This is a genomic window from Actinomadura sp. NPDC047616, assembly GCF_040642915.1.
Lineage (GTDB): Bacteria > Actinomycetota > Actinomycetes > Streptosporangiales > Streptosporangiaceae > Spirillospora > Spirillospora miaoliensis.
This window is the reverse complement of the sequence record NZ_JBEYTB010000021.1, coordinates 55,560-112,793: the sequence shown is the minus strand read 5'-3', so window position 1 is coordinate 112,793 and position 57,234 is coordinate 55,560. Positions and strand designations below refer to the sequence as shown.

The 57,234-nt window shown below is 72.7% G+C and carries 46 protein-coding genes and 1 pseudogene (2 of these 47 running past the window's edge); 29 read left to right on the top strand and 18 right to left on the bottom strand.

Annotation, left to right across the window (positions count from 1 at the left end):
* The 3 genes from ABZ801_RS36695 to ABZ801_RS36685 all read right to left on the bottom strand — a co-directional run.
* Positions 1–243 carry the 5' end (the start) of a dioxygenase gene (locus tag ABZ801_RS36695; RefSeq protein ID WP_360707258.1) on the bottom strand. It extends 885 nt beyond the left edge of the window, so 243 of the gene's 1,128 nt are visible here — the first part of the coding sequence; the start codon lies at positions 241–243; the stop codon falls past the left edge of the window.
* Positions 244–286: 43 nt separating this feature from the next.
* The gene (locus tag ABZ801_RS36690) at positions 287–1,453 is read right to left on the bottom strand and encodes an acyl-CoA dehydrogenase family protein (RefSeq protein WP_360707255.1); all 1,167 of its coding nucleotides are present in this window, start codon (positions 1,451–1,453) and stop codon (positions 287–289) included.
* A gap of 70 nt (positions 1,454–1,523) precedes the next feature.
* Positions 1,524–2,708 carry a CaiB/BaiF CoA-transferase family protein gene (locus ABZ801_RS36685; RefSeq protein ID WP_360707252.1) on the bottom strand — a complete coding sequence of 395 codons (1,185 nt, stop codon included), beginning with the start codon at positions 2,706–2,708 and terminating at the stop codon, positions 1,524–1,526.
* Positions 2,709–2,828: 120 nt separating this feature from the next.
* On the opposite strand from ABZ801_RS36685, the gene ABZ801_RS36680 reads away from it, so the two are divergent.
* The 3 genes from ABZ801_RS36680 (at position 2,829) to ABZ801_RS36670 (ending at position 5,168) form a co-directional block, all read left to right on the top strand.
* A complete protein-coding gene (locus ABZ801_RS36680; RefSeq protein WP_360707250.1) occupies positions 2,829–3,815 on the top strand; it encodes a LysR family transcriptional regulator in 987 nt (328 codons plus the stop codon).
* Positions 3,815–4,612, top strand: coding sequence for an alpha/beta fold hydrolase (locus ABZ801_RS36675; RefSeq protein ID WP_360707247.1), 798 nt, complete (start codon positions 3,815–3,817; stop codon positions 4,610–4,612). The genes ABZ801_RS36680 and ABZ801_RS36675 overlap by 1 nt, the downstream gene beginning before the upstream one ends.
* A 118-nt stretch (positions 4,613–4,730) precedes the next feature.
* Entirely contained in the window at positions 4,731–5,168 is a 438-nt protein-coding gene (locus tag ABZ801_RS36670) for a PaaI family thioesterase (protein ID WP_360707300.1), read from the top strand.
* Between the two features lie 91 nt (positions 5,169–5,259).
* On the opposite strand, the gene ABZ801_RS36665 is transcribed toward ABZ801_RS36670, so the two are convergent.
* Positions 5,260–6,123 (bottom strand): universal stress protein, encoded by an 864-nt coding sequence (locus ABZ801_RS36665; RefSeq protein ID WP_360707244.1) that lies wholly within the window; start codon positions 6,121–6,123, stop codon positions 5,260–5,262.
* A gap of 260 nt (positions 6,124–6,383) precedes the next feature.
* Here ABZ801_RS36665 and ABZ801_RS36660 point away from each other — a divergent pair, with 260 nt between their 5' ends.
* Positions 6,384–6,635 (top strand): DUF1876 domain-containing protein, encoded by a 252-nt coding sequence (locus ABZ801_RS36660; RefSeq protein WP_344943108.1) that lies wholly within the window; start codon positions 6,384–6,386, stop codon positions 6,633–6,635.
* A 39-nt stretch (positions 6,636–6,674) separates the two neighbouring features.
* On the opposite strand, the gene ABZ801_RS36655 is transcribed toward ABZ801_RS36660, so the two are convergent.
* On the bottom strand, positions 6,675–7,814 hold the full coding sequence (locus ABZ801_RS36655; RefSeq protein WP_360707242.1) for an acyl-CoA dehydrogenase family protein: 1,140 nt from the start codon (positions 7,812–7,814) through the stop codon (positions 6,675–6,677).
* Complete coding sequence (locus ABZ801_RS36650) at positions 7,811–9,604, bottom strand: AMP-dependent synthetase/ligase (RefSeq protein ID WP_360707239.1); 1,794 nt, start codon at positions 9,602–9,604, stop codon at positions 7,811–7,813. The genes ABZ801_RS36655 and ABZ801_RS36650 overlap by 4 nt, the downstream gene beginning before the upstream one ends.
* Positions 9,605–9,779: 175 nt before the next feature.
* On the opposite strand from ABZ801_RS36650, the gene ABZ801_RS36645 reads away from it, so the two are divergent.
* On the top strand, positions 9,780–11,021 hold the full coding sequence (locus ABZ801_RS36645) for a TetR/AcrR family transcriptional regulator (protein ID WP_360707236.1): 1,242 nt from the start codon (positions 9,780–9,782) through the stop codon (positions 11,019–11,021).
* Here ABZ801_RS36645 and ABZ801_RS36640 read toward each other — a convergent pair.
* Positions 10,978–11,613, bottom strand: coding sequence for a TetR/AcrR family transcriptional regulator (locus ABZ801_RS36640; protein WP_360707233.1), 636 nt, complete (start codon positions 11,611–11,613; stop codon positions 10,978–10,980). The genes ABZ801_RS36645 and ABZ801_RS36640 overlap by 44 nt on opposite strands.
* A gap of 75 nt (positions 11,614–11,688) precedes the next feature.
* Here ABZ801_RS36640 and ABZ801_RS36635 point away from each other — a divergent pair, with 75 nt between their 5' ends.
* Positions 11,689–12,510, top strand: coding sequence for an oxygenase MpaB family protein (locus ABZ801_RS36635; protein ID WP_360707230.1), 822 nt, complete (start codon positions 11,689–11,691; stop codon positions 12,508–12,510).
* 39 nt (positions 12,511–12,549) lie between these two features.
* Positions 12,550–12,915: pseudogene (locus tag ABZ801_RS36630) on the top strand (oxygenase MpaB family protein); the annotation flags it as partial.
* A 298-nt stretch (positions 12,916–13,213) separates the two neighbouring features.
* Here ABZ801_RS36630 and ABZ801_RS36625 read toward each other — a convergent pair.
* Positions 13,214–14,287: a hypothetical protein gene (locus tag ABZ801_RS36625; RefSeq protein ID WP_360707227.1), complete on the bottom strand. Its 1,074-nt coding sequence runs from the start codon at positions 14,285–14,287 to the stop codon at positions 13,214–13,216.
* A 195-nt stretch (positions 14,288–14,482) separates the two neighbouring features.
* Here ABZ801_RS36625 and ABZ801_RS36620 point away from each other — a divergent pair, with 195 nt between their 5' ends.
* From ABZ801_RS36620 to ABZ801_RS36605, 4 genes are all read left to right on the top strand, one after another.
* Entirely contained in the window at positions 14,483–16,057 is a 1,575-nt protein-coding gene (locus ABZ801_RS36620; RefSeq protein ID WP_344943060.1) for a hypothetical protein, read from the top strand.
* Positions 16,058–16,282: 225 nt separating this feature from the next.
* Positions 16,283–17,512: a MoxR family ATPase gene (locus ABZ801_RS36615; RefSeq protein WP_360707224.1), complete on the top strand. Its 1,230-nt coding sequence runs from the start codon at positions 16,283–16,285 to the stop codon at positions 17,510–17,512.
* Positions 17,509–22,152 carry an FxSxx-COOH system tetratricopeptide repeat protein gene (gene fxsT / locus ABZ801_RS36610; protein WP_360707222.1) on the top strand — a complete coding sequence of 1,548 codons (4,644 nt, stop codon included), beginning with the start codon at positions 17,509–17,511 and terminating at the stop codon, positions 22,150–22,152. Before ABZ801_RS36615 ends, fxsT begins: the two co-directional genes overlap by 4 nt.
* 350 nt (positions 22,153–22,502) lie before the next feature.
* Positions 22,503–22,721, top strand: coding sequence for a DUF397 domain-containing protein (locus tag ABZ801_RS36605; RefSeq protein ID WP_360707219.1), 219 nt, complete (start codon positions 22,503–22,505; stop codon positions 22,719–22,721).
* 99 nt (positions 22,722–22,820) lie between these two features.
* Here ABZ801_RS36605 and ABZ801_RS36600 read toward each other — a convergent pair whose 3' ends face one another.
* Positions 22,821–23,030, bottom strand: a complete 210-nt coding sequence (locus ABZ801_RS36600; protein ID WP_344943051.1) for a DUF397 domain-containing protein — start codon at positions 23,028–23,030, stop codon at positions 22,821–22,823.
* A 539-nt stretch (positions 23,031–23,569) separates the two neighbouring features.
* Here ABZ801_RS36600 and trpS point away from each other — a divergent pair.
* From trpS to galT, 9 genes are all read left to right on the top strand, one after another.
* Complete coding sequence (gene trpS / locus ABZ801_RS36595; RefSeq protein WP_360707216.1) at positions 23,570–24,550, top strand: tryptophan--tRNA ligase; 981 nt, start codon at positions 23,570–23,572, stop codon at positions 24,548–24,550.
* Between the two features lie 96 nt (positions 24,551–24,646).
* The gene (locus tag ABZ801_RS36590; RefSeq protein ID WP_360707213.1) at positions 24,647–26,290 is read left to right on the top strand and encodes an NAD(P)/FAD-dependent oxidoreductase; all 1,644 of its coding nucleotides are present in this window, start codon (positions 24,647–24,649) and stop codon (positions 26,288–26,290) included.
* Between the two features lie 105 nt (positions 26,291–26,395).
* Positions 26,396–27,949, top strand: coding sequence for a D-alanyl-D-alanine carboxypeptidase/D-alanyl-D-alanine-endopeptidase (gene dacB, locus ABZ801_RS36585; protein WP_360707210.1), 1,554 nt, complete (start codon positions 26,396–26,398; stop codon positions 27,947–27,949).
* Between the two features lie 124 nt (positions 27,950–28,073).
* Positions 28,074–28,775, top strand: coding sequence for a sulfotransferase family protein (locus ABZ801_RS36580; RefSeq protein WP_360707207.1), 702 nt, complete (start codon positions 28,074–28,076; stop codon positions 28,773–28,775).
* A gap of 215 nt (positions 28,776–28,990) precedes the next feature.
* A complete protein-coding gene (locus tag ABZ801_RS36575) occupies positions 28,991–29,845 on the top strand; it encodes an SGNH/GDSL hydrolase family protein (protein ID WP_360707204.1) in 855 nt (284 codons plus the stop codon).
* Between the two features lie 107 nt (positions 29,846–29,952).
* Entirely contained in the window at positions 29,953–30,519 is a 567-nt protein-coding gene (locus ABZ801_RS36570) for a TIGR03086 family metal-binding protein (protein WP_360707202.1), read from the top strand.
* A 188-nt stretch (positions 30,520–30,707) separates the two neighbouring features.
* Entirely contained in the window at positions 30,708–31,940 is a 1,233-nt protein-coding gene (locus tag ABZ801_RS36565) for an alpha/beta hydrolase family protein (protein WP_360707199.1), read from the top strand.
* Between the two features lie 5 nt (positions 31,941–31,945).
* Entirely contained in the window at positions 31,946–32,365 is a 420-nt protein-coding gene (locus ABZ801_RS36560) for a hypothetical protein (protein WP_360707196.1), read from the top strand.
* A 136-nt stretch (positions 32,366–32,501) separates the two neighbouring features.
* Positions 32,502–33,605, top strand: coding sequence for a galactose-1-phosphate uridylyltransferase (gene galT, locus ABZ801_RS36555; RefSeq protein WP_360707297.1), 1,104 nt, complete (start codon positions 32,502–32,504; stop codon positions 33,603–33,605).
* Here galT and ABZ801_RS36550 read toward each other — a convergent pair.
* Positions 33,576–36,812, bottom strand: a complete 3,237-nt coding sequence (locus ABZ801_RS36550; protein WP_360707193.1) for a BTAD domain-containing putative transcriptional regulator — start codon at positions 36,810–36,812, stop codon at positions 33,576–33,578. The two genes, galT and ABZ801_RS36550, sit on opposite strands and share 30 nt — an antisense overlap.
* Positions 36,813–36,922: 110 nt before the next feature.
* On the opposite strand from ABZ801_RS36550, the gene ABZ801_RS36545 reads away from it, so the two are divergent.
* Positions 36,923–37,510 (top strand): NAD(P)H-dependent oxidoreductase, encoded by a 588-nt coding sequence (locus ABZ801_RS36545; protein ID WP_360707190.1) that lies wholly within the window; start codon positions 36,923–36,925, stop codon positions 37,508–37,510.
* Between the two features lie 20 nt (positions 37,511–37,530).
* On the top strand, positions 37,531–38,091 hold the full coding sequence (locus tag ABZ801_RS36540; RefSeq protein WP_360707187.1) for a dihydrofolate reductase family protein: 561 nt from the start codon (positions 37,531–37,533) through the stop codon (positions 38,089–38,091).
* Between the two features lie 27 nt (positions 38,092–38,118).
* On the opposite strand, the gene ABZ801_RS36535 is transcribed toward ABZ801_RS36540, so the two are convergent.
* Together ABZ801_RS36535 and ABZ801_RS36530 are read right to left on the bottom strand one after the other, a co-directional pair.
* A complete protein-coding gene (locus ABZ801_RS36535; RefSeq protein ID WP_360707184.1) occupies positions 38,119–39,408 on the bottom strand; it encodes a cytochrome P450 in 1,290 nt (429 codons plus the stop codon).
* A 197-nt stretch (positions 39,409–39,605) separates the two neighbouring features.
* Positions 39,606–40,601, bottom strand: coding sequence for an MBL fold metallo-hydrolase (locus ABZ801_RS36530; RefSeq protein ID WP_360707180.1), 996 nt, complete (start codon positions 40,599–40,601; stop codon positions 39,606–39,608).
* Between the two features lie 179 nt (positions 40,602–40,780).
* Here ABZ801_RS36530 and ABZ801_RS36525 point away from each other — a divergent pair, with 179 nt between their 5' ends.
* Positions 40,781–41,953, top strand: coding sequence for a glycosyltransferase family 4 protein (locus tag ABZ801_RS36525; protein WP_360707178.1), 1,173 nt, complete (start codon positions 40,781–40,783; stop codon positions 41,951–41,953).
* A 61-nt stretch (positions 41,954–42,014) separates the two neighbouring features.
* Here the strand turns inward: ABZ801_RS36525 and ABZ801_RS36520 are convergent, their stop codons facing one another.
* A complete protein-coding gene (locus ABZ801_RS36520; protein ID WP_360707176.1) occupies positions 42,015–42,566 on the bottom strand; it encodes a hypothetical protein in 552 nt (183 codons plus the stop codon).
* A 139-nt stretch (positions 42,567–42,705) separates the two neighbouring features.
* On the opposite strand from ABZ801_RS36520, the gene ABZ801_RS36515 reads away from it, so the two are divergent.
* Both ABZ801_RS36515 and ABZ801_RS36510 read left to right on the top strand, forming a co-directional pair.
* Positions 42,706–43,836, top strand: a complete 1,131-nt coding sequence (locus tag ABZ801_RS36515) for a glycosyltransferase family 4 protein (protein ID WP_360707173.1) — start codon at positions 42,706–42,708, stop codon at positions 43,834–43,836.
* Positions 43,833–44,654, top strand: coding sequence for a hypothetical protein (locus ABZ801_RS36510; RefSeq protein ID WP_360707170.1), 822 nt, complete (start codon positions 43,833–43,835; stop codon positions 44,652–44,654). Before ABZ801_RS36515 ends, ABZ801_RS36510 begins: the two co-directional genes overlap by 4 nt.
* A gap of 12 nt (positions 44,655–44,666) precedes the next feature.
* Here the strand turns inward: ABZ801_RS36510 and ABZ801_RS36505 are convergent, their stop codons facing one another.
* From ABZ801_RS36505 to ABZ801_RS36495, 3 genes are all read right to left on the bottom strand, one after another.
* Complete coding sequence (locus tag ABZ801_RS36505) at positions 44,667–45,938, bottom strand: alpha/beta fold hydrolase (RefSeq protein WP_360707167.1); 1,272 nt, start codon at positions 45,936–45,938, stop codon at positions 44,667–44,669.
* A gap of 47 nt (positions 45,939–45,985) precedes the next feature.
* On the bottom strand, positions 45,986–46,639 hold the full coding sequence (locus tag ABZ801_RS36500) for a helix-turn-helix domain-containing protein (RefSeq protein WP_360707165.1): 654 nt from the start codon (positions 46,637–46,639) through the stop codon (positions 45,986–45,988).
* Positions 46,640–46,788: 149 nt separating this feature from the next.
* Positions 46,789–48,060 (bottom strand): lipase family protein, encoded by a 1,272-nt coding sequence (locus tag ABZ801_RS36495; RefSeq protein ID WP_360707162.1) that lies wholly within the window; start codon positions 48,058–48,060, stop codon positions 46,789–46,791.
* Positions 48,061–48,364: 304 nt separating this feature from the next.
* Here ABZ801_RS36495 and ABZ801_RS36490 point away from each other — a divergent pair, with 304 nt between their 5' ends.
* Positions 48,365–49,297 carry a threonine/serine dehydratase gene (locus tag ABZ801_RS36490; RefSeq protein ID WP_360707159.1) on the top strand — a complete coding sequence of 311 codons (933 nt, stop codon included), beginning with the start codon at positions 48,365–48,367 and terminating at the stop codon, positions 49,295–49,297.
* A gap of 9 nt (positions 49,298–49,306) precedes the next feature.
* Positions 49,307–50,092, top strand: a complete 786-nt coding sequence (locus ABZ801_RS36485) for an SDR family oxidoreductase (RefSeq protein WP_360707156.1) — start codon at positions 49,307–49,309, stop codon at positions 50,090–50,092.
* A 1-nt stretch (position 50,093) separates the two neighbouring features.
* On the opposite strand, the gene ABZ801_RS36480 is transcribed toward ABZ801_RS36485, so the two are convergent.
* Positions 50,094–51,356 (bottom strand): serine hydrolase domain-containing protein, encoded by a 1,263-nt coding sequence (locus tag ABZ801_RS36480; protein WP_360707153.1) that lies wholly within the window; start codon positions 51,354–51,356, stop codon positions 50,094–50,096.
* A gap of 432 nt (positions 51,357–51,788) precedes the next feature.
* A complete protein-coding gene (locus ABZ801_RS36475; protein ID WP_360707150.1) occupies positions 51,789–55,160 on the bottom strand; it encodes a pyruvate carboxylase in 3,372 nt (1,123 codons plus the stop codon).
* A gap of 293 nt (positions 55,161–55,453) precedes the next feature.
* Here ABZ801_RS36475 and ABZ801_RS36470 point away from each other — a divergent pair, with 293 nt between their 5' ends.
* Together ABZ801_RS36470 and ABZ801_RS36465 are read left to right on the top strand one after the other, a co-directional pair.
* Positions 55,454–55,633 carry a hypothetical protein gene (locus ABZ801_RS36470; RefSeq protein ID WP_344942985.1) on the top strand — a complete coding sequence of 60 codons (180 nt, stop codon included), beginning with the start codon at positions 55,454–55,456 and terminating at the stop codon, positions 55,631–55,633.
* 203 nt (positions 55,634–55,836) lie between these two features.
* Positions 55,837–57,234: the 5' portion of a serine/threonine-protein kinase gene (locus tag ABZ801_RS36465; protein WP_360707148.1), read on the top strand. 393 nt of this gene lie beyond the right edge of the window; only the first 1,398 of its 1,791 coding nucleotides appear in the window; its start codon is at positions 55,837–55,839; its stop codon lies off the right edge, out of view.

Below are 57,234 nucleotides of genomic sequence, written 5' to 3'. Positions count from 1 at the left end.
CACGAATTCCTGGCGGACGGGGTCGCATTTCTGTCCCGTCGCGGTCAGGAACTCGATCGCCTTCTGCCATTCGGCGAGGGTCGGTTCCAGTTCGCGGACGGCTGCGTGCAGGTGCCGGGTGAGCACGGTCAGGCAGTGCCGCAGCCTGGCGTCCGGCGTCCGGCCGAAACTCGCGACGACCGCGTCGGTCACCGTGTCCTCGGTGAAGTCGGCGGGCGGTGGCGCGTCGGGTCGGGAAGTCATGTTCCGACCGTAGACCCGGCGCCGCCGCCGGCGGGGACGCCGGTCAGGCGTCCAGGCCGCCGCGCGAGACGAGCTGGCGGACGATCACGTTGCGCTGGATCTCGTTGGTGCCCTCGCCGACGATCATCAGCGGGGCGTCGCGGAAGTAGCGTTCGACGTCGAACTCGGTGGAGTAGCCGTAGCCGCCGTGGACGCGGATCGCGTTGAGCGCGATCTGCATGGCGGTCTCGGAGGCGAACAGCTTGGCCATGCCCGCCTCCATGTCGACGCGGCGTCCCGCGTCGGCCTCCCGGGCGGCGTACAGGGTGAGCTGGCGGGCCGCCATCAGGGACGTCGCCATGTCGGCCAGGTGGTTGCCGATCGACTGGTGCTGCCAGATGGGCCTGCCGAACGTCTCGCGTTCCTGGGCGTAGGCGAGCGCGTCCTCCAGCGCCGCCCGGCCGACGCCGAGCGCGCGGCCCGCGACCTGCAGGCGCCCGGTCTCCAGGCCCTTCATCATCTGGGCGAACCCGGCGCCCTCGGTGCCGCCCAGCAGGGCGCCGGCGGGCGCCCGGTGGTCGGTGAAGACCAGCTCGCAGCTCTCGACGCCCTTGTAGCCGAGCTTGGGCAGGTCGCGGGAGACGGTCAGGCCGGGGCCCGGTTCGACCAGCAGGATCGAGATGCCCTTGTGCGCGGGCCGGGCGTCCGGGTCGGTCTTGCACAGCAGCGCGATCAGCCCCGACCGGCGGGCGTTGGTGATCCATGTCTTGGAGCCGTTGACCAGGTAGCCGTCGGCGTCGCGGCGGGCGACGGTGCGCATGGCCTGAAGGTCCGACCCGCCTCCCGGCTCGGTCAGCGCCATGGTCGCCCGCAGTTCGCCGGTGGCCATCCGCGGCAGGTAACGGCGCTTCTGTTCGTCCGTGCCGAAGTGCAGCAGGAGCTTGGACACCACGGTGTGGCCGCCCATCGCCCCGGCCAGGCTCATCCAGCCGCGCGCCAGCTCCTCGGTGGTGAGCACGTAACACGGGGTGGACACGGGCGTGCCGCCGTACTCCTCGGGGATGGCCAGCCCGAAGATGCCCAGCTCCTTCATCTTCTCGATCAGGGCCTCGGGGTAGGCGTTCGCGTGTTCCAGGTCCCGGACGACGGGCCTGACCTCCTTGTCGACGAACTCGCGCACCGTGCTGACGACGAAACGCTCGTCCTCGGCCAGGACGTCCAGGGTGCTCATGGTGTGACGCTCCTTCTACTGGGTGCGGGGGCGCTGCTGGGTGCGGGGGCGCTGCTGGGTGCGGGGCGGGTCAGATGACGTCGCCGCCTCTGAGGGCGTCGATGTCGTCGGTGCCGTAGCCGAGTTCGGCCAGGATCCGCTCGGTGTGCTCGCCGGGGGCCGGGACGGCGTCCATGCGGGGGGCGGTGCCGGCGATGTCGACGGGCGGCACGAGCGCCGAGACCATGCCGCCGGGGGTGGGCACGTCCTGCCAGCGGCCACGTTCGCGGAGCACGGGATGGTCGAGGAACTCCGCGACGTCGTTGACCCCGGCGTTGGCGATGCCCGCGTCGTCCAGCAGCTTCATCGCTTCTCGGGCGCCGGATCGCCGGAAGCGCTCGGCGACGATGGCGTTGAGTTCGTGGCGATGCGCCACGCGGGCGGGGCCGGTGGCGAATCGGGGGTCGTCCACCAGGTCCGGGCGTTCCAGGAACCGCTCGCACAGCGCGGCCCACTCGCGTTCGTTCTGTATGGACAGCAGCACCTGCTTGCCGTCGGCCGCGGTGTAGGCGCCGTAGGGGGCGATGGTGGCGTGCTGGGTGCCGATACGCGGTGGCTGGGTTCCGCCGTAGCGGGTGTAGTAGGCGGGCTGGCTCATCCATTCGGCCAGCGCCTCGAACAGGGAGACCTCGACGGCGCGGGCCACACCCGTGGTCGCGCGCACGTACAGGGCGGTGAGGATGCCCGAGTAGGCGTACATCCCGGCGGCGATGTCGGCGACGGACACGCCGACACGGGCGGTCTCCTCGCCGGTGCCGGTCAGCGACACCAGCCCGGTCTGGCACTGGACGAGCAGGTCGTAGGCCTTGCGGTCGGCCCACGGCCCGGTGGACCCGTAGCCGGACACCGAACAGCGGATCAGCGAACCGTGGCGCTCGCCCAGGGAACCGGCGTCCAGGCCGAGCCTGGCCGCCGCGCCGGGCGCCAGGTTCTGGACGAAAACGTCGGCCTTGGCGAGCAGCCGTTCCAGGACCTCCCGGCCGCGCGGCGACTTCAGGTCCAGGGTGAGCGACTCCTTCGACCGGTTCAGCCACACGAAGTAGCTGGACTGGCCGTGCACGGTGGTGTCGTAGCGGCGGGCGAAGTCGCCGCCGCCCGGGCGTTCGACCTTGATGACCCGGGCGCCCAGGTCGGCGAGCTGGCGGGTGGCGAAGGGGGCCGCCACCGCCTGCTCGACGGTGACGACGGTGACGCCGGAGAGCGGCGGCTCGGTCATGCGGCGACCTCCCGGAAGCCTGGCCGGAGACGGGCGGCGCGGCCGGCCGGGCGCGACGCCGTCCAGACCGCAGTACCATCATGGCAATTCATGGATCACAGTGTGCAATAGCAATACGTGATGACACCATGCCGGACGCGGATGGGGGACGCGGTGGACCTCAAGCAGCTCAGGGCGCTGGTCACGGTCGCGGAGGTGGGCAGCGTGACGCGGGCCGCCGAGCTGCTCCACCTCGTCCAGCCCGCCGTCACCCGGCAGATCCGCACCCTGGAGCAGGAACTCGGCGTGCCCCTGTTCGAGCGGACCCGGCAGGGCATGCGGCCCACGCCGGCCGGCGCCATCATGATCGACCGCGCGCGCCGCGCCCTGGGCGAGCTGGAACGCGCCCGCGCGGAGATCCGGCCGTCCCCCGGCACGGTCACCGGCATCGTGACCGTCGGCCTGCTGGAGAGCGCGGCCGACCTGCTCGCCGAGCCGCTGGTGGCGGCCCTGGCCCGCGACCGGCCGGGGATCGAGCTGCGCGTGTTCACCGCCTACTCCGGCCACCTGCAGCAATGGCTCGACGACGGGGACCTGGACCTCACCCTGCTCTACAACCTGGACAGCACCGCGTCGCTGAACGCCCAGCCGCTGGTCCGCGAGAGGCTGTGGGCGGTGGCGCCGCCCTCGGCGGGCCTGCGACCCGACGAGCCCGTCCCGTTCGCGGACGCCGCCGCGCATCCGCTGGTCATGCCCGCCACCGGACACGCGCTGCGCACCCTGATCGACGCCGCCGCCGCACGCGCGAAGATCACGATGGACGTGGCCCTGCAGACCAACTCCATGCGGCTGCAGAAGAGATTCGTCCTCGCCGGTTACGGCTGGACCGTCCTGCCCGGGGTGGGGATCGCCGCCGACGTCGCCGACGGCACGCTCAGCGCCGCCCCGCTCCGCGAACCGGAAGTGTGGCGTTCGGTCGTCCTCGCCACCCCCAGGACGGGACGCACCCCGCCCGCCGTCGAGATCGTCGCCCGCGAGCTGACCCGCCAGGTCCACGCGGCCGTCCGCCAGGGCGGCTGGCCCGCCGCCCGGCCGCACGCCCCCGAACCCGCCGACAAGGACGCATGATGAGCACCGACCAGCCGCTTCACGCCCACGCCCGCGCCGAGGACGGCACCAGGCTGGCCTACCAGCGCCACGGTGGCGGCCGGCCGCTGGTGCTCCTGGCGGGGCAGGCCAACGACCACCACTGGTGGGACGGCGTGCGGGAGGACTTCCACGCCACCCACAGCACCATCACCCTCGACTATCGCGGCACCGGTGACAGCGACAAGCCCGACGGCCCCTACTCCACGCAGGTGTTCGCCGACGACGTGATCGCCGTCCTGGACGATCTGGGAATCGAGCGCGCCGACGTCTACGGCACGTCCATGGGCGGACGCGTCGCGCAGTGGATCGCCGTCCGCCATCCGCGACGGGTCGGCCGCCTGGTGCTCGGCTGCACCTCCCCCGGCGGCCCCCACGCCGTCGAACGCGACGCCGCCGTCCGCCGCGCACTGGCCCAGCCCGACCCCGCCGCCGCGCGCGAGGCGCTGCTCGACCTGATGTACACGCCCGCCTGGCGCGCCGCCCATCCCGGCCCGTACACCACGCTCGGCGACCCTCGCATGCCCCCGCACGCGCGTCGCGGCCACCTGCAGGCCAGCAACCGGCACGACGCCTGGGACGCGCTCCCCCGGATCACCGCGCCCACCCTGATCCTGCACGGCGACCAGGACCGTCTCACCCCGCCGGCCAACGTCCCCCTGCTCGCCTCGCGCATCCCGAACGCCCGGACGCACATCTTCCCCGGCGCACGGCACGCCTACTTCCAGGAATGCCGCCCCCAAGCCGGCCCCCTGGTCGCGGACTTCCTCACCACTTAAGCGAAAGCTTAGATATCGGCAACGAAATCCAGGGATTGACTGGGATATCAGCCGCTCGCACGCTGGTCCACAGGGACGCACGAAGGCGACTCCGTGAGACGAAGGAGCGGTGATGGCCATGGATCCGGCGGCGGTGGCGCGGATGCTGGGCGTGGGACGCAACATCCTCGACGACCGGCTCGGCATCGAGATCGTCGAGGCGAGCGCCGAACGTGTCGTCGCCCGGATGCCCGTCGAGGGCAACACGCAGGTCTACGGAACGCTGCACGGCGGGGCGTCCTGCGTGCTGGCCGAATCCGCGGGCTCCTGCGCCGCCGCGGTGCACGCGGGCCCCGAGCGCATGGCCCTGGGCATCGAACTCAACGTCTCGCACCACCGGACGGTCACCGAGGGCGTGGTCACGGCCGTCGCCACCAAGGTCTCGGCGGGCCGCACGCTGGCCACCTACGACGTGGTCGTCACCGACGAGCGCGACCGCCGCGTCTGCACCGCTCGCGTGACCTCGATGCTGCGCGACCGTCCCCGGCCCGCGACGCCGCGAGGCGAGGTCGCGTGAGCGCCGCGGCGACCGAACTCCTGCTGGCCAGGGGCAGCGCCCCCGCCCGCCGGGCCGTGCACCGAGCGCGGCGGACCTGAGCGTTCGATCGTCAGGAGTCGGTGCGGGCGCGGGCGATGACGACGGGGCAGTGCGCGTGGTGGATCACGCCGTGGCTGACCGAGCCGAGGCCCAGCGCGGCGAGCCCGCCCTGGCGGCGCGGTCCCACGACGAGCAGATCCGCCTCGCGCGAGGCGTCGCACAGCGCCGTCACCGGGTGCTCCCGGACGACCTGCTCGGTCGCCTCGACATCCGGGTAGGTCTTGCGCCAGGGGGCGTGGGCCTCGATGAGCCGCCAGCGGATCTTCTCCTCGATCTGCCTGTCGTCCAGCGCCCGGTTCGCCTCCGCGTAGGCCGCCGACACCTCCCAGGCGTTCACGACACGGACCCGGGACCCGCGGGCCGCGGCCGCCTCGAAGGCGTAACGGAGCGTCTCGGTCTCGTCCCCGTCCAGCGCGAGCCCGGCGACGATCTCACCGTGCTCGCCGCCGTCGGCGCCGCGGACGATCACGACCGGCCCGGCGGTGTGCCCGGCCATGGTCAGCCCGGTCGAGCCGAGCAGCAGGCTGCTGAAACCGCCCAGCCCGCGATGCCCGAGCACCAGCTCGAACGCCTCCTCGGACAGCTCGCACAGCGCCCCGGTGGCGCGTCCGGTGAGCAGCCGGGTGCTCACCTCCACCTCGGGCCGCCGCTCGCGGGCGATCTCCTCGGCCTGCGCGAGCATCTGCCGGCCCGCGTCGGTCAGCGCGTCCACCGCCTGGGGCGCCGCGAACAGCGGCGCGGCGTACAGGGCGCTGTCCAGGGAGTGGACGATCAGCAGCGGCCGGTGCCGTACGGCGGCCTCGTCCGCCGCCCATTGCACGGCGCGGTGGGCGCTGTCGGATCCGTCGGTGCCGACGAGGACGGGCTCTGTCATGTCACTGGCTCCTTCGCGGTTCGCCGGGGCCCTGCTTCTCCAAGGCGACGCTAGGCGGCCCGGCCGCGCTGGTGCGCGGGCCAAGGTCCCTACCCGCTCCGGCGATGGTCACCTCCCACCGGGACGCAGGGACCGGCGACCCGGCCTGCGGGAGCCGGGACCTTCGTCCCTGTCTCCGATGCCCATCGCACCCGGTCGGGAGCGCCGTCGCCCGACAGGCTGGGGAGAGGACACACGCGCGAAGGAGGAGGTGCGGGGCCGTGGAGACCAAGCAGTGGTCCGTGGACATCTACATCAACGAACACGGCGACGACACCGGCGTCAGGGCCGTCCTCACGTCGGCGACGGCCACGAAGGTGGAGGGGGTCGGCCATGCCCGGCGCCACCCACGGGACCGGAACGTCCCCGAGATCGGCGACGAGCTGGCCGTCGGCCGCGCGCTCATCGACCTGGGCGCCCGGCTCGTGCGGATGGCCGACGTGGACATGGAGGCCGTCGCCCGGCAGCGTTGAGCGGAACGCCCGTACGCGGACGGCCGGGGCGCCCGGGTCTCACAGCCCGAAGGTCTTGCCGATGATGTCGCGCTGGATCTCGCTGGTGCCGCCGTACACGGTGGACACGACGGTGGACCGCAGCAGCCGTTCCATGCCGTACTCGGTGGCGTAGCCGTAGCCGCCCATCATCTGCATGCCGTCGAGCGCCATCGCCTTGGCGACCTCGGTGGCCTTGAGCTTGGCCATGGACGCCTCGCGCGGCAGCATCCGCTCCGGATCCGCGTCGATCTTCCGGGCGACGTCGTGGACCAGCAGGCGCGTGCACTCCAGCTCCGTGGCGTGGTCGGCGATCCGGTGCCGCAGCGCCTGGAAGGAGCCCACCGGACGGCCGAACTGCCGGCGTTCGCGCACGTAGGCGACCGTGTCGTCGAAGGCGCGGCGCGCGGTGCCCAGCATCATCGCGGCCAGGATCATGCGCTCCAGGTTCAGCCCCGCGGTCAGCTGCCGCCAGCCCTGCCCGACCTCGCCGACGACCGCGTCCTCCGGGAGGAGGCAGTCGGTGAAGTACAGGTCGTTGACCTCGCGTCCGCCCATCGTGTCGATGCCGTGAACGGTCAGGCCCTCGGCTCCGGCGGGGACGGAGAACATGGTCAGGCCGTCGTGCCTGCCGCCGGAGGTGGACGTGCGGGCGACCAGCAGGATGTGGTCGGCGATGTGCGCGTTGGAGCACCAGGTCTTCTGGCCGTTGATGAGCCAGCCGTCCCCGTGCCGTTCGGCCTTACAGGTCAGCGCGGCCACGTCGGATCCGGCGCCCGGCTCGGACATCGAGATCGCCAGCACCCGGCCGCGCAGGAAGTCGCCGAGCACCCGGCGTTTCTGCTCCTCGGTGCCGAACTTCTGGTAGGACGCCGCGGTGATCGCCGAGGTGGCGAAGCCGCCGATCGGGGCCTGCCAGTAGCCGGTGGCCTCCAGCAGCAGCACCAGGTCGACCATGCCCTGGCCGGCGCCGCCGTACTCCTGCGGCACCGCGACCCCGAGCCAGCCGAGGCCGGCCATCTTCTCGTACAGTTCCGCGCTGTGCGGCTCCCGGCCGCCGTCGGTGAGCTTGAGCCACCGGTCGCGGTCGCCGACCTCGCGGCGGCAGAAGTCGTTGACGGCGTCGACGAAGTCGCGCTGCTCGTCGGTCAGCGTGGTCACGAGGACCGCCCTTTCGCGTAGAGCCCGTCGATCTCGGCGGCGTAGCGCTGCTCGACGACCGCCCGCCGGAGCTTCAGGGTGGGGGTGAGTTCTCCGCCGTCCGGGGTCCAGGGACGGTCGACCAGGTGGAACGCCTTGATCTGTTCGGGGCGGGACAGCGCTTCGTTGGCCTCCCGGACCGCGGCGGAGACCTCCTCGTGGATCCGCGGGTCGGCGGCCAGCTCCGCGAAATCCGTGGCGGGCAGCCCGTGCGCGGCGGCCCACACCGGTGCGGCCTCCTCGTCCAGCGCCACCAGCGCCGTCAGGTAGGGGCGGCGGTCGCCGACCGCCGCGACATGCCCGATCAGGGGATGCCTGCGCAGCAACGACTCGACGCGGCCGGGGGCGATGTTCTTGCCGCTGGAGGTGATGATGATCTCCTTCTTGCGGCCGGTGATGCGGAGCATGCCGTCGTCGTCGAAGGTGCCGAGGTCGCCGGTCGGCAGCCAGCCCTCGGCGTCCACGGCCGGTTCGACGCGCCCGTCCGGCTGCAGGTAGCCGGGGAACACCAGCGGCCCGCGCACCTCGATCTCGCCGTCGGCGGCGGCCCGTACCTGCATCCCGGGGACGGGCAGGCCCACGGTGCCGGCGCGGTAGCGGTCGGGGTAGGTCGTGGTGGCGGCTCCGGTGGTCTCCGACAGCCCCCACACCTCCGTGATCGTCATGCCGAGGCTGCCGAAGAACTCCAGCACCTCGGGCGGGATCGGGGCCGAGCCGCTGCCCAGCCGCAGCGCCTCGGCGAGCCCGAGCCGCTCGCGCAGGGGGCGCAGCACGAGCTTGTCGGCGTCGGCCAGCGCGGCGGCGAGTTCCCCGGGCAGCGCTGTGCCGTCGGCCCGGATCCGGTACGCCTCGGCGGCCAGCCCGCGCGCCCGGTCGACCGCCGTCCGCAGGTCTCCCTCCAGGCGGGACAGCTCGTGCTGGACGGCGGCGGCGAACTTCTCCCACACCCGGGGCACGCCGAAGAACCCGTGCGGCCGCACCGCCGTCAGCGTCGCCGGGAGCTGGGCGGGATCGGGGCAGATCGTGACGTGCCCGGCGCTGTAGACCGGCAGGTACATGCCGAGCACCCGTTCGGCGACGTGGGCCAGCGGCAGGTAGGCGATCGTCCGCGGATGCGGCGGCACGGGCTGGATCAGCTCCTGGAGGGCGCACTGGTAGAGCACGTTGCCGTGGGTGAGGACGACGCCCTTGGGGTCCCCGGTGGTGCCGGAGGTGTAGATCATCGTCACCGGGTCGTCCAGCCCGACCGGTTCGAGCGGTTCCGTGGCGGGCGGTGTCGCCGCGAGTTCGGCGAAGGGGACGTGGCCGTCGCCCGCGCCCTCGACGACCACCACCGCCCTCAGCTCCGGCATCGCGGCCAGCGCCTGCCGCCAGCGCCGCAGTTCGGCGGGGCCTTCCAGCACCACGACGGTGGCGGCGCTGTGCAGCGCGATCTGGTGGATCTGCTCGGGACTCAACGTGGCGTAGGCGGTGCAGGGGATGGCGCCGAGCTGGACGGCGGCGAAGTCGGCGATCCAGTGCTCGGGACGGCTGGACATGCCGATGAGCATCCGCTCGCCGCGCCGCAGTCCCAGCGCCCGCAACCCGCTCGCCACGGCCCGCACCCGGTCGTGCAGCCGCCGCCAGGTCAGGGTGCTCCCGTCCGCTCCGGTCAGGGCCGGCAGGTCGCCGTACTCCTCGGCGTTGCGCCGCAGCAGCGCCCGCACCGTCTGCGCGCCCACCGCCGCGTGCACGTCGGCTGCAGTGATCATCCTCGCTCCCTTCGCCGGGACGGCCGGGCGCACCCATCACAACCCGAACGCCATTCGGCTGTCAATAGATCCGAATGAGCACTTACTTTTTTCGTTGTTTGCGCAGATGAGATTGGGGTGGGCGCGCGAAGATCTCTGGTTTCGCGGTTCACAGCGCCGCGTTACACTCGGCGCCATGCCGCCCCGCCAGCGCCCACGCCCCAAGGACCGGAAGGAGTCGATCGCCCTCGTCGCCGCGCGGCTGTTCTGCGCCCGCGGCTACCACAACGTCGGCATCGAGGACATCGCCCGGGAGGTCGGCATCACCGGCCCGGCGATCTACCGGCACTTCCCGACCAAGCAGGACGTGCTCGCCGCGGCCGTCCAGGAACTGGGCCTGCGGTTCGCCGAGCGCGTCGAGTCCGGCGCCCGGGGGGACGCGCCCGCCGACCGCCTGCGGGCCGCACTGCGGGCGCTGGTGCGTTACGGCCTGGAGCGGCGCACCGTGGCGCGGCTCTACCAGTGGGAGGGCCGCCATCTCGACGCCGAGCGGCAGGCGGTGCTGGCCGCGCCGTTCGACCGCGCCGTGCGCACGCTGCGCGGACTGCTGCTCGACGTGCGGCCCGAGCTGTCGCGGCGGGACGCCGCGCTGCTGGTGGCCGCGGCGCTGAGCGTGATCGCCAGCCCCGCCACCCACCGCGCGAGCCTGGCCAGGGCCAAAGCCGAACGCACCCTGCTGGACTGCGTCGACGCCGTGATCGCCGTCGACCTGCCCGCGCCGCCCGCCGAGGCGCCGCCGCGGCGCCGGCACCCGGACCGGTTCGCACTGCTGCCCCGCCGCGAGCGGCTGCTGGCCGAGGCGGTGCGGCTGTTCCACGAGCACGGCTACCACCAGGTGAGCATGGCCGACATCGGCCGCGCCGCCGGGATCACCGCCTCCAGCGTGTACACGCACTTCACGGGCAAGGCCGAGCTGCTGGCCGCCGCCTACGACCGCGCCACCGGCCGTCTGGAGGACGCCGTCGCCGAGGCGCTGGTCGACGCGGGCTCGCCGGAGCGGGCGCTGCGCCGGCTGGTCGACACCTACGTCCGGCTCACGTTCGACCAGGCGGACCTGGCCGCGGTCTACGTCTCCGAGAGCGAGAACCTGGCCCCGCCCGACCTCCGGCGGCTGCGCGCCGCGCAGCGCAGGCACGTCGACACCTGGATCGGCCTGGTCGCCGAGCTGCGCCCCGGGGAGGAGCCGGCCGCGATCCGGTTCCGGGTGCACGCGGCGCTGAACGTCGTGACCGACCTCGCCCGCTCCGCCGGCCCGTCGGCGACCGAGCCGAGGACCGCCGCCCTGCTCGGCCCGATGCTGGAGCCGCCGGACCGCACGGCCGACGCGGCCGGGGTCAGCCGGACGGCGGGGGCGCCTTCCGGTCGGCGATGGCGGTGAAGATCTCCACGCACCCGGCCACGAGCTCGGCCTCGCTCAGCCGCAGCGCGCCCGACAGCCAGGCGGACAGGGTCTGCGCGAGGCCGCCGACCATGAACTGCGCGACCAGTCCCAGCTCCGGGGTGTCCGGGACGCCGTAGGACTGGCGCGCCTGCCCGCTGAGCAGGCGCGCGAAGAACCGCGAGGACTCCACCCTGCGCCGGGCCAGCAGCGGGTCGGTCAGCGTGACCGAGAACAGCACCCGCCCGTGCCGCCGGTCCTCGGCGACCGCGCGGACGAGCTCGGCGAGCCCGGCGCGGATCTTCGCCTCGGCGGCCGGTCCGGCGGCCTCGACCGCGGCCAGGGCCCGGGTGGCGATGGTCTGCACGACGTGCTCGTGGACGGCCGCCACCAGCTCGTCGCGGTCGGCGAAGCTCTCGTAGAAGTAGCGGGGGGTCAGCCCCGCCCGCCCGCACACGCGGCGCACGGTGAGCTGGTCTCCCTCGGTGCCGCCGAGCAGGTCCAGCCCGGCCTCGACGAGCTGCGCCCGGCGTTCGGCCTTGCGGTCGGCGCCGGTCACCCCTCCGTAGACCCGCATCTCAGAAGCACCCATGCGGCCATCTTGACAGACCCGCCGGAGAGCCCTTCACTATCTGAAAACGAACGTTATCAGATCACCGGAGGCGCCATGCCCCCCACCGAACCGGTCCCGTTCGACCGGAAGGCGATCGTCGGCGCGGCCCTGCTGGCCGGCGGCGCCAACGTGATCATGCAGCTGGCCCGGCCCGGGGTCGGGTACGGAGTGATCGAGAGCCCCGTGGAGAGCGGGCAGCTGCACCGCCACCCGATCAAGCGGGCCCGGACGACGTTCAGCTACCTCGCCGTCGCCATCATGGGCACCCCGCAGGAGAAGGCCGCCTTCCGCAAGGCGGTGAACAAGGCGCACGCGCAGGTCCGCTCGGGCCCTGCCAGCCCGGTGCCCTACAACGCCTTCGACCGCGAGCTGCAGCTGTGGGTCGCGGCCTGCCTGTACCGGGGGCTGGAGGACACCTATCGCTCGTTCATCGGCCCCATCGACCCCGGCGAACGGGAACGGCTCTACCGGTCGGCCGCGACCCTCGGCACCACCCTGCAGGTGCGGCCGGAGGACTGGCCCCCCGACCGCGCCGCCTTCGAGGAGTACTGGCAGCGGGAACTGAAGAAGATCGCCATCGACGAGCCGGTGCGCCGCTACCTCGGCGACCTGGCCGACCTGCGGTTCCTGCCCGGTCCGGTCAGCCTGCTGTTCGGACCGGCCAACCGGTTCGTCACCACGGGATTCCTGCCGCCGGAGTTCCGCGAGCAGATGAGGCTGCCCTGGAGCGACCGGGACCAGCGGCGGTTCGACCGGCTCGTCACCGCGCTGCGCGCCTTCGTGCGCATCCAGCCCCCGGTGCTGCGGCGGTTCCCGTTCGACCTGCTGCTGTGGGACGTGCGGCGGCGCATGCGCACCGGCCGTCCACTGGTCTGACGACATCGACGAGGATCGACGAGGAGTTGGGTCTACTTCGACGACATGGTGGAGAACACCCTCGTCCCGCACCGGGTGGCGCACGACGTGCTGGACATGCTGGACCGGGTGCCGCCGGGGACGCCGGCCCTGCTGCGGCCGCTCGCGGCGCCCGCCGGCCTCGCCGCCGGGCGGCTCGTCCGCTTCATCACCGTCGGCACGCTGCCCCCGGCGGCGCGCGACAAGCTCGGGCTGTCGTGGAGCCGCGCCGACGACCGGCGCCTGCGCGCCGTCTGCCGGACCATCGCCGTCACCACCGCGCGGCTTCCCGAACGCCTGCGCTACATGCCGATCGCGTACCGGGCGCGGCAGGCCGCCCGGGCGCGGCAGCGTCTCGACCAGGCCCTGGCCGACCGCCCGCTCTGAAGTTATCGGCGATCCGCCAACAAGGCGCCCGAGTCCATGACCACGATCGCCCGTGCCGTCGAGCCCTCGATGTCACCGAGATAGACGGTGCGCACGGTCGCGGTCGCGTCGGCCTTGCGGCCTCGGAGGCGAGGGGTCCGGAGCCGACGCTCCGGCATGTGACCAGGGCAGTTGCCGGTGCGCGGTGGCCGTTTGGCTCAGCGCATGCAAAGCGCGCCGCGATGGCGGCGTGGTAGTCCGAGCCGCAGAGCGCCTGACGTTCCCTCGGGACGGCGAGTGCCGTCTGAGCCGGGGGCGCTCAGTCCGACGACCGGACGAGCGCGGCCACGGTCTGCTCCAGCCGCCTCATCTGGGCCGTGTCCCCGACGAGGGAGCGGACGACGGCCAGGAACTCCTCCAGGCCGTTCGGGAACTCCAGGCAGGTCCGCACGATGGAGTGGACGTCCAGATTCGGCTGCGGGCGGCGCGCGATGCGTATGGCGATTTCCTGGCGCAGCGATCCGACGATCTGCTCCCTGCCGTCGGGCGAGGCCAGCAGCGGGATTTCCAGCAGCCGGTCCACGATTTCGAAGATGGGAGGCAGCGCCGGGCGGTCCAATTCGGGTTCCGCGGGCGCCGCCCGCGGCCCGGGCACCGTTTTCGACGGCTCGGTGTCCCGCGCCGTCGGGGCCAGTGGAGAGCCGCTCTCGGAGGATCGTTCGCCCACCGGTTCGCGAATGCACAGCCAGCCGTCGGCGTCGGTCTCCTTCAGCCGGATCTCGATCCGCCGGAACTCGGTCGGGTCGATCGCGCCGAGCCCTTCCTTGATCACTTCTCGGTAGAATTCGTCCGACGCCAGAATTCCCAGGTCGGCGGCGCTTTCGGTGAATGCCGCCTTGAACGACGGGGCGTCGAGCAGCCGCGCGGCGTGGTTCACCGTGACGCCGACCATGCCGTTGTCGTCCATCGTCAGGGGGCCGGCGTGCAGGGCGACGCGCAGCCGCATCTGCGCCTGTTCCACCGACACCTCGTTGTGTCTGCGCAGCTCGGCCCGCAGGTGATCGGGCAGGGGGTGGACGAGGCGCGCCGGGTCGGACGCCGGCGGCAGGATGATGATCGCGCCGTCCCCCCGGTCCTCCCGGTAGCAGTCGTCGTACGGCAGGCCGGACGCGCCGAAGCAGCGCGACAGCGCCTCGTACATGACCTCGCGCAGCCTGCGCTGAACACCGTCGGGCCGCTTCCCGAATCCGACGATGTCGCATGCGAAGATCGTGCAATGCCCGGAGGGGATCCATTCTTTCCGGGCTTCGCCGACTTCATCAACGCCGTCGCGCATCACTTCAGACTCCTTGGCGCGGTGATACCCCCACTGTGCACGCGCCGCGACGCTCACGGCAAGCTTTCTTTGATCATCTCGGCGTCCGCCATCGTCTTCACACGTGCCCGCGTCCTACCCTTGACGCATCGGGGGACCGTATGAGACCGGGCCGGGGATTTCACTGTGTCCTGCGACGCAGACCGACGTTCCGAATGGTGCTTAGCTTGATCGGAACGAGGGGACCTCTGCCCGAATGCCGGGGAGAAACGCATGGTGGAGGACGAGGGCAGGTTGTCGGCCCTGCCGCAGCGGGCGGTCGAGAGCCTGCGCAACAGGTCCGTCGAAACGGGGAAGGTGGAGCAGTCCACCGCCGAGATCGTCGAACTGCTCGCCGACGTGCCGGTGCTCCGGGAGGCGACGGGGCGCACGGTCCTGGCGCACTACATCAGCGAGGCGTCCGGCCTTCCGCTGATGCTGCCGGAACTGCCGAATCCGAAGTTCCATCTCTACAACCTCGTGCTGGCCTGCAGGGAGATTCCCGACGGGCTGCGCCTGCTGGTCAGCGGGGTGGAGTTCGTGGCCGGGCAGACGACGGCGGTGGCACGGCTGCGCAGGCTGGTCAGCCCGGTCCGCGAGCACCTGGAACCCGTGGCGGAGTCCCAGCTGGAGGACCTGCTGGCGGGGCTGCGCGTGCCGTCGCTGGCCCGGCTGTACTACGCGGCCACGGGCGGCGGCATCACGCACGTCCCGTTCCGCCTCACCGACGCCTGGGACGCGTTCACCGCCCTGCTGGACCACAACACCGCGCCCGACCGGCCGTCCCCCCACCTGGTCTTCATCGCCATGCTGCTGCGCACGATGCAGGCCCGCGAGGCCGCCGACGCCACCACCCCCGAGAACGCCTGGCGGCTCAAGCGGCTGCGCGAGTGGCTGGCGATGCAGACCGAGCGGCTCCGGATGGACGGGGCGACCGCACAGGCCGACTATCTGGACCGCATGCGGGACCGCACCCAGGACCTGGAGGCGCGTCCCGACAAGCCGATCTACCTCATCATCCAGCTCGAACCGATCCATGATCTGGTCGACGGCCACGTGATGTGCCGCCTGTCGCACTGGCGCCAGGTGCATCCGCTGGAGTGGCGTCCCGAACCCGGCGACGACCGGGTGGTGCCGCTGGACGAGGTGCCCCGGCACGTCGGCGAGCTGATCCGCGAGGCCGAGGAGGGCTGGGCCTACCAGCTGGACGACTCGCTGGTGCTGGAGTTCGTGCTCCCGATGGACATGCTCAACCTGGACCTCGAGCAGTGGACGCGCGATCTGCCCGACGCGCCGCATCCGGCGCCGCTGGGGTCGGAGTACGAGATCCTCATCCGCAGCCAGGAGCGGCTGCGCACGCTGCACATGCACCGCGCGTGGCGGCAGCGCTGGCAGGTGCTGGTCGACGGGGTCGAGTGCGTGACGTACTGGGCGACCGCGGAGGACCCCGCCCACCTGCGCCGGATGGGCCACCGGCTGCTGGGCAGCCGCGAGGTCGTCGCGTGCGTGCTGAGCGGCCCGCCCGACCGCGAGCCGGGGCGCAGCGAGCTGTGGATGGCGCTGCGGGCGGGGATCCCCGTGGTGCTCTGGCACCGGACGCAGGAGCCGCCCGCCGAAGTCCGGCGGGAGGTGCGCCGGATCGTCGAGCGGCGCGACTTCCGCGGCCTGCCCGCCGACATCAAGCGGCTGCGCGCGACCATGCCGGTGGTCGACGACCGTAACTGTCGTACGGATACGCAGGTCGCGCTGCTTTGGGACGACCCGCACCACTTCCTGGACGAAGCGGACACTCTTCGCGCCCCAGGATGATGATCTCGCAACGCGCACACATATCCCTCGAGGGGACACAATCGGCCTCCGCCCCCGCGCGGCACTATACGGCCTCATGGAGAGAGGATCGTCACCGCCGGAATCTTGCCAACCACTCTCAGAACGGGGATCCTCGACGATAGAGTCGGGTCGCCGCCATGGCTTTCTTTATTAAGCAGAACAATTCCGACGGGACCAGCGGGCCGCAGCAGGAGGGCGTTGCCGATGGCTGACGAGCTGTCCATGCCCCCTTCCCCCGGTGACGGGACAAATCCGCCCGGTTCACCGGAGGGATCGCCGGGGGCGTCGTCGACCGAACGCCCGGCCTGGTGGATCTACCGGGGCACGGGCCGTCCCCTCGCGGAAGGCGAACTCGCCGCCGCCCTGCCCCCGCCGCCCCCGTGGCGCACCTTCGACGGAGGGCCCGCGCTGCCCTCGCCGCCCGCCGACGAGCGCGACTTCGTCCGCAGGCTCGGCCCGACGGCCGGCGGCAGGCCCCGGCTTGCCGACCGCGAAGAGATCGACATCGTCAACACCGCGCTGCTGCTGCGGCGCCCCCTGCTCATCACCGGCGAGCCCGGGGTGGGCAAGTCCAGCCTCGCCTACCGCGTCGCCCGCGAGCTCGGGCTCGGCAGGGTGCTGCGGTGGCCGGTCAGCAGCCGCAGCACGCTGCGCGAAGGGCTGTACGAGTACGACGCCATCGGCCGGGCGCAGGACGCCGCCACGGCCCGCCAGCTGGCCGGTTCCGGCCGGGGGCCGCACTCCGGGCCCGAGGCGGACGACGCGCGGCGGGCACGGCCGGTCCGGGACGGCCGCGCGGACGGCGACGCGAACGGCGGCGACGCGGCCGGGGCGACCGCCGACACCGGGCTGGGCAACTACCTGCAGCTCGGCGCGCTCGGCACCGCGCTGCTGCCGTACGAGCTGCCCCGGGTGCTGCTGATCGACGAGCTCGACAAGAGCGACATCGACCTGCCGAACGACCTGCTCGACGTCTTCGAGGAGGGCGAGTACCGGATTCCGGAACTGGTGCGCGTCGGTGCCCGCGAACCCGTCGTGACGGTGCACACCGCCGATCCCGGCGGCACCGCCGAAATCGTGCGGGGGCACGTGCGCTGCCGTGCCTTTCCCCTCATCTTCATCACCAGTAACGGCGAACGCGACTTTCCTCCCGCCTTTCTCCGGCGCTGCCTTCTCTACACCATGAAGGAGCCGGACGAGGCGCGCCTGGCCGATATGGTCTCGGCGCATTTCACCGACAGTTCCGACGAGCGGACCCGGCAACTGGTCCGCAGGTTCCTGGAATACCGCCGCAGCCAGGGCCGGCTCGCCGCGGACCAGCTCCTCAACGCCGCCTACCTGACCAGTTCGGGACGGCACATCCCCGGCGACGAGTGGGAGCGGGTGCTGGACCTGGTCTGGCAGCGCCTGAATCCCGAGGCGGCCGCTGAGTGAACGAACCGTCCGCCGAATCGCCGGTGCGTCCGAAGGCCCCCGACGCGCCGCGGCAGCGGCCTGTCTGGTTCGAGGTCTCCGACGCGATCTGGCTGGCCGGTCACATGGCCGCCGCGGCGGACGCCTCGGACACCGCCTGCGCCCCGCCGTCCCCGCCGCCCCCGGCGGGGACGACGCCGCAGGGCGGGCGGCCCTCCGCCGCCGACGGCGACGGACGGCCCGCGGGCGGCGGGACCGGTCCCGGCACGGCGACGGACCGGCTCGGCGTCGACGGCGAGGCGCGCGCCCACGCGACGCGTCCACGCGAGGACCGTTCCGCCCGCGAGCGGACGGGCGTCCCGTCGTCGCTCAACGGCTTCACGTTCGGCGCCCCCGCCCCCGCGCGTCCCGCCCGGCCGGGCGAACGCGCCAACGGCGGCCACATGCGCGTGCCCAGCCCCGGCGGCCTCCTCGGCGACGACCCGTTCGCCGGGGTGCATCCGCTGCCCGACCGGCGCCGCATCGAGCAGGCGCTGCGGCCGTTCCGCAAGCCGGTGCCGTCCCCGCACGGAGACCCGGAGCTGAACGACGAGGCGACGGCCGTCCGCGCCGTCCAGGACGACCTGTGGCTGCCCGAGACGCGCCCCGCCCTGGAGCGGTGGCTGGACCTCGACGTGATCGTCGACGACGGCCCGCTGTCCGCGCTCACCCGCCCGGTGGCCGACGCGTTCGTCGACTGCGTCGGCCGGGTCGGGGCGTTCCGCACCATCCGCACCTACCTGCTCGACACCGACCGGCCGGGCCTGGTGGAGCCGACGCTGCGGCTGGCGGGCCGCCCGTCCGTCACCCGCCCGGCGGCGGGGCTCATCGGACGGGGGCGGCGCGAACGCAGGCTCCTCGTCGTCCTCACGGACGGCGTCGGGCGCGCATGGCATTCGGGCACCGCGCAGCGGCTGCTGGCCGGATGGGGGCGGCAGGTCCCGCTGGTCGTGGTCAACCTGCTGGCCCGCCGCCAGTGGCGGCGCACCGGGCTCGTCACCCGCCCCGCCAGGCTGTACGCGTCCGCTCCGGCCGCGCCCAACCGCTTCTACCGGGTGCGCTACCCGTCCGCGCCGTCCGGCGGCCACCCCTCCGCGCCCTCGGGCGACGGGGTGCCGGCCGCCGGAACGCCGCCACGGTTCGCGGCGGGCCGGCCGGTACGCGACGAACCGTGGCCGCCGGTCGTCCACGACACGGGGGCGCCCGGCCCGTCCCATGTCCACATCCCGGTGATCGAGCTCAACCCCGGCCAGCTCGCCGGCTGGGCGCGTTTCGTGGCGGGGTCCCACGGCAGCTGGTTCGGCGCCGTGGCGGTGTGCGACACCCGCTCGGTCGGGCAGCCCCCGTCCTGGCGCCCGGACGACGACGAGGACACCGGGACGTCGGCCGCGTCCGCGCCCGAGCTCGTCCGGCGTTTCCGCGCGGCGGTCAGCCCGGCCGTGTTCTCGCTGGCCGTGCATCTGGCGGCGGCGCCGCTGAACGCGCCCGTCATGCGGCTCGTCCAGCGGACCATGCTGCCGCGGTCGCGGCCCTCGGATCTGGCCGAGCTGGTCGGCAGCGGCCTGGTGCGCCGCGTCGGCACCGGCCGCGCCCCCGGCACCGAGGCGCCGGAGGAGGTCACGCTCGACTTCGTCCCCGGCGTCCGGGACGAGCTGCTGGCCAGCGGCCGCCGCTCCGACACCACGCAGGTCCTGCTCATGGTGGGACGGCATCTGGGTGATCGGGTGGCCGGGCTGCGCGACCTGATGGCCATGGTCACCGAGCCGGAGCGCGCGGACCCGCCGGAGATCAGCTCCGAGCTGGTGCCTTTCGCCGTACCGACGCTGCATGTGCTCCGCGCGCTGGCGGGCCCTTATCTCCGTGCCGCCAGAGAGCTCGAGTCCCGACTCCTCGGCTCGGCCCGGAGGAATGAGCCGCCTTCCACGACACAAAAAATTGATCAACGATCGGCGACGCCTCCACTGGACGCCAACGAAGCGGGTAGGAACGCCCCCATGCAGATGCAGACGCAGATGTTGGACGCCGCCGCGGACGGGGCCGTCGTCACCCGAGACATTCCCAAGCCTCCCCCACTTGGAGTCGGTGTGACCATTCGCAATATTCCTCAGGTGACTGACCGCAAGCCGTCCGACCCGCCCCCGGTATGGGGCAACGTTCCCCCGCAGAACATCAGTTTCACCGGACGCGAGGAACTGCTCGAACAGCTTCATCAGCGGCTTTCGCAGGGCACCACCGCCGTGTTGCCACAGGCGTTGCACGGAATGGGCGGCGTCGGCAAGTCGCAGATAGCCATCGAGTACGTGTACCGCCATACGGCGGATTACGACCTGATCTGGTGGGTCCGCTCCGAGCGTCCCGGGCAGATCCAGCAGGACCTCACCGAACTGGCCGCCGCGTTGAACCTGCCGGTGAGCCAGGAGGTCAACGTCGCGGTGCCGGCCGTGCGCGAGGCGCTGCGTCTCGGCCGCCCGTACCGCAACTGGCTCCTCATCTTCGACAACGCGGAGGAACTGGAGGACGTCCGGCAGTTCTTCCCCACCAACGGCCCCGGAAAGATTCTCGTCACGTCGCGGAACCAGGCGTGGACGAAGGTGGCCAATTCCCTTGAGGTCGATGTCTTCGCCCGCGAGGAGAGCAAGGCGCTGCTGCGCCTGCGCGGGCCGGACCTCGACGACGCCGCGGCCGACGAGCTCGCCGACGTCCTCGGCGACCTGCCGCTGGCCATCGCGCAGGCGGCCGTCTGGCTGGCCGAGACGGGAATGCCCGTCGACGAATATCTGCATCTGTTCAAGGAGAAGCACGAAAAGGCGACCGAACTGCTCCACGACGCGGCTCCGACGGCCTACGAACTGCCGGTCGCCGCGGCCTGGAACGTGTCGCTGGACCGGCTGCGCAGCAGCGAACCGGCCGCATTGCAACTGCTGCAGGTATGCGCCTTCTTCGCGCCCGAACCGATTTCTCTGCGGCTGCTGTCGGGCGCCCGCAACGTCGAGGGGCCGCCCGAACTGCTGGAGGCCCTGGGCGACCCCGTCCGGCTGGGCCGGGCGATCCGCGCGATCAACCAGTACGCCCTGGCCAAGATCAGCCACAAGCACAACACGATCCAGCTGCACCGCCTGGTGCAGCGGGTGCTGGTCAGCCAGCTCGACCCGGACGAGGCCGCGCTGCTGCGCCGGTGCGGCCACCAGCTCATGGCCAAGTTCGACCCCGAGGACCCGGTGCTGCCGACCAACTGGCAGCGGTACGCCGACCTGCTCCCCCACGTCCTCTACTCGCGCATCGTCGAGTCCGACGACGTCTGGGCGCGCCAGCTCGTCCTCAACGAGATCGACTTCCTCTTCCAGTGGGGCGACCACAAGGGCTTTCTGGAACTGGCCGAGGAGGCCGTCAACACCTGGACCCGGACGCTCGGCCCCGACCACGACCAGACCCTCGCCGCCGGGATCAAGCTGGGTCTCGCGCTGCGGCTGGACGGCCGTTTCGAGGAGGCCTACCAGCACCACGTGCGCGTCTTCGAGACCCAGAAGCGGGCGCACGGCACGGAGGACGAGCGGACCCTGGAGGCCCAGCAGTACGTCACCGCCGACCTGCGTTTCCTCGGACAGTTCGGCCAGGCCCTGGAGCACGACCGGCACAACTACGAGACGCTGCGGCGCATGTACGGGCCCGAGGACCCGATGACGTTGCAGCAGGCCCACCTGTACGCCGTCAGCCTGCGGCTCAACGGCGACGCCCGGGGCGCCCTCGACCTCGACCGCGAGACCTACCGGCACCTGGTGACGATCTTCGGTGAGACGCACGGCAGGACCCTGTCCTCGCTGGCCGCGATCGCCGTGGACGAGATGGAGTGCGGCGACTACGAGACGGCGCGGGACCTGACCCGGCAGAACGTCGAGCGGCTGGAGACCCATTTCGGCAGCAGCTTCACCGGGCTGGCCGAGGCGATGAGCGCCCTGTCGGTCATGGAGCGCAAGGCCGGCGACCACGAGCGGGCGTTCGAACTGTCCACCGAGGCGATCGAGCGCTACCAGGCCCGCTACGGTCCCTCCCACCCGGGGCGCATCTCCGCCACGCTCAACCACTCGGTCAATCTCCGCCAGGTCGGCAGGCTGGAGGAGTCCATCAAGCTGGCCCGCGAGACCGGACAGGACTTCCTGCGCACGTTCGGGCCCGATCACCCCAACACCGCGTCCGCCGATGTCAACCTGGCCGTGGCGCTGCGGCTGAACGGCCAGGCCGAAGAGGCCCGCAGGCTCGACGAGGCCGCTCTCGAGGTGCTGAGCCGGGTGCTGGGCCGCGACCACCCGCGCGCCATCGTGTGCGCGATCAATCTGGCCAGCGACCACTACGCCCTCGGAAACTGCCAGGAGGCGCTGGAAAGGGACCGGGCGGTCCTCGAAGTGGCTCAGCGTGTGCTGGGCGAATTGCACCCGACCGCGCTGGCCTGCGAGTTCAACCTCGCGCTCGATTTGCAGGCCCTGGGCGAGGAGCAGGAGGCCGCCGCCCGTTCCGCCCGCACCATCGACAGCCTGCGCAGGGTGCACGGCCCCAAACACCCGGCGACGCTGTCCGCGCAGCAGGGAAAGCGCGCCGACTGCGATATCTATCCCATCCCTGTGTAACCGGCGGGACGTGCAAGTACGGCGAGGATCGGAGTCCATCGAGGCGCGCCCTGACCCACAGGTGTTTCGATCTCATGCGCGCGGGGTAAGGTAGCTTGATCAGCGGGTCAACGCTTTTCCCTTACTCCGCCCGCACGCTCCCCCATCCCCTGTCCACCATCTGGACACGACCCGACATCGCGCGTATAGTAAATATGTACCGTAGTGTCTGAAATTTCAGGCTCTTCCTTTCGACAATCAGCGGCAGACAGGAGCGCGTCACAGGCGGCCGATCGTCGGTGAGCCTCATCACGGACAGCGCCGTCCCTCATCTACGAACGCCGCAATGCTCCCGAGGAGCGGAAGAGGTAATGGTCGGCCAAGGGGAGTGGAACGAAGCGTCGTGGCGCAAAAGCGTTAGATCCGGCAGCCACGAATCCGCCGGAGGCTGCGTTTGCGTTGCCGTGATCGGCTCGTGGGGCGCGATTCGGGACAGCAAGGATCCGGAGCCCAGGACGATCGTGATGCCCAAACCGGCGTTGCGCAGGCTCTTTGAGGAGGTCAAACGGGGGCGGCTGGATCTGCACTGAGCGCTGGTCCGCGGCGACCGCCGGCGGGGCCGTCGCGAGGACCAGCCGGATGGGGGCGCGCGGCGGTGCCGGAACGCGCCCCCGGTGCCGTCGGCGGCGTCAGCCCGCGAAGGCGTCGTTCTTGATGGAGCCGATGAAGCCGCGCCAGGCCGCGACCGACATCGACAGCCGCGGACCGTCCGGGTCCTTGGAGTCGCGGATCGCACGGGCACCGTCGACGGCCGCGACCTCGACGCACACGGCGAGGTTCGGGTCGCTGCTGTAACTGCTCTTCCTCCAGACGGTCGGAGAAACGCGCGAGTCAGTCATTTTTCACGCTCCTGTGATCGGTGTCGACAGGTGGTCCGTGTTCGGACCGTAAGGCGGGTGCCCACTGTCAACGTACCCAGTCAGCCCCGCGGGCAAATGGACATCACCACCTCTTGGCAGCGATATTTGACTCCCCGTCCCCGCCATACAATCCGGCATCGATAAGCATTTATGCGGATATCCTGCCATGGCACTTCTCGCAGCTCATCGGGCCTCTGCCGCAACCGCATCGATCCGCCTTATCGAGCTACGACCAGGCTCGCCGTGGAAGGTCTTCCCGTCCACCACGGGAATGGGCGCACAATTCTGCGGCCCGATGGTCGGCATTCAGAATATCTGTGGGCATGGAGGTCGGGTGGTACCATGACCGGCATGCGGATGGGTTCCTGTCGTCTCGGCTGGTGGCGCCCCTGAGGGGGCGGCACTGACCCATTCGCGTGTTCTGACCACACGGCCGCCCTGTTCGGGCGGCCGTCGCGTGTGTCCGCGTCCGGTGGCCAGGCCAGGGCGGCCCCGACCTCCACGGGAGCCATCGGACGATGCCACGACGTCTCACCGGGTTCACCCCGTCGGGTGACCTGCACTTCGGCAACTACATCGGCGCGATCGCGCCCATCGTCTCCGCGCAGGCGGACACGGACACGGTGGTGTTCATCTCCGACCTGCACGCGCTGACGCTGGAGCACGACCCGGCGCAGGTGCGGCGGCGGACGCTGGAGTTCGCGACCCTGCTGCTGGCCGCGGGCGCCGACCCCGACACGTGCCTGTTCCTCGTCCAGTCCCACGTCCCGCAGCACACCGAACTGCACTACCTGCTGGAGTGCGCCACGGGCTTCGGCGAGGCCCAGCGCATGATCCAGTTCAGGGAGAAGTCGCGCCGCGGCGGGCGCGTCCGGGTCTCGCTGCTGACCTATCCGATCCTGATGGCGGCCGACATCCTGCTCTACGACACCGACGAGGTGCCGGTCGGGGAGGACCAGAACCAGCATCTCGAACTGGCCCGCGACGTGGCCGAGCGGTTCAACGCCCGGTACGGGCCCACCTTCACGGTCCCCAAGGCCGTCACGCCGCCGGTCGCCGCGCGCGTCATGGACCTGGCCACGCCGGGCGAGAAGATGAGCAAGTCCGCCGCGTCCCCGGCGGGCGCGCTGCGGCTGCTGGACGAACCGCGGGTGCTGCGGCGCAAGGTGATGCGGGCGGTGACCGACGCCGGCACCGACGTGACGTACGACCCCGAGCGCAAGCCGGGCGTGTCCAACCTGCTGACGATCCTGGCCGCGTGCACCGGCGACACCCCGCAACGGGTGGCCGGACGCTTCGACCGCTACGGGGAACTGAAGGAGGCGGTCGCCGACGCGGTCGTCGCCACGCTCGCCCCCGTCCGGGAACGCTATCTGGAACTCGCCGACGACCCCGAGTACGTACGGGCCGCGCTGCGCAAGGGTGCCGAACGGGCGCGGGAGCTGGCGAGTGAGAGGATCCGAACGGCGAAGGCGGCCATCGGCCTGCTCCCGCCCTGAACACGGCGGGCGGGCGACGGTGGGCGACCACACCGCCGTGGGCAGGCCGGTGGTCCGCGTCCGATAGTCGGCGCGGCTGAGGGTAAAGCGCGGGGCATGAGCGACGCCGTAGTGATCGGAAGCGGGCCGAACGGGCTGGTGGCGGCCAACGTGCTGGCCGACGCGGGCTGGTCGGTGGACGTCCTGGAGGCGCAGCCCGAGCCGGGCGGCGGCGTGCGCAGCGACCGCGGCGCGCACCCCGACTTCGTCAGCGACGTGTGCAGCGCGTTCTATCCGATGGGCGTGGCGTCCCCCGTCATGCGCGCCCTGGAGCTGGAGCGGTACGGGCTGCGGTGGCGGCACGCCCCGGCCGTCCTGGCGCACCCGCTGCCCGGCGGACGCTGCGCCGTGCTGGAACGCGACGTCCACCGCACCGCCGAATCGCTGGAGGAGCTGGGCGCGGGCGACGGGGAGGCGTGGACGCGGCTCTACCGGCGCTGGGAGCACATCGGCGACGACCTGCTCGCGGCGCTGTTCGGGCCGTTCCCGCCGCTGCGGGCGGGTGCGTCGATGGCGGCGCGGCTGCGGGCGGCGGGAATGCTGCGGATGGTGCGCTTCCTGCTGTCGCCGGTGCGGCGGGCCGGCGAGGAGGAGTTCTCCGGGCCCGGCGGGCGGCTGCTGCTGGCCGGGTCGGCGCTGCACACCGACCTGTCCCCCGAGTCGACGGGCGGCACCGCGTTCGGCTGGCTGCTGACGATGATCGGGCAGCAGTACGGGTGGCCGGTGCCGGAGGGCGGCGCGGGCGAGCTGACGGGGGCGCTGGTGCGCCGGCTGGAGGCGCGGGGCGGACGTGTCCACTGCGACACCCCGGTCACCTCGGTCGTCGTGGCCGGTGGGCGCGCGGCGGGGGTGCGCACCGCGTCCGGCGAGACGGTACGGGCGGGCAGGGCCGTCCTCGCCGACGTCTCGGCGCCCGCCCTGTACGGAGGGCTCGTCGGCTGGGAGCATCTGCCGTCCGCGTTGCGCGCCGACATGCGCCGCTTCCAGTGGGACCTCGCGACGTTCAAGGTGGACTGGGCGCTGTCCGGCCCGATCCCGTGGTCGTCCCCGGGGGCCGCACGCGCCGGCACGGTGCACCTGGCGTCGGGGATGGACGCGCTGACCGGCTACTGCGCGGACCTGGCCACCGGCAGGGTGCCCGGCGAGCCGTTCATGCTGCTGGGGCAGATGTCCACGGCCGACCCGACGCGCTCGCCGTCGGGGACGGAGTCGGTGTGGGCGTACACGCATGTGCCCCAGCGCGTGACGGGTGACGCGGGCCCCGACGGGATCACCGGCGTCTGGGACGAACGCGAGAGCACGGCCATGGCCGACCGGATGGAACGGCTCATCGAGCGGTACGCGCCGGGCTTCCGCGAACGGGTCGTCGACCGCCGCGTCATCGACCCGCCCGCGTTCCAGCGGCACAACGCCAATCTGCGCAACGGCGCCCTGAACGGCGGGACGAGCGCGCCGCACCAGCAGCTGGTGTTCCGGCCGGTGCCCGGCGGGCTGGGCCGTCCGGAGACGCCGGTGCCCGGGCTGTACCTGGCGTCGGCGTCGGCGCATCCGGGGGGCGGGGTGCACGGCGCCTGCGGCGCGAACGCCGCCCGTGCCGCGCTGCGCGCGGACGGGCCGCTGGGGCGTCTGGTCGTCCGCCCGGCACTGGCCGCACTGCGACGCGGCGCGCACAGGAATTCGGGGACGCGCGGCCCGACGTGACGTGGTCGGAGTGCGCGGATTCCGGCCCGGTCGAACAGTCGGCTGATCAACGAGAGCCATTCCGATTCGCCGGACTTATCGGAGATGGCTGTCTACGCTCGCCTCATGCGTAGACGAATCGCCGGCGTGCTCGGCGTCCTGCTCGCGGTGGGTCTGGCCACCACGCCCGCGGCGGCCCTGGCCGAGCCGAGGCAGGCGGTCCCGGCCCCGGCCCCGGCCGGTGACCTGCGGGCCGACCTCGACGCGATCCTGGCCGACCCCCGCCTCGCCGACGCCGATGTCGGCGTGCTGGTCAGCGACGCCAGGACCGGCGCCGTACGGTACGCGCGCGGTGCCGACACCGCCCTGCTCCCCGCCTCCAATCAGAAGATCAACACCTCGACCGCCGCGCTGTCCCTGCTCGGCCCCGGCTACCGGTTCCGGACGAGCGTGCTCGCCGCGAAGGTGAACGGGTCCACGATCACCGGGAACCTGTATCTGAAGGGCACCGGCGACCCCACGATGCGGGCCGCCGAGTACGACGCGCTCGCCGCCCGGGTGGCCGCGCGCGGCGTCACCCGCGTCACCGGCGACCTGGTCGCCGACGACACCTGGTTCGACGCCGTCCGCACCCCGGCGCACTGGGACCCCACCGACCTGCAGTACGCCTACGCCGGGCCGATCTCGGCGCTGACCGTCTCCCCGAACGACGCCTACGACGCGGGCTCGGTCAAGGTGTCGGTCACCCCCGGCGGGCGGGGCGAGCCGGTCGGCGTGGCGCTCACCCCGCCCACCGACGCGGTGAAGGTCGACAACCGGGCCGTCACGGGACCGGCGGGTTCGGCGTCCACGCTGTCAGTCCAACGGGCCAACGGCAGCGACACCATCGTGATCCGCGGCTCGTACCCGGAGGGCGGGACGCGGTACGAGACGCTGCGCACCGTCCCGGAGCCGACCCTGTACGCCGCCGACGTCTTCCGCGACGCGCTGGCCGACCACGGCGTCACGGTCGACGGCACGGTCCGGCGCGGCGCGACCCCGGCCCGGGCCGTCCGGCTGGCCGACCGCGTCTCCATGCCGCTGTCGCAGCTGACCACCCCGTTCCTCAAGCTCAGCAACAACGTGATCGCCGAGATCCTGGTGAAGGCGATCGGCCGCAAGGCCAGGGGGAAGGGCACCTGGGAGGCGGGCCTGCCGGTGATCGAGCGGTACGTGCGGAGCCTGGGCGTGCCCGCCGGCCGGCTGGAGATGGCCGACGGGTCGGGGCTGTCGCGGCTCAACCGGTCGGCTCCCCGCGACATCACCACCGTGCTGCGCCGCGTCCAGACCAGGACGTGGTACCCCGCCTGGTACCAGGCGCTGCCGGTCGCCGGGGACCCGGACCCGCTGGTCGGCGGGACGCTGGCGAGCCGGATGCGCGGCACCCCCGCCGCCGGGAACGTGCACGCCAAGACCGGCACGCTGACCGGCGTGACGGCGCTGTCCGGCTACGTCCGCGAGCCGTCCGGACGCCGGCTCGTCTTCTCGGTGATGTTCAACGGGTACACGGGCGGCGCGCCCAAGGACATCGAGGACAAGATCGCCGTCCGGCTGGCGGGCGGAAGCGTCCGCAGCGTCATGGTCCAGGCCGACCACGGCGCGGACATCCGGCTCGAGTGCTCATGGACCGGATCCTGCTGATCTTTTCTTGACCCTTCCGTGGACCGCCGCGCCGTTCTGGGCACAGACCTAGGCGGGTGCCGGTCGTTCCCGCCACAGCGCCCCGGAGCGGCGCGGCCGGTGCCACGAAAGGAGACGCAGGACGATGATGCGCGTCATCGGCGCGGGTTTCCCGCGCACCGGCACGGCGTCCATGAAGGCCGCGCTGGAACGGCTGGGCTTCGGGCCCTGCTACCACATGTTCGAGGTCATGACCCATCCCGACCACGTCGACCGGTGGCTGTCGGCCGCGTCCGGCGCGACGCCGGACTGGGACCGGGTGATGGCGGGCTACGACTCGTGCCAGGACTGGCCCGCCAGCTTCTTCTGGAAGGAGCTCGCCGAGACATACCCGCAGGCCAAGGTGGTGCTGACCGTCCGCGACCCGCGGCGCTGGTACACCAGCTTCCGGTGGCTCAGCTCGCAGGCCGCGTTCCGCCAGATCGACCCGGAGGAGGCGCCCGAGGCCGTGCGGCCGTCCCTGGAGGGCATGCGGCGGATGCGGCCGCTGCTGGAACGGTTCGGCCGGGAGACCTTCGACGGCTGGCAATTCGGTACGGACCTGTCCGAGGCCGTGGCCCTGGACGGCTTCCACCGGCACGTCGCGAGGGTCCGTGAGACGATCCCAGCCGACCGGCTGCTGGTCTTCGACGTGCGCGAGGGATGGGAACCGCTGTGCCGGTTCCTGGACGTCGACGTGCCCGGCATCCCGTTCCCGCACCTGAACGAACGGGACGTCATGGAGGGCATGTTCCAGCGAATGGTGCGCGAGGGCCGCCTGCCCGCGCCCTTCACGACCGGCTCCTAGCCGATCAGCGGCGTCCGGGCCGCTTTCGTCCGGCCGCGTCGCGCAGGCCCCTCGGGAATTGCGCGGCGCGGCCGGTTCTGCCCATCGCGGGGCGCATTCTTTGTGTTTATTGACAAAGCTACCCGCAAGTATTGTTCGGCGGGGCACAAGCGCTCACTCTCGAATCAGCGCTGCACGTCACGCGCTCGCGTCCCACCCCTGTGCGGAGGTGCCCCGTGGCCCCGTCCCCCCGTCTCCGTCGATCGCTGCTGTTCCTCCTCGCGCTGCCCGCGACGATCTCGGCCCTCGTCCTCGGGCTGCTGTCCGTCCCCGCCTGGGCGGCGCCGATCCCCGACCGGATCGCCTCCCTGGGCGACTCGATCACCCGCGGGTTCAACGCCTGCGGCTGGTACGTCGACTGCCCGAGCCGTTCCTGGTCGACGGGCTCCACCACCGCCGTCAACAGCCACTACCTGAGGCTGCGGGCCCAGAACGCCTCGCTCGCCGCCTACAACGACGCCGCGACGGGGGCGAAGGTCGCCGCCCTCAACGGCCAGGCGCAGACCGCCGTCTCGCAGGGCGCCGACTACGTCACGATCCTGATCGGCGCCAACGACGTGTGCACCGGCTCCGAGTCGACCATGACGTCGGTCGCCGACTTCGAGACCCGGTTCCGCGCCGCCATGACGACGCTGCGCAACGGCCTGCCCGACGCGCAGATCTTCGTCGCCAGCATTCCCGACATCCGGCGGCTGTGGCAGGTCGGCAAGGACAACGGCACCGCGCGCACCGCGTGGTCGGCGTTCGGCATCTGCCAGTCGATGCTGGCCAACCCCACGTCCACGGCCGCCGCGGACGTCGCCCGGCGTGACCGCGTGCGGCAGCGCAACATCGCGTTCAACACCGTCCTGGCCGACGTGTGCGGCCAGTACGCCAACTGCAGGTTCGACGGCAACGCCGTCTTCAACTACCCGTTCGCCCTGTCGCACGTGAGCGGCTGGGACTACTTCCACCCGAACGAGTCCGGCCAGGCCGTCCTCGCGGCCGAGACCTACAAGGCCGGCTTCTGGTCCGCCGCCGCGAAGGGCTGACCGCGCCGCCCACGGGACGCCATCGGAGCCCGCTCCGGTGGCGTCCTCGTGCGCGCGTGCCATGCTGGACGGAGGGCACACAGCGGGACCATCGGGGGAGGTCCGCCATGACCGTCATCACCGACCACTTCCGTCACGCCGTGGACGACATGACCGCCCGCGTGCACGGCGTAGGCGACGACCAGTGGCACCGGCCCACGCCGTGCGCCGACTGGGACGTCCGCGAGCTGGTCAACCACGTCACCGTCGAGAATCTGTGGGTGCCGCCGCTGCTGGCGGGGCTGGCCGTCGCGGACCTGGGCGACGTCCTGGCCGGCGACGTGCTCGGCGCCGATCCCGTCGCGGCCTGGGACGCCGCCGCGCACAAGGCCGTCGACGCGTTCGCCGCCCCGAGCGCCGCCGACCGCACCGTCCACCTGTCGTTCGGGGACGTCCCGGGCGCCGAGTACGCCGGCGAACTGGTGGCCGACATGGTCATCCACTCCTGGGACGTGGCGCACGCGACCGGCGGGGACGAGCGGCTGGATCCGGAGCTGGTGGACGTCGTCGCCGCGTGGTTCGCCGGCAACGAGGAGGCCTACCGGTCCGGCGGGCTGATCGGCCCGCACCTGCCGACCCGGCCGGGCGCCGACCGGCAGACCCGCCTGCTGGCCGCCTTCGGCCGCCAGGGCTGAAACCCCTGCCGAACCGCCGGGCAGCGCCTTCCGCACGCATAACCGCCTGCGCAGATGTTCACCGGGAACGCCGCGGGAACACCCGGTCACAGGAATCCCCGATAACAGATCCCTGACGATCGTCCGAGAAATCCTCGTCAACATCTGAACTGATCAGTAATATTCGGGCGACACGATGGGAGGGTGCCGTGCGCAAGCGAACGGACCGGCTGATCGCCATCGGGAGCCTCACCGCGGTCGCCGTGGTACCGACGATCCTCGTGCTGGGCCCGTGGGGCGGCGACGAGAAGGCCGGGGCGCGCGGCTTCACCGGGCCCACCCCCGTCGCGGACGCGGGCACCGGGCTGCCGGGGCCGGCCTCGTCGCCGACCCCCAGCGCGAGCCGGACCGGCGGCGGTCCCTCCGAGCGCCCGGCCGCGGGGCGCGTGCTGCCGTTCCCCACGCTGTCCTCGACGCCGTCGCCGGGTTCGTCCCGGGGCGGCGGTGGCGGCGGTACGGGCTCGGGCGGCGGGTCCCGCCGCACGGCCGACGACGGCGCGAAGATCACCAACGTGAAGTGGCGGGGCAAGCGGCAGGCGGACGTCACCGTCCAGTCCCCCGCGCTCGGCACCTCGCACAAGGTGCGCGTGCTGGTGCCCAGGACGTGGAAGTCCTCCTCCACCCGCTCCTGGCCGGTCGTGTACGCCTTCCACGGCGGCAACGACACCTACGTCTCCTGGACCCGCAGCACCGACATCGAGCAGTACGCCGCCGCCTACGACGTCATGGTGGTGATGCCCGAGGGGCGCAACGGCTCCTACACCGACTGGTACAACTACGGCCGCGGCGGCATCCCCCAGTGGGAGACCTTCCACATGCTGGAAGTGCGGCAGCTGATGGAGCGCAACTTCCACGCGGGCGCGTCGCGCGCCGTCATGGGCATCTCCTCCGGGGCGCAGGGCGCGGTCACCTACGCCGCGCGTTACCCGGGCATGTTCCGGTACGCGGCCGCCTACAGCGGTGTGCTGTCGATGCTGTCGCCGGGCATTCCCGCGCTGCTGCTCTACATCAACTCCGGCAACGGCAACGGCTCACCGGAGCGGATCTGGGGCGACCCGGTGCGCAACCGTTCCAACTGGGCCGCGCACGACCCGACCTCCCTGGCGGCACGGCTGCGCGGCACGTCGGTGTACGTGTCGTCCGGCAACGGGCAGGAGGGGCCGCTCGACAAGCCCGGCAAGGCGCCGTGGGACATCGGCTACCTGAGCGAGACCCAGGTCGAGCGCGCCTCCAAGGACTTCGCGCGGCGGGCCCGCTCGGTCGGCGTCTCCGTATCGACCAACTTCTACGGACCCGGGTCGCACAGCTGGCCGTACTGGCAGCGCGAGATGCACCGTACGTGGCCCGGCATGATGCGCGCCATCGGCGCCCGGAAGTTCTGACGGGTATGGCTCCCACCCGCTGCGACTGCGACCGGCCCAGGCTGACGGTCGTGCTGTCGCTGGCCGAACGCGGCGTTCCCCATGGTTCGGCCGGGCACGACATCATCTACGACTACACCCGCGTCAGCGAGTGCTCCGAGTGCGGCGGCGGCGTGGTCGAACACTTCTCCCACGACTGCTGGGACATCGGCGACCACGCCGACTACGACAAGTACTGGTGGTGGCGCGTCGACATGGACGCCATCAGGGAACTGGTGCGTGCGTGCCCGGCGCCGCTCGACCCGGCCTGCGGCTGCCCCGTGCACCAGGGGCTCGGCGCCGGCTCCCCGAATCCGCTGCCGCCCTCGGCGGAGACGCCCTACGACGACGTCACGGTCCCCCGCGCCGGGGTGCGCGTGGTCGACGGCGTCCCCCGGTGGGCGTGAGACACCCGAGGACGGTGCCCGGGTCCGGGTGAAAGGCCGGTACGGTCGAGATCGTCGATCCGAGGGAGCCGACACGCGGGCGCCGACGACCACCACGGGAGAGCCTGGGGCGATGACCGACACCACAGCGGGCGGGGTGAGCCGTACCGTCACCCGGCTGGCCGACGGCCGTGAGCTGATCTACTTCGACGAGGGGCCGGCCGCCGCGCCGCGCCCGCCCGACACCCGCCCGCTGCCGCCGTCGCGCCCGTCGGTGGAGCTGCGGCACGACGTGCTGCACGACGAGTGGGTCACCGTCACCACGCACCGCAACACCCGCACGTTCCTGCCGGACGCGGCCGCCTGCCCGCTGTGCCCGAGCCGGGACGGGCGCAGGTCGGAGATCCCGGCCGACGACTACGACGTGGTCGTCTTCGAGAACCGGTTCCCCTCGTTCGCCGCCTCGCCGGAGGCCGCCTCGCCCGAGACACGGCCGTCCCCGGTGGACGGCGAGCCGCTGTTCGCCCGCCGCCCCGGCAACGGGCGCTGCGAGGTGATGTGCTTCTCCAGCGACCACACCGCGTCCCTGGGGTCGCTGCCGCCGCGCCGGATCCGCACGGTGATCGAGGCGTGGGCCGACCGCACCGCCGAGCTGTCCGCGCTGCCGGGCGTCCAGCAGGTCTTCTGCTTCGAGAACCGGGGCGAGGAGATCGGGGTGACGCTGCACCATCCGCACGGGCAGATCTACGCCTACCCGTTCGTCCCGCCGCGTTCGCGGCAGGTGCTGGCGTCCCTGGAGCGGGCCGCGGGCCGGGACCTGTTCGGCGAGGTGCTGGCGGCCGAGCGGCGCGCGGGCACCCGGATCGTGGTGGACGGCGAGCACTGGACGGCGTTCGTCCCCGCCGCCGCCCGCTGGCCCGTGCAGCTCCACCTGTACCCGCGGCGCCACGTGGCCGGCTTCCCCGGGCTGGACGAGGACGAACGCGCCGAGCTGGCCGAGCTGTACCCGGCGCTGCTGCGGGCGTGCGACGCGTACTACGACGACGACGCGCCCCTGCCGTACGTGGCCGGATGGCACCAGGCCCCCCGCGGGGCCCACGACACCTACCGCCTGCACCTGCAGCTGTTCTCGGTCCGCCGCGCGCCGGGCCGGCTGAAGTTCCTCGCCGGGTCGGAGTCGGGCATGGCCGCGTGGATCAACGACGTGGCCCCCGAGCAGGTCGCCGAACGCCTACGCGAGGTCGTCCACAAGGACGGCTGAGCGTTCGGCCGCCAGGACCGAGCGGACGAACTCGTCCGCGTCGCGGGCGGCGCGGTCGTGTTCGGCGGTGAACGTCTCGTCCGTGAGCGCCCGGCGCAGGACGGCGGCGACGCTTTCGCTGTCGGCGCGTTCGGCCGGGCCCGGGCGCAGCCCCTTCCTGCGCCGTATCCCCGTGGCGGCCCCCAGGCAACGGGCCGCCTCCGCGTGGTCGCCCGCGAGCACCAGCGCGGCGGCCATGCCCTCCAGGGAGAAGACCATGTCCCTGGGGCCCTCGTAGCGGACGGCGTGGCCGAGGGCCTCGCGGTGGAACGCCATGGCGGTGCCGGCGTCGCCACGCCGCTCCGCCACACGGCCCAGGCCGATGAGCACGATCGGCAGGTACAGCGGCGTCTCCACGGGCGCCGCCTTCAGCAGCGTGCGCAGGTGCGTCTCGGCCTCGTCCAGCGCCCCTTCCCGGCAGGCGGTGTGCCCCAGCACCAGCCGGGCGAGCGAGACGGCCGAGAGGCCGTGCTCCACCGCCATGCCCAGCGCGCGTTCGCCGTACCGCCGCGCCTGGACCAGGTCGCCGCGCATCACCGCGATCCAGCCGAGCCACCCCAGCCGGCCGACGACGTCGGGCCACAGGTGCAGTTCCTCGGCCAGCCGCAGGCTCTCGCGTTGCAGGCGGTCGGCGCGGTCGTAGTCGCCGGTCAGGTCGGCGAGGCCGCCCAGCCACTCGGCCGCCTGCAACTGCCCCCAGCGGTCGCCCAGCTCACCGAAGATCCGCGCGGCCCGTTCCGCCAGGTCTTCGAGCACGGCCGGGTCGCCGCTGGAATGGGCGCGCTTGGCCCGGACGATGAGGACGGCGCCCTCCCCCCAGCGGTCCCCGGTCGCCGCGAACCCCTTCTCGGCGCAGTCGAGCAGCGCGTCGTCGTAGGAGCGGTCCGCCTCCTCGCTGCCGGTGAACGCCAGGAACCACTGCGCGTGGGCGAGGCCGTCCGGATCGTCCACCTGCTCGAACAGCCGCAGGACCGTCTGCCGGTCGGCCTCCTCGGCGGCGCCCTGCATCAGCGCCAGTCCGACGCTCCACGCCGTCGCCCGCGCGTACGGCACGCTGACGCGCTCGTCCAGAGCCAGGGCCGCGGCCAGGCAGCGGCGGGCCTCGGTGAGCCGCCCGCGCAGCACCCAGTACCAGGCCAGCGCGTTCACCAGCCGCAGCGCGGCGTCGGCGTCGCGGTCGGCCACCGCGCCGTCGAACGCGGCGCGCAGGTCGGCGGTCTCGGCGTCCAGCAGCCGCAGCCACCGCGCCTGGTCGCCGCCGCGCAGCCCCGGCGCGGCGCGTTCGGCCAGGTCGACGTAGTGGCGCCGGTGCGCGCGGCGGACCGTCTCGTGCTCGCCCGCCTCGGCCAGCCGGTCGGCGCAGTAGGCCGCCACCGACTCCAGCAGGCGGTAGCGGGGGCCGTCGCCGCCGCGTTCGGTCATGACGACCAGGGACCGGTCGACCAGGCGGATCAGCAGGTCGAGCACGTCGGCCGCGGGAACGTCGGCGCCCGCGCACACCGCCTCGGCGGACTCGGGCGAGCAGCCGTCGGCGTGCACGGACAGGCGGCGCAGCACCGCCCGCTCCGGCTCGGCGAGCAGGTCCCAGCTCCAGTCGATCATCGCCATGAGCGTCTGCTGGCGGGGCGGGGCGCCGCGGTGGCCGGTGGCCAGCAGCCGGAACCGGTCGTCCAGGCGCGCCACCAGGCCGTGCACGCCCAGCGCCCGCACCCGGGTCGCCGCCAGCTCCAGCGCCAGCGGGATGCCGTCCAGCCGGCGGCACAGCACGGCCACCGCCGCCGCGTTCCGCTCGTCCAGCGCGAAACCGCGCGCGGCGGCGGACGCCCGGGCGGTGAACAGCCGAACCGCCTCGCAGCGCGCGACCTCACGCACATCCGCGTCCCGGCCGGGCACGTTCAGCGGCGGCACGCTCCACACCACCTCCCCGGCCACGGCCAGCGGTTCGCGGCTCGTCGCCAGGATCCGCAGGCCGGGGGCGGCGCGCAGCAGCCGGTCGGCCAGCTCGGCGGCCTGCTCGACGACGTGCTCGCAGTTGTCGAGGACGAGCAGCATCCGGCGGGCCCGCAGCGCGCCCGCGAGACGGTCGGCGGCCGTGCCCTGCCCCGGCGAGTCGCGGATGTCCAGCGCCGCCATCACCACGTCGGTGAGCGGGCCGAGCGGATCGCCGGCGGCCCGCGACGGGTCGAACGCGGCCCGCGGCGGGTCGAACGCGGCGAGCTCCACCAGCCACGCGCCGTCGGGGAACGCGTCCGCCACCCGGCCCGCCACGGCCAGCGCGAGCCGCGTCTTGCCGACCCCGCCGGGCCCGGTGAGCGTGACCAGCCGGTCGCCGCGCAGGCGGTCCTCGACCTCCCGGACGGCCGCGTCCCGGCCGATCAGCTCGGACGCCGGGGCGGGCAGGTTGCCCCGGGGCGGGCCGCCGAGGGACGGATCCTGGGTCAGGATCGACCGTTGCAGCGCGACCAGCTCGGCCCCCGGGTCGAGCCCCAGCTCCTCGGCCAGCCGGGTGCGCAGCGACTCGAAGCTCTCCAGCGCCTCGTGCTGCCGTCCGGCCCGGTACAGGGCCCGTATGTGGACGGCGCGCAGCCGCTCGCGCAGGGGGTGGAGGGCGACCAGGTCGCCCAGCTCGGCGGCCAGCGCGGTGTGCTCGCCGAGCGCCAGCCGCAGCTCGGCGTGGTCCTCCAGCGCGGTCAGCCGCAGCTCCTCCAGCCGGGTGATCGCGGCACGGGCGAACGGCTCGTCGGCGAAGTCGGCGAGCGCGGGGCCGCGCCACAGCGCCAGCGCGTCCCCGAGCAGCGCCGCCCGCGCGGCCGGGTCGCCGGCCCGCCGCACCCGGTCGAGCATGTCCTGGAACCGCACGGCGTCCAGGCCGTCCGCGCCGACGTGCAGGACGTATCCGGCGGGACGGGTCTCCACCAGCGCGCGGCCGCCGGGCTGGGCGTCCTCCAGCACGCGCCGCAGCTGCGACACCTTGACCGCCAGCGCGCCCGCCGGATTGCCGGGCGGACGCTCCCCCCATAGATCGTCGATCAGCCGGTCGGCGGGCACCGGACGTCCCTCGTGCACCAGCAGGTCCGCCAGCAGCGCACGCACCTTCAGGCCGGGCACCGCGACCGGTGCGCCGTCGTCGGTCCACACCGCCAGGGCCCCCAGCACCCCGAAAAGCATGAGCGGCACGATAGCGGTCCCGATCAGCCAAAAACAGGCCGTAATGATTCCGTAAACGCCTCCCGGCACTGTTGTCCCGTCAGCGCCGAGGGGACACGAAGGAGGCGGAGATGCCAGGCACCGACCGGCTGCGGATGGCGGTCATCATCGCCAGCACCCGCCGCGGCCGTTTCGGCCCCACCGTGGCCGGCTGGTTCGCCGACCGGGCCCGCCGCCGCGGCGACCTGGACGTCGACATGGTCGACCTGGCCGAGGCGCGGCTGCCGCACGAGCTCACCGACCACGACGAGCCGGCGCCGCCGCCCGTGCGGGCGCTGGCGTCCCGGCTGGCCGCCGCCGACGCCTTCGCCGTGGTCACCCCCGAGTACAACGTGAGCTTCCCGGCCCCGCTCAAGGAGGCCATCGACTGGTTCTACGAGGAGTGGCGCGCCAAGCCCGTCGCCCTGGTCACCTACGGCCGGGACTCGGGCGGCCTGCACGCCGCCGCCCAGCTGCGGCAGGTCTTCGCCGAACTGCACGCGGTCACCATCCGCGACGGCCTCAGCCTGCCCCGCTACTGGGACCACTTCACCGCCGACGGGCGCTGGCCCAAGGCGGCGGCCGAATGCAACACCGCCGTCAACCTGACGCTCGACCAGCTCGTGTGGTGGGCCCGCGCACTGCGCGCCGCCCGCAGCGAGCACCCCTACCCGAACTGAACGCAAACGGAGGAACCACCATGGGCAAGATCGTCGCGCTGAGCTACATGTCGCTGGACGGCGTCGCGCAGGACCCGCACGAGTGGACGATGGAGTACTTCACCCCCGAGCACCAGAAGTTCGCCCACGGGCAGCTGTTCGCCAGCGACGCGCTGCTGCTCGGCCGCGTCACCTACGAGGGCTTCGCCGCCGCCTGGCCGCACATGGAGGAGCAGACGGGCGAGTACGGGGTCCGGATGAACACCCTGCCGAAGTACGTCGTCTCCACCACCCTGGAGAAGGCCGAGTGGAACAACTCGACCATCATCCGGGAGAACGTCAAGGACGAGCTCGTCGCCGTCAAGGAGCGGCACGAGAAGGACATCCTCGTCTTCGGCAGCGTCGACCTGGTCGACTCGCTCATCGAGTACGGCGTGCTGGACGAGCTGAAGCTGTGGGTGCACCCGGTCGTGGTGGGCAAGGGCCAGAAGATGTTCCGCGACGGCGCCCCGCTCAGCAAGTGGACGCTGGCCAGCACGTCGGTCATGGCCTCGTCCGGCACCGTCGTCCTCGACTACCGCCCGGCCGCGGCCGGCGCGTGACTCCCCGCCGGGGCGGTGCGTGCGGGGTCACCGCCCCGGCAGGGTCACCTGGAGGGACAGCGGGCCGCGGTGGTCCAGGGTCGGCCGGTAGGCGATCCGCTGTCCCGGCGCCAGGCGCAGCCCGGGCAGCCGCTCGGTGAGGACCCGCAGGGCCACCTCGGTCTGGAGCCGGGCCAGCGGCGCGCCCAGGCAGTAGTGGGCCCCGTACCCGAACGTCACGTGCCCCGCGGGGGCGGACCGGGAGACGTCGAACTCCTCGCCGCCGGGGAACGCCTCCTCGTCGCGGTTGGCCGCCGCCAGCCACACCGCGATCTCGGTGCCCGCGGGCAGGTAGCGGCCCGCCACGATCGCGTCCCGCGTCGTCACGCGCAGGAAGACGTGGGTGGGGGTGTCGTAGCGGGCGATCTCCTCCACCGCGTTCGGCAGCAGGTCGCGGCGCTCGCACAGCAGCCGCCACTGGTCCCGGTGCGTCAGCAGCCGCAGCAGGCCGTTGCCGAGCATCGCCGACGTGGTGATGTGCCCGGGCAGCACCACCCCGAAGATCAGGTCGACGGCCGCGGCCTCCCGGTCGGGGGTGAGGCCGTCCTCGCCCCGCGCGCACGCGGCGGTCACCGCGCCGATCAGGTCGTCGCGCGGCTCGGCCAGGCGGGCCCGCACGTGCCGGGCGATGAGCCGCCGGAGCCTCCCCTGGGCGCGGGCGGCCTCGACCTGCTCCTCCTCCGCCGCGAACCGGTGCGCCATCGTCAGCGACGCGGCGCGCAGGCCGTCCGCGCCGACCTGCTCGCTCTCCTCCGCGGGGATGCCGACCAGGCGGCAGATGACGTCCACCGGAAGCCGGCCGGCGAACCGCTCCATGAAGTCGGCGCGGCCGTGCGCCGCGCACTCGGCCGCCAGCTCACCGGCCAGCGCGGCGGCGCGCTCGGCGATGTACGGCTCGGCCTCGGCGACCCGTTCCGGCGCGAACGGCGCGGCGACCATCGAGCGCAGCCTGCGGTGCGGCTCGCCGTCCATCTCGATGAACGTGGCGCACGGCGGGTACGGGCTCGCGGCCAGCTCGGCGAGGACGCGCGGGGAGAGCGGCGCGAACGGCCGCAGGGTGTTGGCGGAGGAGAACGTCGCGCCGTCCCGCAGCACCCTGCGCACCTCGGACAGCCGCGTCACCACCCAGGCGTTCAACGCGGGCGAGAAGAAGATCGGCTCGGCCTTCCGCGCGCGCTCGTAGAAGGGATGGGGATCGTCCAGGTGCACGCCGAGCGGGTCGTACTCCTCCCCCAGACGGTCGCCCCAGACCCCGTCATCCGTCAGCCGTTCGGTCATGTCGACTCCTGGCCTGCTCGCCCGTGTGCGCAATCTAACCCGCGCACCGCTCCCCCGGCAGGCCCCGCTTCCGGCAGTCACCACCGCGCATCCCAGCGTTGCCTCACCCCCTCGCACCCGTCGGCCGCAAACGCCGGCACCCGGCCTTCGGCAACGCGAGAGGCCGGGTGCTCGGGCGGTGGTGTCCGTACTGGACGTCAGCAGCAGGTGCGGGACGAGCGCAGGGGTGAGGCGGCGGCGCCGGCCTCTTCGTCGGTGGCGATACGGCCGCGCACCATGTGCTCCATGACCCGCATGAAGCGCTGCGCCCTGGCCTGGCCGAGGACGAACGGGTTGCGGGAACCGGTGGAGCCGCTGCGCAGTTCCTCCATGCGCGCCAAGCCGTAGTCGCTGGCTCCGTGGTTGTTCAGTTCGACGTCCACGCCCGCGCGGCGCATCCGGGCGGCGAAGTCGAGCACGGAGGACAGCAGGACCCGCTTGTCGGGAGTCGCGGCGGGCGGGTTGGTCCCGCCCCACAGCATCGCGGTGTGCCGCCGTCCCTTCCACCGCACGGGGAAGATCGCCGATACGGTGCCCTTCGTGTGCCCGGGCGTGTGATGGAACGAGACGGTCGTGTCGCCGAGGGTGAGCCGCTGCCCGTCGGCGATCTCCAGGTCCCGGGCGGGGGCGTTGGCCGGGGCGTCGGCGGCGAGGAGGTCCCAGTCGGCCGGGTGCATCATGACCCGGGCGCCGTACCGGTCGGCGAAATACTGGGCGCCGCCGAAGTGGTCGTAGTGCCCGTGGGCGGCCACCACGTACCGGATCTTCGACGGGTCCACCCCCACCGAACGCAGCTGCGGCACGATGATCTGCTCGGCCTCCTCCGGCGAGCCGAGCGCGTCGATGAGGATGACGCCCTGCGACGTGACGAGCGCCGTCGCCGACACGAAGCCGGTGCTCACCACCGCCACGTCGTCGAAGATCCGCAGTGGTTCGGGGGCCGGCACGGACGGCGGCACGGCGCCCGGGCTGAGCGCCTTGACGATCTGCCGTAGGACCGGATCGTCACCGGCCAGCCTGGCCGCGCGGTCGTAGTGGTCCTGCGCGCTGTCGAGCGTGGCGGCCGACGCCTCGGCCTTGCCTGCCGCCAGCGGCAGGAGGGCCGCGGCCACCAGCACCGCACGGCGGGACAGGGCGGACTGCTCGAACGACATCTGGTGGTACCTGCTTTCGCTGTACCGGGGCTCTGGGGAGCGGTGGACGTGGACGGCCCCAGCAGAGCAGAGGCGATCATTTGGTGTCCAATACCGATATCGCCCTCGAATCGATCTAGAAACTGGTATCGATACTGATCGGACGGGGCCGGATACAGTGCACGCGCGGAGGTGATGGGGTGACGACGCAGACGCGCGACCGGCATCGGGCGGCCTACTTCGCGTTCGACCGGTTCCCGTCGAGCAAGGGGTCGGCGGTGCACATCGGGCACATGGCCGATGAGCTGTTCGCCCGTCGCGGCGGCGGGCTGCTGGGCGTGCTCGGCGGCGGTGACCTGCCCCGATACCAGCGCGAGGACGGCCGGGAGATCGTGCGGTTCGACGCGCGGATCCCCAACCTCCTGGACCGGGCGGAGGCGTTCTCCGCGTGGGTCGCCGAGCTGATCGCCCCGCATCTGGACGCACTGGAGATATGCCACGTCCGTGACCCGTGGGGCGCGCTGCCGGTCGTCACCGTGCCGGGCCGCCGCCACCGGGTGGTGTTCGAGGTGAACGGGCTGCCGTCCATCGAGATGAGCCACACCTGGCCGTGGGCCGCGCCCGCCACGCTCGCCAAGATCGCCGAGGTGGAGCGGTTCTGCCTGCGGCGGTCGGACGCGGTCGTCGTGCCGTCGCGGGTGATCGCGGGAGCGGTGGCGCGGCATGGCGTGCCCGACGACAGGATCCATCTCGTGCCGAACGGGGCCGTGATCCCCGAGGCGCCGTCCCGGCCCGCCGGCGCGCCTGAGCGCTACATCGTGTACGTGGGGGCGTTGCAGCCGTGGCAAGGGGTCGACGTGCTGCTGCGCGCGTTCGCCAGGCTCGCCGACCTGACGGACCTGCGGCTGGTGGTCTGCTCGTCGATGCCGGAGCGCAGGGCCAGGCGGCTGTGCGGGCTGGCCGAGCGGCTCGGGGTCGCGGAACGGGTGCGGTGGCGGTTCGTCCTGCCGCACCACGAGGTGGCGGCCTGGCTGGCCCACGCGGACGTGTCCGTCGCGCCGCTGACCGGCTGCGCCCGCAACCTCGACCAGGGCTGCGCCCCGTTGAAGGTGCTGGAGTCGATGGCCGCGGGGACGCCTGTGGTGGCGTCGGACCTGCCCGCCGTCCGGGAACTGATGTCCGACGGGGAGCACGGGCGTCTCGTCGCGGCGGACCGTCCCGCCGAACTGGCCCGCGCCATACGCGTCCTGCTGGAGTACCCCGAGCAGGCGCGGGCGATGGGCGGGCGCGCGCGGGCGCACGTAGCCGAAAATCTCACCTGGAGCCACTCGCGCGCTCGGGTCGCGGAGGTCTACCGTACGATCGCCCCCTGACCGTGACGAGCACGGCAGACACGACCCACACGGCAGACACGAACTACACAGCAGACACGAACTACAGGGCAGAACCGACGGTCGCGCCCTTGCGCAGGCGCCTGGACACGTCCACGCGGTGCACTGTCTTCGTCTTCAGCTTGGTCTTGTGCTTACCGCGCGGGTTCACCTTGTGGACCTTGCGGTAGCGGACCCGGTCGACCACCGACAGTTCCAGCACGCTGCCGTCGCGCAGGTCGGCGCGCAGCCGCAGCCACGGGTCGTGGGACCACCACTCGATGATGGAACGGACCGGGCGGCGCCCGGGGAACTTCTGCCGGGGGGTCAGCTTGCCCGGCGCTTTCGGGCCGCGCAGGTCGAGGGTGACGCCGAGACCGCCGTTGGGCGCCATGTCCGCGCACACCACCCGCAGTAGGGGGACCAGGACGGTCGTGACCCGGGCCGGCGGCGCCCACTTGCGCCTGCGCACGGACTCACCGTGCCGGGCCAGGCTCTGGATGAGCGCCTCCCACTCGGCGGGACGCATCGTCACCGACAACCCCCGCTGCCAGATCAGCTGCTGGTGCAGCGGGTGGAAGGTGTCGATGGCGGCTCGCTGTTTCCGCCAGAACATCGCCGGGCCACCACCAATGCGCGTCGCGTCTCGTCTGCTCTGCCGTGTAGTTCGGCGCGTTCGAGCCCGGCAACGACTGGTCGCGGGGCAGCGGTGACTTCGGCGGCTCCGACGACGACACGGGGTTCGTGGACAGCTGATGGCGCGCGTTCTGTGGCTGACCGAGCACTATCCCCCCAGCCGCGGCGGCATGGCCGAGTCCTGCGACCGCATCGTGCGCGGGCTGCGGGGCGCCGGGGCGGAGGTGGACGTCGCGCATCTGACGCGGCGCGACCGCCCCTGGACGGTCGAGCGTGAGCACGGGGGGCGCCTGCTGACCGCTCCGCTGGGGGACGACCCTGAGCACGCCCTGCGTCGCCTGTGGACGACGCTCACCGCGGAGGGGCTGGCGGCGGGCGTCTACAGTCACGTGGTGGCGTTCGGCGGCACGTACGCGTTGCTCGCCGCTCCCGTCCTGTCGGCCTTCCTGGGCGCGCCGTTGGTGACGCTGCTGCGGGGCAACGACCTGGACACCGGGCTGTTCTCGATACGGCGTCGTGCCACGCTGCTGGAGGCGTTGCGCGCGTCCGCCCGTGTGTGCGTGGTGGCCCGTTCGCACGCGCCCATGGTGTCGGCGCTCGTCCCGGACACGCCCGTGACATGGGTGCCCAACAGCGTCGACACGAACACGTGGCAGATCCTGCCGTCCGAGCGCGAGCGCGGGCTCCGGTGGCGGGCCGGCAACGTCGCCCCGGGCCGCCGCACCGTCGGCGTCATCGGGCACCTGAAGAACAAGAAGGGCGTGGGCTTCCTGCTGGAGGTCTTGGCCGCGTCCGGGCACGCCGACGCCTTCCACCTTCTGCTGGTCGGGGAGGTGGAGGAGTCGGTGTCCGCGTGGCTCGCCCAGCGCGCCGATACGGTGCACCACTCGTTCCTGCCGTTCCTGGAGCGGTACGAGCTGCCCGCCGTGTACGCGTCGTGCGATCTGGTGGCGCTGCCCTCGTTCTACGACGGCATGCCGAACGTGTCGCTGGAGGCGGCGGCGCTCGGCATTCCGCTGCTGGCGTCCGACGCCGGGGGGCTGGCCGACGTGGCCGACGACGAGATCGGATTCGTGTTCCCGGCGGGCGACCGGCACGCCTGCCGCGCCGCCATCGACCGGGCCGCCCGCGCCGGTGACGAGGAGCTGGCCAAGCTCGGCGCGGCGGGCCGGGAACGGGTGCTGCGCGACTTCACCCCGGCCGCCGAGACCGCCGGTTACCTGGCGGTGTTCGACGCAGTCGCCACATGATCGTCGCGTATGTGCGCGGTGACGGCCTCGGCCACCTGACGCGCCTGCGGGCCTTCCTGCACACTCTTGGGCGCGCCGGCGAACCCGTCACGCTCCTCACCGCGTCCACGTACGCGACCGACCCGCGCGTGATCGCCGGGTACGAGGTGGTCCGCGCCCCCGGCGACCTGGACCGCACGGGGCTCGCGCGCTGGACGGCCGCAACGCTCGCCGACCTCGCCCCGGACGAGCTGGTGGTCGACGCCTTCCCGGCCGGGCTGCGCGGGGAGTTGACGGCCGCCTCCGTCAGCGGGGCGGCGCGCGTCGTCCACCTGGCACGGCTGCTGCGCTGGGACGCGTATCGCCCCCTGCTCCCCGCCGACCCGCCCCGCTTCGACCGGACGTACGTCCTGGAGCCCTTGGCCGCAGAGCATCTGGCGCATGTGAGGGCGCACTCCGCGGAAACGGCGCCGCTGGAGTTGTCCGAACCTCCGGTGGCGTGCCCTGCGGCCTCGCCGGGCGGCTGGCTGGTGGTGCACGCGGGGCCGGAGGGCGAGGTGCAGGAGCTGCTGCGCTACGCCCGCGACATGGCGGCGTTGGAGAACGTGCGTCCGCGCCTGACGCTGGTGTCGCCCAGACGCCCGGCACACCTACCGGGCGACGTGGGACATCTCGACGTCTACCCCGCGTGGCCGCTGTTCGCCCAGGCGGAACGCGTCATCACGGCGGCCGGGTTCAACGCCGTACGGCAGCTGGCGCCCTGGCGTGACAGGCACCGCATGCTGCCGTTTCCCCGCAGCCTGGACGACCAGTTCACCCGCGCGGCCCGTCATCGCTGACGGACGCCCCCGTCACACCTGGCCGCGCACCATGGCGATGAGGCGGTCCAGGACGCGCGCGTCGGCGCTCAGGCCGTTGTGGGCGTACTCGTTGGTGACCCATGTCCGCAGGCCCGCGATCGCGTCGGCGGTCTGCAGCGAGTGGTCGCGGTCCACGTACATGTCGTCGTGGTAGACGGCCGCGGCGGCCGGCACCGTGTTCGCGGCCAGCCGGCCCACGTCGTAGAGGCCGGGCCACTCCTCGTAGGAGGCGAGCAGGTCGGCGCACTCGCGCAAGGGCCGCAGCGCCGGGTCCTCCTCGAAGAACCACGGGTAGATCATCTCTCCGACGAAACGCACCGGCCCGTCGCCGTCGAGGGCGAACTGCGGGAACTCGTCGAGCACCCTCTGCGCCGACCACCGCGACGCGGTCCCCTGGCAGTAGATGGCCTCGTGCAGCAGCGCGTAGATGGGTCGGGGGGCGTACGACACGGACGCGTGCACCTTGTACAGGAAGGTGTCCGACAGCTGTCCGCGTCCGATGAACGCCTCCTCCAGCAGGTAGTGCAGGTTGTCGAACTGCACGGAGGAGCCGAGCCCGTGCCCGAGGGTCTGGAACCGCCGTGCCGTCAACCGCTCCCCGTCCGGCAGCCGCACGTCGTGCTCGCCCAGATGGTCCACGATGCGGCGCACGACGTCCAGGTCACCGGGGTAGCGCTCGAAGTACCGCTCGTTGGCGGCGAGCACGCGCGGGTAGGCGGCGCGGTAGACCTCGTCCGCCCCCGCCGTGAGGCTCGGCAGGCCCCCGGTGATGAAGGCCTCGCGCAGGCCCTCCGGTGCCAGCGACAGGTACGTGACGGCGCAGAAGCCTCCGTAGCTCTGGCCGAGCACGCTCCACGTCCGGTCTCCGATCAGCCGCTGACGCAGCAGTTCGGCGTCCCGGACGATGGAGTCGGCGCGGAAGTGCCGCAGGTACGCCGCAGCCTTGGCGGGGTCCTGCGGGAGGGTCTGACGGTTGGCGGGGGTGCTGCGCCCCGTGCCGCGCTGGTCGAGCAGGAGCACCCGGTACTCCTGGAGGGCGCGCGCCAACCACGCCCCGGGGTCCGCCCCCGGCCGCGTCGCCTGGTGCCCCGGGCCGCCCTGCAGGAACAGCAGCCACGGCAGGTCGTCGTCCTCCCTGCCCGGCGCCACCACCTCACGCGCGTAGATCTCGATGGTGGCCCCGGCGGGGTCGGCATGGTCGAGCGGCACTTCCAGCACGTGGTCGGCGCATACGAACCCGGGACGACGAAACGCGGACTGCATGCCCCTTACTATGTCGCCCCGCGACGCGTCCCCGTCACCGGGGAGCATCACCCCTTGCCGGGGGCGTAGGTGAGGACGCGCTCGCCCAGCAGGGATTCGATGACGTCCAGCAGGCGCAGTGCCGCCTCGGCTATCGCGTCGGGCGGTTCTCCTGCGGCGGTGCGTCTGCCGATGTCCATCAGAACCTGCTCGTGGACCCAGCCGATCTGGGCGGCCACGAGCCGGGGCAGCGGGTCGTCCGGGGCCGCGCCGGTCTCCGCGGCGAGCAGGTCGGCCAGCGCGTCGACCATCTCGCGGGCGAGGTTCTCCAGGCGGGCCGTCAGCGTGGGCGCCGCGAGCAGCATCTCGTGGAAGCGCCCGAACCCTTCGGTCAGGCCCAGCCGGCGGTCCCGGCGGCCCACCTCCTCGCGCAGCCGCCGCAGGACCGCCCGCGCCGCCGGCTCGCCGGACCTCCGGGCCGCGACGATGTCGGCGTAGCGCCGCGGGCTGGCCTCGTCCGGCGGGAGCGCCAGATCCTCCTTGGCCTGGAAGTAGTTGTAGACGGTGTTGACCGACACGTCCGCGGCCTCGGCGATCTCGGCGATGGTGACCTGGTCGAAGCCGCGCTCCACGAACAGCCCGGTGGCCACGGCGGAGATGTGCGCGCGGGTCCGGCGCTTCTTGCGCTCCCGCAGGCCCTCCCGGCCGCCGTCGACGGTCATGCGGGGATTCTAGCGACGCCCAAACTTGGGGCCGAGTGCAGTTTTCAGTGGCAGGCGCAGTTTCCAAAGGCGCCGCTACGCGGGCGACGCCGCGCGGCAGACGCCGTGGGGCGACCCACCCCCCGACGTGGGTCGCCCCGCACAGCCGGTCAGCAGTTGCCTGCGACGGGCTTGCCCTCGAAGCGGTCTCCCAGGAAGCGGGTGACGTCCCCCGCCGCGAGCCAGTCGGTGGTCAGGTGCTCACCCGCGTACCACGGGTTCCACGTGGTGTTGATGCCCGCCTTGCAGTAGGCGGCGCGGGTGGCGTCCTCGGTCTCGGTCGGGATGATCTCCTCCAGGGCGCCCCGGTACTGGAACACCGGGAAGCCGATCTTGTACGTGGCGGCCGACCCGGGCGTGCCGATGTCCACGCCGAGCTTGCTGCGGTCGGCCAGCTCGCCCCAGGTGCCGTCGGGGCCGCGCAGCTGCCAGATCTGGTCGACGGTCAGCTTGTCCTTGGTGAGGTTCTCCACGCGGGCGCCCAGGAAGCGGCCGAGCGTGCCGAACAGGCACAGCTTCTTGGCGTCCTCCACCGCCTTGGCGCCCTCGTCGTTCATCAGCTCGTCGAACGGCATGGCCGGGTAGGCGGCGTTGTGCCCGACCAGCGCGTCGGCGGCGAACCCGGCGAACAGCCCGCCGTTGAGCCGCTGGGCGGTCACCTTCAGATCGCCGGGCACGCCTCCGGCCGCCGCGCCCGCCACCTTCAGTTCGGGCGCGTAGGAGGCGGCCAGCTGCGCGGCCCACAGCGCGGCCTGGCCGCCCTCGGAGTATCCGGCGATGCCGACCTTGCCGTCCGAGCGCAGGGAGCCGCCGGGGATCTGGCGGGACGTGCGCGCGATGTCGAGCAGGGCGTTCCCCGCGCTGTGCCCCACCATGTACCTGTGGACCTGCCCGTCGATGTAACCGGCGCCGTCGGTGGCGGCGACCGCGAACCCGGCCTTGAGGAACTCGGCGACGTTGGGGCCCTCGTAGTGGTCGACGTAGGCCCCGGCCATCTGCTTGGAGAACGCGCACTGCGGGCCGAGGCCCGAGGAGCCCGGGTGGAAGGTGACGACCGGACGCGACCCGCCCTTGGTCCACGCGGCCTCCGGCACCGCCACGAATCCGGTCGCGACCGTCTTGGCGCCCTTGACGTCGGTGGAGACGTAGCGCACCTTCCACGCCTTCATGCGGATGTCACTGAAGCCGGGCAACGTCACCTGCCGGCACGCCAGCAGGTCGCCGGGGTCGCCGTTGACCCGGGCCGGGGCGGCGGCGTAGATGTCGGCCTCCGAGGCGAGGCACAGCCACGGCGCGGCGGACGCCTGCTGTGCGACGCCCACCGCCGGAAGCGTCAGCGCGGCCCCGGTCACGGCGGAGGCCACAACGGCTCGAACTCTCATTGCCACTCCAGGGGTAGGCCGCCGAACCACCTGGGCCTCCCCCAACCAGACGGGGCCCGGCAGCGTTGGAAAGTGAACGCAGACGACTGTCCCGCCCGCCCCCGGCGCGAGTGAATGGGCTGGCGCCACACGCCCGGCGCCGCCGTTAGCAATTAGTTGACAATCCGTCCAGTAGGCTCGGGCGACCAGCGCCTCCCCCACGGCGCCGTCTGCCGCAGCGCTCGGCCGCCCGCGGGTTCGGGGCGATCCGGGAGGACATAGCGTGGTGGCCCCGGGTCAGTGTCTTCCGTGAGAGGTCGCCAAGTTGATCGAATCCTCTGACATACGGGCCGCCGCCGCGCGCGTCTCCGGCAGGGTCCGCCGGACCCCGGTGATGGCGGCCGAGCCGCTCGGCGGCGGCGCGCGCACATGGCTGAAGCTGGAGCAGACGCAGCACACCGGCTCGTTCAAGGCCCGCGGCGCGTTCAACCGTGTGCTGGCGGCGGCCGAGAGCGGGACGCTGCCCGCGGCGGGCGTGGTCACGGCGTCGGGGGGCAACGCGGGGCTCGCCGTCGCCTACGCCGCCGCCGAGGTGGGGGTGGTGGCCGAGGTGTACGTGCCGGAGACGGCACCGGCGGTCAAGGTGGCCAGACTACGCGCGCTCGGGGCGCAGGTCGTGCAGGTCGGCAGCAGGTACGCGGAGGCGTTCGAGGCCGCCGCCAAGCGCTCCGCCGACACGGGTGCGCTGTTCTGCCACGCCTACGACCAGCCCGAGATCTGCGCGGGTCAGGGGACGCTCGGGCTGGAACTGCTCGAACAGACCTCGGGGCAGGTCGACACCGTCGTGCTGGCCGTCGGCGGCGGCGGGCTGATGGCGGGGGTGGCCGCCGCCGTCCAGGGCCGCGCGACCGTCGTCGGGGTGGAGCCCGAGGCCATTCCGACGCTGCACCGGGCCCTGGAGGCCGGGGCGCCTGTCGACGTGCAGGTGTCCGGCGTCGCGGCGGACTCGCTCGGCGCCAGCCGTCTCGGCGAGATCGCCTTCGAGGTCGCGGTCCGTACGGGTGTGCGGTCGGTGCTGGTGTCCGACGAGGCGATCGTTGAGGCGCGGCGCTGGTTGTGGGAGCGGTACCGGTTGCTCGTCGAGCACGCCGCCGCCACGGCCGTCGCCGCGTTGCGCACGGGCGCGTACCGGCCCGCCCCGGACGAACGGGTCGCCGTCGTCCTGTGCGGCGCCAACACCGACCCCGCCTCTCTCTAAAGTGGCCGCATGGCGGATTCCTTTGTGGTGACGGGAGGCGGCCGGGGCATCGGCCGGGCGGTGGTGGAGCGGCTGCTGGCCGACGGCGGGCACGTGGTGGCCGTCGAACTGGACGCGGCGGCGCTGGCCTGGACACGGAGCCATCCCGCCGGTACGCGCGTGCGCGTGGTCACGGGTGACGCCGGGGACGAGGCCGTCGCGGAACGCGCCGCGGACCTCGCCCAGGAGGCGGGCACGCTCACCGGCTGGGTCAACAACGCGGCCGTCTTCCGCGACGCCTCGCTGCACACCGCGCCCGCCAAGGAGGTCATGGATCTCATCGCCGTCAACCTGGGCGCGCCCCTGGCCGGGTGCGCGACGGCGGTACGGCGCTTCCTGGCCGCCGGGACGGGCGGCGCCATCGTCAACGTCACCTCGCACCAGGCCCGGCAGGCGGTGCCGGGGTGCACGCCGTACGTCACCGCCAAGGCGGCGATCGAGGGCCTGACGCGCGCGCTCGCCGTCGAGTACGGCCCGCGCGGCATCCGGGTGAACGCGGTGGCGCCGGGCTCGGTGCGCACCGAACGCTACGACGAGTTCCTCGACCAGCAGGGCCCGGAGGGGGCGGCGCACATCGAGGCGGAGATGGCGCGGCTGCACCCCCTCGGCCGCGTCGCGCAGGCCGAGGAGGTCGCAGCCGCGATCGTGCACCTGCTGTCGGACGAGGCCAGCTTCATCAACGGCGCGACCGTCCCCGTCGACGGGGGACGGTCCGTTCTGGCCCACGACCCGGAGGCGTACGAGCCGCCCTCCTGAATCAGGGGCGGGGCGCCAGCATCTGGAGCGGCAGTGGCTGCACGGGGCGCTGCGCCATGCGGGCGTTGGCCGGCGGCGTCTGTGCCCCGCACAGGGCCTCCATCACGTGCGCGCCCATGGCGTTGTCGATCGGGTGGGGCATGGGACGCCCCTCGCCGTTCAACTGCTGGTACTTCATCAGGTTGAAGCCGAGCGAGATCTGCCGTCCGCCGCCCTCGCTGGTGAGCGCCTGCGTCCCGGCGCCCCACACCGCGCCGTCGTGCCCCCAGAACGTGCCGCACGGCAGTTGCACCGAGTAGAGGCCGAGGCCGTAGTTCATCAGCACGCTGCCGTCGGCGTCCTTGACGGGCACGGTGCGGCGCATCTCCGCCAGCGCCGCCGGTCCGACGATCCCGCCGGTGAGCAGGCGCCGGTAGAAGCGGTTGAGGTCGTCCATGGTCGACACCAGCGCCCCGGCCGTGCCCGCCCACGACATGTCGAAGAGGCTGTAGTCGCGCGGCGGCGCGAGGACCCCGTACAGCGACTCGTACATTCGTGAGTGGTCACCGTAGATCACCGGGCTGTCGGGGAAATAGGTGTCCCTGAGCCCCGCGCGGCGGATGACGTCCCGTGTGATGTACGTCTCCGCCTTCATCCCGGTCACCTTCTCCAGCAGGCGCCCCAGGATGATGTAGTTGGTGTTGGAGTACGACCACTGAGCCCCGGGGGCGCCGGTGGGCGGTGCTTCCAGACCCCATTTGATGAGGCGCCCGGACGTCAGCGTGCGGAACCGTTTCCTGTCCAGGCTCTTGGACGACGGTTCCTGGAGCGACGGGAACGCCGAGACGACGTAGTCGGCGATGCCGCTGGTGTGGTTCAGCAGCATTCGCACGGTGATTTGCCTGCCGCGTTGACCAGGAACATCCTCGGGCAAATAGGTACCGATCGGCGCGTCCAACTGGACGCGCCCCTGTTCCACCTGCCGCAGGACGGCGGCGGCGACGAACGTCTTCGTGACGCTGCCCGCACGGTGTTCCATGTCGGGGCGCACGGGCCGCCTGGTGCGCACGTTCGCCACTCCGGACGCGCCCTTCCAGGAACGCCCCTCGTCCCGGACGGAGGAGTAAATACCGTACATTCCGGCCTCGTGCGTGGCGTCCAGCGTCGCGCGCAGCTTGCCCGGATCGAGGACGGCGCGCTGGGCACCGGACGCGGGCGGCCGCGGAACGGCGGGGGCCGTTCTCGCCAGCGCCGGTCCCGGCACGAGCGTGATCACGAGTGTCATGGCCGCACCCCCGGCCGCCGCCAGTCGCCCCAGCCCCCCGAACCGCCTCGCCGCCATTCCGCCCTCTCTTCACCCATGATCGTGTACTTACGAGTCTTCTAGGCCGTGACCCCAGATGTCATCCGTTTCCGGTATGAGATCGACATCCTTCTTCGGCTTCATAAACCTGATACGACCAGCCACACGACCAGAGAGAACCAAGAAAGCGAACAGACGGCCATATCCAGCGCACGATCCGGCGAACAGCGCCGAGACCGGACGAACACATCGCACTGTGACAGTGATCACCCGACTTGGCGGCAGGGCTCCGCCCGGACCCGGCCGCGGTGGGGCCTGAGAACGGCGCCAGCGGCCGCCGGCCGCCCATCGGGAGAGCAGGGAAGGGCGGGGCGGACGGCGGCCGTCTGAGCGCCTCTCAGGTGCTTCGGCCGATCAGGAGATGACCAGCAGCAGGTCGCCCGCCTGAACCGGGGACGCCTCGGGCACGGCCAGCCGCGTGACGGTGCCGCCGACGGCGGCGGTGATGGCGGCCTCCATCTTCATCGCCTCGATGGTGGCGACCACGTCCCCGGCGGCGACCCGCGCCCCCTTGGCCACGCGCAACGTGACCGAACCGTCGAACGGCGCGGCGACGTGCCCGGGCTCGCCGGGGTCGGCGCGCTCGACCGGCGGGGCGTCGGCCGCCGCGGACCTGTCGCGCACCGACAGCGTGCGCAACTGCCCGTTAACGGTGCAGATGACCTGCCGGAAGCCCGCCTCGTCGAGCCCGCCCACGGCCTCGAGGCCGGCCAGCACGCGCACCCCCGGCTCCAGGTCGATGACGACCTCCTGGCCCGGGTGGAGGCCGTACAGGAACGCCCCGGTGGGGACCACCGACAGGTCGCCGTAGGCGGCGCGCGCCTCGCGGTACTCGCGGGCGGGGCCGGGGAACAACAGCCGGTCGAGCGTGTCGCGGACGTCGGGACCCGACAGCGCCTTGTCCTCCTCCTCGGTGAGCTCGCCGCGTACGGGGGTGTACCGGCGCCCGCTCAGGGCCTTGTCACGGAACGGCTGGGGCCAGCCCCCGGGAGGGTCGCCCAGTTCGCCATGCAGGAAGCCGACGACGCTGTCGGGCACGTCGTACCGTTCCGGATGCGCGGCGAAGTCGTCGGGGTCGGCCCCCGCGGCGACCAGGTGCAGCGCCAGGTCGCCGACCACCTTGCTGGACGGGGTGACCTTGACCAGACGCCCCAGGATGCGGTCGGCGGCCGCGTACAGACGCTCGATCTCCTCGAACCTGTCGCCGAGCCCGAGGGCCACCGCCTGCTGCCGCAGGTTCGACAGCTGCCCGCCGGGGATCTCGTGCTCGTACACCCGTCCCGTGGGGGACGGCAGGCCCATCTCGAACGGGGCGTACAGGCGGCGCACCGCCTCCCAGTAGGGCTCCATCGCGGTGAGCGCGCCCAGGTCCAGCCCGGTGGCGCGCTCGGTGGCGTCGGTGTGCGCGACGATCGCCTGCAACGGCGGCTGGCTGGTGGTGCCCGACAGGGGCGCCGCGGCGCCGTCGACCGCGTCCACCCCGGCCTCGACGGCGGCCAGGTAGGTGGCGAGCTGCCCGCCCGCCGTGTCGTGCGTGTGCAGGTGGACGGGCAGGTCGAACCTCTGGCGCAGCGCGCTGACGAGCGTGCGCGCGGCGGGGGCCCGCAGCAGGCCCGCCATGTCCTTGATGCACAGCACGTGCACGCCCGCCTCGACGAGCTGTTCGGCCAGCCGCAGGTAGTAGTCGAGCGTGTAAACCTTCTCCGCAGGGGACGACAGGTCCGCGGTGTAGCAGAGGGTGCCTTCCGCCAGCGCGTGCGTCTGCAGTACGGCGTCGATCGCGGGCCGCATGCGCTCCACGTCGTTCAGCGCGTCGAACACCCGGAAGATGTCCACGCCGGTGCGGGCGGCCTCGGCCACGAAGGCGCGCGCCACCGAGTCGGGGTACGGGGTGTAGCCCACGGTGTTGGCGCCTCGCAGCAGCATCTGGATGCACAGGTTGGGCGCGGCCTCGCGCATCGCGGCCAGGCGGTCCCAAGGCGACTCGGACAGGAAGCGCAGCGCGACGTCGTAGGTGGCGCCGCCCCACGCCTCCAGCGAGAGCAGCTGCGGCGTCATGCGCGCCATGTACGGGGCCGCCGCCACCAGGTCGTAGGTGCGCACCCGCGTGGCCAGCAAGGACTGGTGGGCGTCCCGGAACGTGGTGTCGGTGACGGCCAGGGCCGACTGGGCGCGCAGCCGTTCGGCGAACGCGCGCGGCCCGAGCGACAGCAGAAGGTCGCGCGAGCCTTCCGGCACGGGGCCGTCCAGGTCGAGCCGTGGGAGCTTGCTCTGCGGGTCCAGATCCGTGGGCGCGTCCCCGTGCGGCTTGTTGACGGTCACGTCGGCCAGGTAGCGCACGAGGCGCGTCGCGCGGTCACCGCTGGAACGGGCGGTCAGCAGTTCGGGGTGGTCGGCGATGTAGGAGGTCGTGACCCCGCCCGCGCGGAAGTCGGCGTCGTCCAGCACCGCGCGCAGGAACGGGATGTTCGTCGCGACGCCCCGGATGCGGAACTCGGTCACGGCCCGGCGCGCGCGCCGTACCGCGTCGTCCAGGGTCCGGCCCCGGCACGTCAGCTTGACCAGGAGCGAGTCGAAGTGGGGGGTGACCACGGCGCCGGCGTGGGCCGTCCCCGTGTCCAGGCGCACGCCAGCACCGCCCGGCGAACGGTACGCCGAGATCCTGCCCGTGTCGGGCCGGAAGTCGTTGGCGGGATCCTCCGTGGTGATGCGGCACTGCACCGCGTACCCGGAGACGGTGACGTTCTCCTGGGCGATCCCCAGGTCCTCCAGCGTCTCCCCGCCCGCGATGCGCAACTGGCTCTGCACGAGGTCGATACCGGTGACCTCCTCGGTGACCGTGTGCTCGACCTGGATACGCGGGTTCATCTCGATGAAAACGTGGCGCCCGGACGAGTCCACGAGGAACTCCACCGTCCCGGCGTTGACGTATCCGATCTCCTCGGCGAACGCCACGGCGTCCTGGCAGAGCCTCCGCACGACCGCCGCGTCCAGGCTGGGGGCGGGGGCGATCTCCACGACCTTCTGGTGGCGGCGCTGCACCGAGCAGTCGCGCTCACGCAGGTGCACGGTGTGCCCCGCCGCGTCGGCGAGCACCTGCACCTCGATATGGCGCGGCCGGTCGACGGCCTGCTCCAGGAACACCGTGGGGTCGCCGAACGCGCTCTGCGCCTCCCTGCGGGCCGTCTCGACGGCCGCCTGGAGTTCCTCGCGCCGGTCGACGCGGCGCAGCCCGCGTCCACCGCCGCCCGCCGCCGCCTTGACGAACAGGGGGAATCCGACCTCGTCCGCCGCGGCCAGCTCCTCCCCCGGCGCGGGGGTGACCGACCGCAGCACCGGCAGCCCCGCCCGCCGGGCCGCCTCGACCGCCTCGATCTTGTTGCCCGCCAGGCGCAGCACCCGCGCGGGCGGGCCCACGAACGTCAGCCCGTTGCGCTCGCACGCTTCGGCCAGCTCGGGGCTCTCGGCCAGGAACCCGTAGCCCGGGTAGACCGCGTCCGCCCCCACCCGCAACGCCGTGGCGACGATTCCGTCCACGTCGAGGTAGGCCCGTACGGGGTGCCCGTGCTCACCGATCTCGTACGCCTCGTCGGCCTTCTGCCTGTGCAGTGAGAAACGGTCCTCGTGCGCGTACACCGCGACACTGGCGATGCCCAGCTCGTAGGCGGCGCGGAAGGCCCGTACGGCGATCTCGCCCCGGTTGGCGACGAGGAGCTTGTTCATCACGGCGCTTCTCCCAGGAGTCGTGTGTCGGGCGGCGCGAGGCCGCCCGGAGCGACGACCTCCCGGGCTCGTCGTCGAGCGCGCTCAACATAACCCGCCACCGCCCCCAGGGGAACAGGCGCGAAGGTAGGTCCCGTCACACCGGCGGGGGGCTCACGACGGGACCCGGACGGCAGCCGGAAGAAAAAGTGAGCGGGCACTCGGAATAGACGAAGGGATCTTGGGGTTGCACTACAGCGTGTGCAAGATCCGATATATCGGGTAGCACCCCATTCCTACGTTCCAGGAGGTCACCCATGCCCAGCAGCATCCCCAGGCCGCGTCCGAACCGCCCCCACAAGCACGTCAAGTCCACCTCGCTGCGCGCCCTCGCGGTGGCGGCGCGGCTGGAACGGCATCACGACCGGGAGGCGCCGCCGGGTGAGGACGGCCGGGCGGAGCGACGGCAGTCCCGTCGGAGCCCCGACCCGGCCTGACACCAAGCGGACCTGGGGCCTCCGGGACGGCGCACACCGTCCCGGAGGCTCTCGCGTCTCCGGGGTGCGGATCGGTGGCGCACCGCAGCCGCGCGTTCACGCGGCGGCGGCAGGTGGCCTCATCTGCCCACCTTCCGCAGCACATGCCGCCATTGGCACATAGTCTGACTAGGCACGTGTCTGATGCGACGGAAGAGAGTGGTGTGACGGACCAGACGATGCCGGACGCCCGTCCGCTGCGGCCGGGCGATCCGACCCGGCTGGGCGAGTACGAGATCGTCGGGCGGCTCGGCGAGGGCGGGCAGGGCGCGGTCTTCCTCGGCCGTCCGCCCGGCGACGCCGACCCCGTCGCCATCAAGCTGCTGCACGCCGGGCAGGCGGTGGACGACGCGGCGCGGGCCCGCTTCGTACGGGAGCTGGCGGTCGCCAAGCGGGTCGCGCGGTTCTGCACCGCGCAGGTCCTGGACGCCGACGTGGCGGGCGACCAGCCCTACATCGTCAGCGAGTACGTCCCCGGGCGGTCGCTGTACCGGCTGGTCCAGGAGGAGGGGCCGCGCACGGGGGGCGCGCTGGAACGGCTGGCCATCAGCACGCTGACCGCCCTGATCGCCATCCACCAGGCGGGCATCGTGCACCGCGACTTCAAGCCGCACAACGTGATGATGGGGCCGGACGGCCCGCGGGTGATCGACTTCGGGGTGGCCCGGGCGCTGGACGCGGCGGGCGAGACGCAGAACGTCGGCACCCCCTCCTACATGGCGCCGGAGCACTTCACCGGGGACGAGGTGGGCCCGGCCTCCGACATGTTCGCCTGGGGCACCACGATGGTGTTCGCCGCCAACGGCCGTCCCGCCTTCGGCAACGACGACATGGCCGCGGTGATGCACCGCATCCTCACCGAGGAACCCGACCTGGGCGCGTTGCCGAGCCCCCTGCGCGAGGTGGTCGCGGACTGCCTGGCCAAGGACCCCCACCAGCGGCCCACGGCCCGCCAGGCCCAGGAACGTCTGGTCGGGGTGGCAACGGAGAGCACGACGCCGGACGGAGGCGCGGCGAGCGCCGCGGCCGCGGCGCCAGCACCGGGCGTCACACCGCAGGCGCCCGCACCACAGACACCTACCCCACAGGCCGCCGCGCCACAGGCCACCGTCGCTGTCCCGCCGGCCATCCCGTACGCGCCGCAGGGCGGTCTCTCCCGGGAGGTGACCTCCCCCCAGACCAATCCCCAGACGACGCCCCAGCCGCCGCCGTTCGGGCCGCCGGCCCCACCTCCCCACGGGGGCGGCCAGAAGCCGCACAAGGGGAGGCGCCTCGTTCCCCTGATCGCGGCCGCCGCGGTCGTGGCCTTGGTGGGGGGCGGCTCGGTCTGGGCGGCCACCCGTTCAGGCGGCGACGAGACCGGCGGGGAGAACGCCGCCGCCAGCAACCAGCAGGGCGAGCAGACCCAGGACGGCACCACGGGCTTCGGCAACGGGCTCAACGCCCCGGGCAACCGTGCCGGCGGCGCGCCCAAGTCCCCGCAGCAGAAGCCCAGCGCGGCCAACGGCAAGAAGGGGCAGTCCGGCCAGGGCGGCCAGACCGGTCAGAACCAGCAGAGGCGT

What these genes read in the sequence shown, in the direction of transcription:
- ABZ801_RS36690 (WP_360707255.1), bottom strand. Translation starts at nt 1,453, where the DNA reads ATGAGCACCCTGGACGTCCTGGCCGAGGACGAGCGTTTCGTCGTCAGC.
- ABZ801_RS36685 (WP_360707252.1), bottom strand. Translation starts at nt 2,708, where the DNA reads ATGACCGAGCCGCCGCTCTCCGGCGTCACCGTCGTCACCGTCGAGCAG.
- ABZ801_RS36680 (WP_360707250.1), top strand. Translation starts at nt 2,829, where the DNA reads ATGACACCATGCCGGACGCGGATGGGGGACGCGGTGGACCTCAAGCAG.
- ABZ801_RS36675 (WP_360707247.1), top strand. Translation starts at nt 3,815, where the DNA reads ATGAGCACCGACCAGCCGCTTCACGCCCACGCCCGCGCCGAGGACGGC.
- ABZ801_RS36670 (WP_360707300.1), top strand. Translation starts at nt 4,731, where the DNA reads ATGGATCCGGCGGCGGTGGCGCGGATGCTGGGCGTGGGACGCAACATC.
- ABZ801_RS36665 (WP_360707244.1), bottom strand. Translation starts at nt 6,123, where the DNA reads ATGACAGAGCCCGTCCTCGTCGGCACCGACGGATCCGACAGCGCCCAC.
- ABZ801_RS36650 (WP_360707239.1), bottom strand. Translation starts at nt 9,604, where the DNA reads ATGATCACTGCAGCCGACGTGCACGCGGCGGTGGGCGCGCAGACGGTG.
- ABZ801_RS36645 (WP_360707236.1), top strand. Translation starts at nt 9,780, where the DNA reads ATGCCGCCCCGCCAGCGCCCACGCCCCAAGGACCGGAAGGAGTCGATC.
- ABZ801_RS36640 (WP_360707233.1), bottom strand. Translation starts at nt 11,613, where the DNA reads ATGGGTGCTTCTGAGATGCGGGTCTACGGAGGGGTGACCGGCGCCGAC.
- ABZ801_RS36635 (WP_360707230.1), top strand. Translation starts at nt 11,689, where the DNA reads ATGCCCCCCACCGAACCGGTCCCGTTCGACCGGAAGGCGATCGTCGGC.
- ABZ801_RS36620 (WP_344943060.1), top strand. Translation starts at nt 14,483, where the DNA reads ATGGTGGAGGACGAGGGCAGGTTGTCGGCCCTGCCGCAGCGGGCGGTC.
- ABZ801_RS36615 (WP_360707224.1), top strand. Translation starts at nt 16,283, where the DNA reads ATGGCTGACGAGCTGTCCATGCCCCCTTCCCCCGGTGACGGGACAAAT.
- ABZ801_RS36605 (WP_360707219.1), top strand. Translation starts at nt 22,503, where the DNA reads ATGGTCGGCCAAGGGGAGTGGAACGAAGCGTCGTGGCGCAAAAGCGTT.
- ABZ801_RS36600 (WP_344943051.1), bottom strand. Translation starts at nt 23,030, where the DNA reads ATGACTGACTCGCGCGTTTCTCCGACCGTCTGGAGGAAGAGCAGTTAC.
- trpS (WP_360707216.1), top strand. Translation starts at nt 23,570, where the DNA reads ATGCCACGACGTCTCACCGGGTTCACCCCGTCGGGTGACCTGCACTTC.
- ABZ801_RS36590 (WP_360707213.1), top strand. Translation starts at nt 24,647, where the DNA reads ATGAGCGACGCCGTAGTGATCGGAAGCGGGCCGAACGGGCTGGTGGCG.
- dacB (WP_360707210.1), top strand. Translation starts at nt 26,396, where the DNA reads ATGCGTAGACGAATCGCCGGCGTGCTCGGCGTCCTGCTCGCGGTGGGT.
- ABZ801_RS36580 (WP_360707207.1), top strand. Translation starts at nt 28,074, where the DNA reads ATGATGCGCGTCATCGGCGCGGGTTTCCCGCGCACCGGCACGGCGTCC.
- ABZ801_RS36570 (WP_360707202.1), top strand. Translation starts at nt 29,953, where the DNA reads ATGACCGTCATCACCGACCACTTCCGTCACGCCGTGGACGACATGACC.
- ABZ801_RS36560 (WP_360707196.1), top strand. Translation starts at nt 31,946, where the DNA reads ATGGCTCCCACCCGCTGCGACTGCGACCGGCCCAGGCTGACGGTCGTG.
- ABZ801_RS36550 (WP_360707193.1), bottom strand. Translation starts at nt 36,812, where the DNA reads ATGCTTTTCGGGGTGCTGGGGGCCCTGGCGGTGTGGACCGACGACGGC.
- ABZ801_RS36545 (WP_360707190.1), top strand. Translation starts at nt 36,923, where the DNA reads ATGCCAGGCACCGACCGGCTGCGGATGGCGGTCATCATCGCCAGCACC.
- ABZ801_RS36540 (WP_360707187.1), top strand. Translation starts at nt 37,531, where the DNA reads ATGGGCAAGATCGTCGCGCTGAGCTACATGTCGCTGGACGGCGTCGCG.
- ABZ801_RS36535 (WP_360707184.1), bottom strand. Translation starts at nt 39,408, where the DNA reads ATGACCGAACGGCTGACGGATGACGGGGTCTGGGGCGACCGTCTGGGG.
- ABZ801_RS36530 (WP_360707180.1), bottom strand. Translation starts at nt 40,601, where the DNA reads ATGTCGTTCGAGCAGTCCGCCCTGTCCCGCCGTGCGGTGCTGGTGGCC.
- ABZ801_RS36520 (WP_360707176.1), bottom strand. Translation starts at nt 42,566, where the DNA reads ATGTTCTGGCGGAAACAGCGAGCCGCCATCGACACCTTCCACCCGCTG.
- ABZ801_RS36515 (WP_360707173.1), top strand. Translation starts at nt 42,706, where the DNA reads ATGGCGCGCGTTCTGTGGCTGACCGAGCACTATCCCCCCAGCCGCGGC.
- ABZ801_RS36510 (WP_360707170.1), top strand. Translation starts at nt 43,833, where the DNA reads ATGATCGTCGCGTATGTGCGCGGTGACGGCCTCGGCCACCTGACGCGC.
- ABZ801_RS36505 (WP_360707167.1), bottom strand. Translation starts at nt 45,938, where the DNA reads ATGCAGTCCGCGTTTCGTCGTCCCGGGTTCGTATGCGCCGACCACGTG.
- ABZ801_RS36500 (WP_360707165.1), bottom strand. Translation starts at nt 46,639, where the DNA reads ATGACCGTCGACGGCGGCCGGGAGGGCCTGCGGGAGCGCAAGAAGCGC.
- ABZ801_RS36495 (WP_360707162.1), bottom strand. Translation starts at nt 48,060, where the DNA reads ATGAGAGTTCGAGCCGTTGTGGCCTCCGCCGTGACCGGGGCCGCGCTG.
- ABZ801_RS36485 (WP_360707156.1), top strand. Translation starts at nt 49,307, where the DNA reads ATGGCGGATTCCTTTGTGGTGACGGGAGGCGGCCGGGGCATCGGCCGG.
- ABZ801_RS36480 (WP_360707153.1), bottom strand. Translation starts at nt 51,356, where the DNA reads ATGACACTCGTGATCACGCTCGTGCCGGGACCGGCGCTGGCGAGAACG.
- ABZ801_RS36470 (WP_344942985.1), top strand. Translation starts at nt 55,454, where the DNA reads ATGCCCAGCAGCATCCCCAGGCCGCGTCCGAACCGCCCCCACAAGCAC.